57 protein-coding genes and 2 tRNA genes (2 of these 59 cut by a window edge) are annotated in these 54,113 nt (G+C 71.1%); 22 read left to right on the forward strand and 37 right to left on the reverse strand.

Going from position 1 to position 54,113, the window contains the following annotated elements; genetic code table 11:
* From gltB to BO39_RS13260, 3 genes are all read right to left on the reverse strand, one after another.
* Window positions 1-1,456, reverse strand: partial view of a glutamate synthase large subunit gene (gene gltB / locus BO39_RS13250; RefSeq protein WP_043834001.1) — the 5' portion only. 3,062 nt of this gene lie to the left of the window's left edge; only the first 1,456 of its 4,518 coding nucleotides appear in the window; its start codon is at window positions 1,454-1,456; the stop codon falls past the left edge of the window.
* Between the two features lie 14 nt (window positions 1,457-1,470).
* Complete coding sequence (locus BO39_RS13255; protein ID WP_043834003.1) at window positions 1,471-2,907, reverse strand: NAD(P)-dependent oxidoreductase; 1,437 nt, start codon at window positions 2,905-2,907, stop codon at window positions 1,471-1,473.
* A 231-nt stretch (window positions 2,908-3,138) separates the two neighbouring features.
* On the reverse strand, window positions 3,139-4,086 hold the full coding sequence (locus BO39_RS13260; protein WP_043834006.1) for a complex I NDUFA9 subunit family protein: 948 nt from the start codon (window positions 4,084-4,086) through the stop codon (window positions 3,139-3,141).
* A 210-nt stretch (window positions 4,087-4,296) separates the two neighbouring features.
* Here BO39_RS13260 and BO39_RS13265 point away from each other — a divergent pair.
* The 7 genes from BO39_RS13265 to hpf all read left to right on the forward strand — a co-directional run bounded on the left by BO39_RS13265 (window position 4,297) and on the right by hpf (window position 10,101).
* Window positions 4,297-4,383, forward strand: a tRNA-Leu gene (locus tag BO39_RS13265).
* Between the two features lie 112 nt (window positions 4,384-4,495).
* Window positions 4,496-5,164 (forward strand): ribonuclease D, encoded by a 669-nt coding sequence (locus BO39_RS13270; RefSeq protein ID WP_043834009.1) that lies wholly within the window; start codon window positions 4,496-4,498, stop codon window positions 5,162-5,164.
* 68 nt (window positions 5,165-5,232) lie between these two features.
* Complete coding sequence (lptC, locus tag BO39_RS13275; RefSeq protein ID WP_245615140.1) at window positions 5,233-6,081, forward strand: LPS export ABC transporter periplasmic protein LptC; 849 nt, start codon at window positions 5,233-5,235, stop codon at window positions 6,079-6,081.
* The gene (locus BO39_RS13280) at window positions 6,078-7,124 is read left to right on the forward strand and encodes an LptA/OstA family protein (protein ID WP_043834011.1); all 1,047 of its coding nucleotides are present in this window, start codon (window positions 6,078-6,080) and stop codon (window positions 7,122-7,124) included. Before lptC ends, BO39_RS13280 begins: the two co-directional genes overlap by 4 nt.
* Window positions 7,121-7,873, forward strand: a complete 753-nt coding sequence (lptB, locus tag BO39_RS13285) for an LPS export ABC transporter ATP-binding protein (protein ID WP_043834012.1) — start codon at window positions 7,121-7,123, stop codon at window positions 7,871-7,873. Before BO39_RS13280 ends, lptB begins: the two co-directional genes overlap by 4 nt.
* Before the next feature lie 80 nt (window positions 7,874-7,953).
* Window positions 7,954-9,417: an RNA polymerase factor sigma-54 gene (gene rpoN / locus BO39_RS13290; protein ID WP_043834014.1), complete on the forward strand. Its 1,464-nt coding sequence runs from the start codon at window positions 7,954-7,956 to the stop codon at window positions 9,415-9,417.
* Window positions 9,418-9,489: 72 nt separating this feature from the next.
* A complete protein-coding gene (gene hpf, locus BO39_RS13295) occupies window positions 9,490-10,101 on the forward strand; it encodes a ribosome hibernation-promoting factor, HPF/YfiA family (RefSeq protein ID WP_043834016.1) in 612 nt (203 codons plus the stop codon).
* 75 nt (window positions 10,102-10,176) lie between these two features.
* Here the strand turns inward: hpf and BO39_RS13300 are convergent, their stop codons facing one another.
* Both BO39_RS13300 and BO39_RS13305 read right to left on the reverse strand, forming a co-directional pair.
* A complete protein-coding gene (locus BO39_RS13300) occupies window positions 10,177-10,398 on the reverse strand; it encodes a DUF1150 family protein (protein ID WP_043834018.1) in 222 nt (73 codons plus the stop codon).
* Between the two features lie 93 nt (window positions 10,399-10,491).
* A complete protein-coding gene (locus tag BO39_RS13305) occupies window positions 10,492-10,929 on the reverse strand; it encodes an Hsp20 family protein (RefSeq protein ID WP_043834020.1) in 438 nt (145 codons plus the stop codon).
* A gap of 229 nt (window positions 10,930-11,158) precedes the next feature.
* Between BO39_RS13305 and def the strand changes: the two genes are divergently transcribed.
* From def to BO39_RS13330, 5 genes are all read left to right on the forward strand, one after another.
* Entirely contained in the window at window positions 11,159-11,692 is a 534-nt protein-coding gene (gene def / locus BO39_RS13310; protein WP_156963676.1) for a peptide deformylase, read from the forward strand.
* A gap of 8 nt (window positions 11,693-11,700) precedes the next feature.
* The gene (gene fmt, locus BO39_RS13315; RefSeq protein ID WP_043834272.1) at window positions 11,701-12,612 is read left to right on the forward strand and encodes a methionyl-tRNA formyltransferase; all 912 of its coding nucleotides are present in this window, start codon (window positions 11,701-11,703) and stop codon (window positions 12,610-12,612) included.
* Between the two features lies 1 nt (window position 12,613).
* Window positions 12,614-13,378 (forward strand): tRNA pseudouridine(38-40) synthase TruA, encoded by a 765-nt coding sequence (gene truA / locus BO39_RS13320; protein ID WP_043834022.1) that lies wholly within the window; start codon window positions 12,614-12,616, stop codon window positions 13,376-13,378.
* A 136-nt stretch (window positions 13,379-13,514) separates the two neighbouring features.
* The gene (locus BO39_RS13325) at window positions 13,515-15,701 is read left to right on the forward strand and encodes a carboxypeptidase-like regulatory domain-containing protein (protein WP_043834024.1); all 2,187 of its coding nucleotides are present in this window, start codon (window positions 13,515-13,517) and stop codon (window positions 15,699-15,701) included.
* Window positions 15,702-15,912: 211 nt separating this feature from the next.
* Window positions 15,913-16,491 (forward strand): hypothetical protein, encoded by a 579-nt coding sequence (locus tag BO39_RS13330; RefSeq protein WP_043834026.1) that lies wholly within the window; start codon window positions 15,913-15,915, stop codon window positions 16,489-16,491.
* 7 nt (window positions 16,492-16,498) lie between these two features.
* Here the strand turns inward: BO39_RS13330 and BO39_RS13335 are convergent, their stop codons facing one another.
* The 3 genes from BO39_RS13335 to BO39_RS13345 are packed head-to-tail and all read right to left on the reverse strand — an operon-like array spanning window position 16,499 to window position 20,237.
* Window positions 16,499-17,221 carry a class II aldolase/adducin family protein gene (locus tag BO39_RS13335; protein WP_043834027.1) on the reverse strand — a complete coding sequence of 241 codons (723 nt, stop codon included), beginning with the start codon at window positions 17,219-17,221 and terminating at the stop codon, window positions 16,499-16,501.
* A gap of 23 nt (window positions 17,222-17,244) precedes the next feature.
* Window positions 17,245-18,684, reverse strand: coding sequence for an NAD-dependent succinate-semialdehyde dehydrogenase (locus BO39_RS13340; protein WP_043834029.1), 1,440 nt, complete (start codon window positions 18,682-18,684; stop codon window positions 17,245-17,247).
* Window positions 18,685-18,698: 14 nt separating this feature from the next.
* On the reverse strand, window positions 18,699-20,237 hold the full coding sequence (locus BO39_RS13345; protein WP_043834031.1) for an acetolactate synthase large subunit: 1,539 nt from the start codon (window positions 20,235-20,237) through the stop codon (window positions 18,699-18,701).
* A gap of 189 nt (window positions 20,238-20,426) precedes the next feature.
* Here BO39_RS13345 and gabT point away from each other — a divergent pair, with 189 nt between their 5' ends.
* From gabT to mobA, 3 genes are read left to right on the forward strand one after another with little or no spacing between them, the layout of a single operon-like run.
* On the forward strand, window positions 20,427-21,776 hold the full coding sequence (gene gabT, locus BO39_RS13350) for a 4-aminobutyrate--2-oxoglutarate transaminase (protein ID WP_052402053.1): 1,350 nt from the start codon (window positions 20,427-20,429) through the stop codon (window positions 21,774-21,776).
* Entirely contained in the window at window positions 21,773-22,171 is a 399-nt protein-coding gene (locus BO39_RS13355; protein ID WP_156963677.1) for a hypothetical protein, read from the forward strand. Before gabT ends, BO39_RS13355 begins: the two co-directional genes overlap by 4 nt.
* Window positions 22,158-22,781: a molybdenum cofactor guanylyltransferase MobA gene (mobA, locus tag BO39_RS13360; protein WP_245615144.1), complete on the forward strand. Its 624-nt coding sequence runs from the start codon at window positions 22,158-22,160 to the stop codon at window positions 22,779-22,781. Before BO39_RS13355 ends, mobA begins: the two co-directional genes overlap by 14 nt.
* Before the next feature lie 209 nt (window positions 22,782-22,990).
* Here mobA and BO39_RS13365 read toward each other — a convergent pair whose 3' ends face one another.
* On the reverse strand, window positions 22,991-24,253 hold the full coding sequence (locus BO39_RS13365; protein ID WP_043834036.1) for a molybdopterin molybdotransferase MoeA: 1,263 nt from the start codon (window positions 24,251-24,253) through the stop codon (window positions 22,991-22,993).
* Complete coding sequence (mobB, locus tag BO39_RS13370) at window positions 24,241-24,741, reverse strand: molybdopterin-guanine dinucleotide biosynthesis protein B (protein WP_043834038.1); 501 nt, start codon at window positions 24,739-24,741, stop codon at window positions 24,241-24,243. The genes BO39_RS13365 and mobB overlap by 13 nt, the downstream gene beginning before the upstream one ends.
* A gap of 185 nt (window positions 24,742-24,926) precedes the next feature.
* Between mobB and BO39_RS13375 the strand changes: the two genes are divergently transcribed.
* From BO39_RS13375 to BO39_RS13385, 3 genes are read left to right on the forward strand one after another with little or no spacing between them, the layout of a single operon-like run.
* Window positions 24,927-25,928, forward strand: a complete 1,002-nt coding sequence (locus BO39_RS13375; protein ID WP_043834040.1) for an NADP-dependent oxidoreductase — start codon at window positions 24,927-24,929, stop codon at window positions 25,926-25,928.
* 26 nt (window positions 25,929-25,954) lie between these two features.
* Window positions 25,955-27,391, forward strand: a complete 1,437-nt coding sequence (locus BO39_RS13380) for a M20 family metallopeptidase (protein WP_043834043.1) — start codon at window positions 25,955-25,957, stop codon at window positions 27,389-27,391.
* Window positions 27,392-27,443: 52 nt separating this feature from the next.
* Window positions 27,444-27,746 carry a hypothetical protein gene (locus BO39_RS13385; RefSeq protein ID WP_043834045.1) on the forward strand — a complete coding sequence of 101 codons (303 nt, stop codon included), beginning with the start codon at window positions 27,444-27,446 and terminating at the stop codon, window positions 27,744-27,746.
* Between the two features lie 6 nt (window positions 27,747-27,752).
* Here BO39_RS13385 and BO39_RS13390 read toward each other — a convergent pair whose 3' ends face one another.
* Both BO39_RS13390 and BO39_RS13395 read right to left on the reverse strand, forming a co-directional pair.
* Entirely contained in the window at window positions 27,753-28,733 is a 981-nt protein-coding gene (locus BO39_RS13390) for a Bug family tripartite tricarboxylate transporter substrate binding protein (protein ID WP_043834047.1), read from the reverse strand.
* A gap of 80 nt (window positions 28,734-28,813) precedes the next feature.
* The gene (locus BO39_RS13395) at window positions 28,814-29,533 is read right to left on the reverse strand and encodes a pirin family protein (protein ID WP_043834049.1); all 720 of its coding nucleotides are present in this window, start codon (window positions 29,531-29,533) and stop codon (window positions 28,814-28,816) included.
* Between BO39_RS13395 and BO39_RS29925 the strand changes: the two genes are divergently transcribed.
* From BO39_RS29925 to BO39_RS13415, 4 genes are all read left to right on the forward strand, one after another.
* Entirely contained in the window at window positions 29,523-30,392 is an 870-nt protein-coding gene (locus tag BO39_RS29925; RefSeq protein ID WP_084698088.1) for a DUF3833 family protein, read from the forward strand. The genes BO39_RS13395 and BO39_RS29925 overlap by 11 nt on opposite strands.
* Before the next feature lie 57 nt (window positions 30,393-30,449).
* Window positions 30,450-30,974 (forward strand): SixA phosphatase family protein, encoded by a 525-nt coding sequence (locus tag BO39_RS13405; RefSeq protein WP_043834051.1) that lies wholly within the window; start codon window positions 30,450-30,452, stop codon window positions 30,972-30,974.
* Between the two features lie 262 nt (window positions 30,975-31,236).
* Entirely contained in the window at window positions 31,237-32,547 is a 1,311-nt protein-coding gene (gltA, locus tag BO39_RS13410; RefSeq protein ID WP_043834052.1) for a citrate synthase, read from the forward strand.
* Between the two features lie 287 nt (window positions 32,548-32,834).
* Complete coding sequence (locus BO39_RS13415) at window positions 32,835-33,494, forward strand: hypothetical protein (RefSeq protein ID WP_245615146.1); 660 nt, start codon at window positions 32,835-32,837, stop codon at window positions 33,492-33,494.
* A 29-nt stretch (window positions 33,495-33,523) separates the two neighbouring features.
* Here the strand turns inward: BO39_RS13415 and BO39_RS29930 are convergent, their stop codons facing one another.
* From BO39_RS29930 to BO39_RS13540, 25 genes are all read right to left on the reverse strand, one after another.
* Window positions 33,524-34,936 (reverse strand): tetratricopeptide repeat protein, encoded by a 1,413-nt coding sequence (locus BO39_RS29930; RefSeq protein WP_052402055.1) that lies wholly within the window; start codon window positions 34,934-34,936, stop codon window positions 33,524-33,526.
* Window positions 34,937-35,027: 91 nt separating this feature from the next.
* Window positions 35,028-35,104 (reverse strand) — tRNA-Arg (locus tag BO39_RS13425).
* Window positions 35,105-35,204: 100 nt separating this feature from the next.
* Window positions 35,205-36,314: a 3-isopropylmalate dehydrogenase gene (leuB, locus tag BO39_RS13430; RefSeq protein WP_043834053.1), complete on the reverse strand. Its 1,110-nt coding sequence runs from the start codon at window positions 36,312-36,314 to the stop codon at window positions 35,205-35,207.
* 28 nt (window positions 36,315-36,342) lie between these two features.
* Entirely contained in the window at window positions 36,343-36,954 is a 612-nt protein-coding gene (gene leuD / locus BO39_RS13435; RefSeq protein WP_043834055.1) for a 3-isopropylmalate dehydratase small subunit, read from the reverse strand.
* The gene (gene leuC, locus BO39_RS13440; RefSeq protein WP_043834057.1) at window positions 36,951-38,390 is read right to left on the reverse strand and encodes a 3-isopropylmalate dehydratase large subunit; all 1,440 of its coding nucleotides are present in this window, start codon (window positions 38,388-38,390) and stop codon (window positions 36,951-36,953) included. Before leuC ends, leuD begins: the two co-directional genes overlap by 4 nt.
* A gap of 81 nt (window positions 38,391-38,471) precedes the next feature.
* Window positions 38,472-38,864 carry a 50S ribosomal protein L19 gene (rplS, locus tag BO39_RS13445; protein WP_043834059.1) on the reverse strand — a complete coding sequence of 131 codons (393 nt, stop codon included), beginning with the start codon at window positions 38,862-38,864 and terminating at the stop codon, window positions 38,472-38,474.
* Window positions 38,865-38,889: 25 nt separating this feature from the next.
* Entirely contained in the window at window positions 38,890-39,630 is a 741-nt protein-coding gene (gene trmD / locus BO39_RS13450; RefSeq protein ID WP_052402056.1) for a tRNA (guanosine(37)-N1)-methyltransferase TrmD, read from the reverse strand.
* Window positions 39,627-40,217 (reverse strand): ribosome maturation factor RimM, encoded by a 591-nt coding sequence (gene rimM / locus BO39_RS13455; protein WP_052402057.1) that lies wholly within the window; start codon window positions 40,215-40,217, stop codon window positions 39,627-39,629. The genes trmD and rimM overlap by 4 nt, the downstream gene beginning before the upstream one ends.
* An 18-nt stretch (window positions 40,218-40,235) precedes the next feature.
* Complete coding sequence (gene rpsP / locus BO39_RS13460; protein WP_043834060.1) at window positions 40,236-40,580, reverse strand: 30S ribosomal protein S16; 345 nt, start codon at window positions 40,578-40,580, stop codon at window positions 40,236-40,238.
* Between the two features lie 33 nt (window positions 40,581-40,613).
* Window positions 40,614-41,999, reverse strand: coding sequence for a signal recognition particle protein (gene ffh, locus BO39_RS13465; RefSeq protein WP_043834062.1), 1,386 nt, complete (start codon window positions 41,997-41,999; stop codon window positions 40,614-40,616).
* A 404-nt stretch (window positions 42,000-42,403) separates the two neighbouring features.
* Window positions 42,404-42,820 carry a hypothetical protein gene (locus tag BO39_RS13470; RefSeq protein WP_043834064.1) on the reverse strand — a complete coding sequence of 139 codons (417 nt, stop codon included), beginning with the start codon at window positions 42,818-42,820 and terminating at the stop codon, window positions 42,404-42,406.
* Window positions 42,820-43,218: a RidA family protein gene (locus tag BO39_RS13475; RefSeq protein ID WP_043834066.1), complete on the reverse strand. Its 399-nt coding sequence runs from the start codon at window positions 43,216-43,218 to the stop codon at window positions 42,820-42,822. Before BO39_RS13475 ends, BO39_RS13470 begins: the two co-directional genes overlap by 1 nt.
* Window positions 43,219-43,223: 5 nt before the next feature.
* Complete coding sequence (locus BO39_RS13480) at window positions 43,224-44,279, reverse strand: aromatic ring-hydroxylating oxygenase subunit alpha (RefSeq protein WP_084698089.1); 1,056 nt, start codon at window positions 44,277-44,279, stop codon at window positions 43,224-43,226.
* 5 nt (window positions 44,280-44,284) lie between these two features.
* Window positions 44,285-44,527 (reverse strand): recombinase-like helix-turn-helix domain-containing protein, encoded by a 243-nt coding sequence (locus BO39_RS31055; RefSeq protein ID WP_084698090.1) that lies wholly within the window; start codon window positions 44,525-44,527, stop codon window positions 44,285-44,287.
* Complete coding sequence (locus BO39_RS13490; protein WP_043834295.1) at window positions 44,524-44,838, reverse strand: hypothetical protein; 315 nt, start codon at window positions 44,836-44,838, stop codon at window positions 44,524-44,526. The genes BO39_RS31055 and BO39_RS13490 overlap by 4 nt, the downstream gene beginning before the upstream one ends.
* Window positions 44,839-44,861: 23 nt before the next feature.
* Entirely contained in the window at window positions 44,862-45,854 is a 993-nt protein-coding gene (locus tag BO39_RS13495; protein WP_245615147.1) for a PDR/VanB family oxidoreductase, read from the reverse strand.
* Between the two features lie 37 nt (window positions 45,855-45,891).
* A complete protein-coding gene (locus BO39_RS13500) occupies window positions 45,892-47,580 on the reverse strand; it encodes a thiamine pyrophosphate-binding protein (protein WP_043834067.1) in 1,689 nt (562 codons plus the stop codon).
* Window positions 47,581-47,591: 11 nt separating this feature from the next.
* Complete coding sequence (locus tag BO39_RS13505) at window positions 47,592-48,377, reverse strand: SDR family oxidoreductase (RefSeq protein ID WP_043834069.1); 786 nt, start codon at window positions 48,375-48,377, stop codon at window positions 47,592-47,594.
* A 4-nt stretch (window positions 48,378-48,381) separates the two neighbouring features.
* The gene (locus BO39_RS13510; protein WP_043834072.1) at window positions 48,382-49,308 is read right to left on the reverse strand and encodes a VOC family protein; all 927 of its coding nucleotides are present in this window, start codon (window positions 49,306-49,308) and stop codon (window positions 48,382-48,384) included.
* Window positions 49,305-50,141 carry an IclR family transcriptional regulator gene (locus BO39_RS13515; RefSeq protein ID WP_052402058.1) on the reverse strand — a complete coding sequence of 279 codons (837 nt, stop codon included), beginning with the start codon at window positions 50,139-50,141 and terminating at the stop codon, window positions 49,305-49,307. The genes BO39_RS13510 and BO39_RS13515 overlap by 4 nt, the downstream gene beginning before the upstream one ends.
* Complete coding sequence (locus BO39_RS13520) at window positions 50,134-50,925, reverse strand: alpha/beta fold hydrolase (RefSeq protein ID WP_052402059.1); 792 nt, start codon at window positions 50,923-50,925, stop codon at window positions 50,134-50,136. Before BO39_RS13520 ends, BO39_RS13515 begins: the two co-directional genes overlap by 8 nt.
* Entirely contained in the window at window positions 50,922-51,677 is a 756-nt protein-coding gene (locus BO39_RS13525) for an SDR family oxidoreductase (protein ID WP_043834074.1), read from the reverse strand. Before BO39_RS13525 ends, BO39_RS13520 begins: the two co-directional genes overlap by 4 nt.
* Window positions 51,674-52,522, reverse strand: a complete 849-nt coding sequence (locus BO39_RS13530; RefSeq protein ID WP_043834076.1) for an ABC transporter permease — start codon at window positions 52,520-52,522, stop codon at window positions 51,674-51,676. The genes BO39_RS13525 and BO39_RS13530 overlap by 4 nt, the downstream gene beginning before the upstream one ends.
* Window positions 52,509-53,492, reverse strand: a complete 984-nt coding sequence (locus BO39_RS13535) for an ABC transporter substrate-binding protein (RefSeq protein ID WP_043834078.1) — start codon at window positions 53,490-53,492, stop codon at window positions 52,509-52,511. Before BO39_RS13535 ends, BO39_RS13530 begins: the two co-directional genes overlap by 14 nt.
* Window positions 53,493-53,533: 41 nt before the next feature.
* Window positions 53,534-54,113, reverse strand: the 3' portion of a protein-coding gene (locus BO39_RS13540; protein ID WP_245615148.1) for an ABC transporter ATP-binding protein. Its footprint extends 254 nt past the window's final position; 580 of the gene's 834 nt are visible here — the last part of the coding sequence; the start codon falls outside the window, past its right edge; the stop codon is at window positions 53,534-53,536.

The raw sequence follows: 54,113 nt of genomic DNA on the forward strand, positions 1-54,113 counted from the left end.
CTTCCAGCGTGTAGCCCGTGGAGAGCTGGCGACGGCGGAGGGATTCACCCTCCAACGTCGCGGCCTCGTGGGCGTCGGCCTTGACGATGCCGTCGATGCGGTTGGTGCGGCGCGTCCAGTCGCCCCAGGGCTTGCGGGCGGCCATCGTGTCCTTGAGCTGGCCGTCGTCGTAGAAGCGGGCCTCGTGCAGGTCCACGCCGATGCACTGTCCGGGGCCGAGGCGGCCGCGGGCGATGATGCTTTCCTCGGGGAAGCGGACCATGCCGGTCTCGCTGCCGACGACGAGCATGCGGTCCGCGGTGATGGTGTAGCGCATGGGGCGAAGGCCGTTGCGGTCGAGGCCGGCGACGACCCAGCGGCCGTCGGTGGCGGCGATGGCGGCAGGGCCGTCCCAGGGCTCCATCACGGCATTGCAGTAGAGGAAGAGTTCCTGGTGCGCCTTGGGCATGGTGGCGTTGGAGCCGATGCTCTCGGGGATGAGCATCGCCTTGGCCATGGGCGCGTCGCGGCCGGCGCGGACTAGGAGTTCGAAGACGTTGTCGAGCGACGCGGTGTCGGAGTTGCCGGCCTGAACGACGGGCTTGATGTCCTCCATGAAGGGGTCGAGCAGCGCGTGGGAAAGGCGCGTCTCGTGGCTCTTCATCCAGTTGACGTTGCCGTGCACCGTGTTGATCTCGCCGTTATGGGCGAGGGTGCGGAAGGGCTGGGCCAGGCGCCAGGTGGGGAAGGTGTTGGTGCTGTAGCGCTGGTGGTAGATGGCGAAGCGGCTGATGAAACGCGGGTCGAGCAGGTCGGGGTAGAAGACCGAGAGGCTCTCGGCCAGGAACATGCCCTTGTAGATGATCGAGCGGCAGGAGAGCGTGCAGAGGTAGAGGTCCGGGATCTGCGCGGCGATGGCCTGCTTCTCGATCCGGCGGCGGATGACGTAGAGGTCGCGCTCGAAGGTTGCCTCGTCCCGCTGCTCCGGGTCGTAGATGAGGATCTGCTCGATCTCGGGGCGGGTGGCGTTGGCTTTCTCGCCGATGCAGGTGACGTCGATCGGCACCTGGCGCCAGCCGTAGATGCCGTAGCCCGCGACGAGGATTTCCGTTTCCACGATCGAGCGGCAGCGCTCCTGCGCGCCGAGGTCGGTCTTGGGCATGAAGACCATGCCGACGCCGATGCGGCCGGGGCGCAGGCGGTCGCCGCCGTTGGCGACGGCCTCGGCGAAGAAGTCCTGGGGGATTTCCACGTGGATGCCGGCGCCGTCGCCGGTCTTGCCGTCGGCGTCCACGGCGCCGCGGTGCCAGACGGCCTTCAGCGCGTCGATGCCGGCCTGGACGACCTCGCGGCGGGCGACGCCGTCGAGGGCGGCCACGAGGCCGACGCCGCAGGCGTCGTGCTCGGTGGTGTCGATATGCGCTTCGTCGCGGAGGAGCGCGGTGTTGGCGAGGTGCTGGGAGACGTAGTCGGACATGGTGCTCTCTCCGCTCACTCGGCGGCCTGGGGGACGGCGTCGCGGGTCCTGACGTATTCGGCGATGCGGTCGGCGGCGTCGCGGCCGTCGCGGATGGCCCAGACGACGAGGGAGGCGCCGCGGACGATGTCGCCGGCGGCGAAGACGCCGGGAAGGCTCGTCATCATGCTGCGGCGGTCCACCGTGAGCGTGCCCCAGCGGGAGACGGCGAGGCCGGGCTCGTCGAACATCTTGGGCAGGTTCTCGGGGTCGAAGCCGAGGGCCTTGATGACGAGGTCGGCGGGCTCGGTGAATTCGCTGCCGGGGATGGGCTCGACCTGCTGGCGGCCGGTGGCGTCGGGGAGGCCGAGATGCATCTTGGTGACACGGACGCCGGTGACGTGGGTGTCGCCCTCGAAGGCGTCGGGCGCGGAGAGCCAGGCGAAGCGGACGCCCTCCTCCTCGGCGTTGTGAACCTCGCGCATGGAGCCGGGCATGTTGGCCTTGTCGCGGCGGTAGAGGCAGGTGACGGAGGCCGCGCCCTGGCGGATGGAGGTGCGGAGGCAGTCCATGGCGGTGTCGCCGCCGCCGATCACCACCACGCGCTTGCCGTGGGCGTTGAGGGCGCCGCTGTCGAACTCGGGCACGTCGTCGCCGAGGCCCTTGCGGTTGGACGCCGTGAGGAAGGACATGGCGGGGACCACGCCTTCCAGGTGCGCGCCGGGGACGGCGATGTCGCGGGCCTTGTAGACGCCCGTCGCGATGAGGACGGCGTCGTGCTTCGTGCGAAGGTCTTCCAGCGTGACGTCGCGGCCGATCTCGGCGTTCAGGTGGAAGGTGATGCCGCCCTGCTCGAACTGGGCGGTGCGGCGGGTGACGACGTCCTTCTCGAGCTTGAAGTTCGGGATGCCGTAGATCATCAGGCCGCCGGCGCGGTCGTAGCGGTCGTAGACGTGCACCTGCCAGCCCATGGTGCGGAGCTTCTCGGCCGCGGCCAGGCCGGCGGGGCCGGCGCCGATGATGGCGACGGAGTGGGCGAGTTCGCGCACGGGGGTGGGCGGCTTGACCCAGCCCTTCTCCCAGGCGGTGTCGTTGATGTAGCGCTCGACGGCGCCGATCGTGACGCTCTCGAAGCCCTTCTCGATGACGCAGTTGCCCTCACAGAGGCGGTCCTGCGGGCAGACGCGGCCGCAGATCTCGGGGAAGGTGTTGGTGGCCGAGTTGACCTCGTAGGCCTCCTCCAGCCGGCCCTCGGCCGTGAGCTTCAGCCAGTCCGGGATGTTCTGCTGGAGCGGGCAGTGGACGGAGCAGAAGGGGACGCCGCACTGAGAGCAGCGGCTGGCCTGCTCCGAGGCGCGGGCCGGGTCGAAGCGGGCGTAGATCTCGTCGAAATCCTCGCGGCGGATCGTCGGCTCGCGCTTTTCGGGCGTCTGCTGGGACAGGCGGACGAACTGGAGCATGCGCTCGGCCATGGCGCGGTCCTTGCTTTTTAAACCGTCTCGACGGGGCCTGCGGGCGGGGGCTCCGCATGGCGAGGGGACGGGCGGTGGCCCGTTTCAGGGGCGGTTTGCCATACTCGCAGGGCTCATGCGAGTTCAAAATCGCCGACAGGTCAGCAGACCTGACCTGCTTCTCCGGCAGGCCATCGTGGTCGCGCCGATCGTTTCGTTATAATGCCGAATATTAGGTCCGATACGGACCTTTCAACCCGGGATCACCGCGCGACGGCCGCCGCCCTCCCGGAAGCGGGTGAGGTAGCTCGGCAGGATCGCCTCCATCGAAGTGGGCGTGATCCCGAGTTCGGCGAGCCCCGGGAGGGTACCGGAGGGGACGTTGTCGTGCTTGAGGAGGAGGATCTGGTCCTCGGTCAGCGGCGGGTTGGGGAGCCATGAGGTGAGCTTCGCCTGGAACGAGGCGAGGCCCACCGGCATCTCAACGATCGGACGGCGGCGGCCGATGAGGTGGAGCATGTCCTGCAGCAGGGAGCGGAAGGTGGCGGCGCGGGGGCCGGCGAGCTCGTAGGTGCGGCCGGCGGCGGCCGGCTGGTCGATGGTGGCCATGACGGCGTCGGCGACGTCGCCGACATAGACAGGCTGGAAGCGGGTGTTGCCGCCGACGAGGGGCAGGACCGGGAGGATGCGGGCGAGGCCGGCGAAGCGGTTGAAGAAGGAGTCCTCGGGGCCGAAGACGACCGAGGGGCGGAGGATGGTGGCGCGCGGGAAGGCGGCGAGGACGGCGGCCTCCCCTTCCGCCTTGCTGCGGGCGTAGAGGCTGGGGGAGGACGGATCGGCGCCGATGGCGGAGACCTGGACGAGGTGGGTGACACCGGCCGCGGCGGCGGCCCCGGCGATGCGGCCGGGGAGCGTGCCGTGGAGGCGAGCGAAGTCGCCCGCTCGGCGCTCGGAGAGGATGCCGATGAGATTGACGACGACCTCCGCGCCCTCGACCGCGCGATGGAGGGCGGCGGCGTCCATGGCGCCGGCCGTAACGGGGACGATCTGGCCGACCATGCCCTGGGTCATGAGGGTGCGCGCCGCCTCGGGGGCGCGGGTGACGACGCGGACGACGTAGTCGCGGCGCGCGAGGCGCTGGACCACGTGGGCGCCGATGAAGCCGGTTCCGCCGAATACCACTGCCACGCGCCGCGCCATCCGCTCTCTCCTCATTCCCGCCCCGGGGGTAAAACTCCCCGCGCCCTGAGATTAGGGCGGGGCGGGCGTGTCGCAAATCGCGCGGAAGGAGCGCCGCGTGAAGGGGGGTAGCGGAAGCGGCGGATTCCGTGCCGGGGCGGCTTGACGGCGTGGGCGGCCCCTCATAGAAGCCGCCCACGCCTTCCCCGATACGAGGGCGCTAGCCTCCTTGCCCAGGTGGCGGAATTGGTAGACGCGCAGGTTTCAGGTACCTGTGACCGCAAGGTTGTGAAGGTTCGAGTCCTTTCCTGGGCACCATAGCCTCCCCCGACGGGAGGCCCCCTACCCTCCCCGATAATGAAGTGATGTGGCGCGGCGGGGTGAAGCATCCCGGCCCTGGCCAGGGGGCGCCGCGGACGGAGCGGCCGCGATGGGAAGTGTGCTCTTCATGCCGAACGCCAGGATCCATCTCTATCAGGACGATCTGCCGGCGGGGCTGGACCTCGGGCCGGTGGTGGCCGTGGACACCGAGACGATGGGGCTGAACCCGCATCGCGACCGGCTCTGCCTCGTGCAGCTCTCGGCTGGGGATGGTTCGGCGCATCTTGTGCAGCTGCGGCCGGAGGGGCTGGGCGGGCCGGCGCGGCGGCAGGGATTTCTCGACTGCCCGAACCTCGCGGCGCTGCTGGCGGATGCGGCCGTGGTGAAGCTGTTCCACTTCGCGCGCTTCGATGTCGCCATCCTGCGGAAGGAGCTGGGCGTCGAGGTGGCGCCGGTCCTCTGCACGAAGGTGGCGGCCAAGCTCGTGCGGACCTTTACCGACCGGCACGGGCTGCGGGAGCTTTGCCGGGAGTTGCTGGGGGTGGAGATCTCCAAGCAGCAGCAGACGAGCGACTGGGGCGCCCCGGCGCTGAGCCAGGAGCAGCTGGCCTACGCGGCCTCGGACGTGCTGCACCTGCATGCTCTCTGGGCGAAGCTGGAGGCGCTGCTGCGGCGGGAGGGGCGACTAGGCCTGGCGGAGGAGTGCTTCCGGTTCCTGCCCGCGCGCGCGGCGCTGGACCTGCTTGGATATGTGGAGCCCGACATCTTCGCGCACTGATTCATGGCATTTCCTGGCGCGAGAGGCCCCGGCTCGGGTGGCATGATTCTTGAAGGAATGTGTTGCGGATGCGCGTTGACCGGCCCTCCCCGGCGCTCCATACAGGGGGGGTGACGGTCCAGGCACCCTCCAGCAACCCGGCGACCGACGCGCCCGCGGCGAGCGGCGGAGCGGGGCCGGGCACGGTTCACGCGCTGTCCGCGGCGGGCGGTGCGGCCGCGCGCGCGGGGGATCCCGCGGCCCCTGCAGACGCCTCCGCGAGCGTGACGCTGGCGGCGGAGATGCGGCCCCGGCCTGTGCCCTCCCGCGCGAGGCGTGGCTATACGCGCGGCGCCATGCTGCGGCGGCGGTTCACGGTGCGCTTCCTCAAGCTGCTTCTGCCGGCGGCGGCGCTGGCGCTGCTGAGCGCGATCGTGCTCTGGCCGGAATTCGAGCGCACGAGCGAGAACGCGCGGCTCTCCTTCCGCCGGCTCAGCCGAACGACGCCGGAGGCGGTGCGGGTGGTGGACCCGCGCTACCAGGGCATCGACGACCAGGGACGGCCCTTCAACGTGACGGCCTTCATCGCTTCGCAACCGGGCAGCAGTAACGTGGTGGACCTCGAGGCACCTCGCGGTGACATGACCTTGACGAACGGCGGCTGGGTGCTGCTGGACAGCAAGACCGGGCGTTTGGACCGGGAGGAGAACATCCTCGACCTCTGGGGCGACGTGACGATCTGGCAGGATGATGGAACCTTGATCGAGACCCAGCAGGCGCGGGTGGACGTGAAGGAGGGCCACGCGGAGGGCGACACCCACGTGGCGGCCCAGGGAAGCTTCGGCACCATCACGGGCGACGGGTTCCGGCTGCGCGACCGCGGCGCGGTGGTGGTCTTCACGGGCAATGCGCGCGCGGTGCTGGAGGGCACGCGATGAGCGCCGGGCACGGGATGCGGGCGGCGGGGCTGGGCCTGGCCGCGCTGGTGGCGGTGCTGGCGCCCTCCCCTTTCGGGGCGGCCCGGGCGCAGCCGATCGATCTTTCGGGTTCGGGCGGCGGGCCGGTGGAAATCACCGCCACCGACGGGATCGAGTGGCGGCAGGGCGAGCAGGTGGTGATCGCCCGCGGCAAGGCGAAGGCCGTGCGGGACGGGGTGACGGTGGACGCCGCCCGGCTGATCGCGCGCTACCGCCCGCGGGCGCAGGCGCCGGGGGCCGAGGCGCCGGCGGATACGGCCGGGGGCGAGAGCCCGATGTCGGGCGGGGAGATCTGGCGGCTGGAGGCGGAGGGGGACGTCGTGATCTCCACCCAGACCGACCGGGCGCAGGGCGACCGCGCCGTCTATGACATCGATCAGGCCGTGATGGTGATGACCGGGCGGGACCTGAAGCTGACGACGCAGAGCGACACGATCGTGGCGCGGGACAGCCTCGAATACTGGTCCCAGCGGCGGATGGCGGTGGCGCGGGGTGCCGCGCGGGTGACCACGAGCGACAACCGCCAGATCATGGCGGACACGCTGGTGGGCTACTTCCTGGAGAACGCGCCGCCGGTGCAGGCGGTGGCGGCGCGGCCGGCGGCCCCCACGCCCCCTGCCCGCCCCGGTGCCCCGGCGGCAGCGCCCGCGGCCCCGCGGCCGGTGCCGGGCGAGGGATCGAAGCTCGACCGGGTGGAGGTCTTCGGCAACGTCGAGATCCGGACCGAGACCGAGGTCGTGCGCGGGGATCGCGGGGTCTACAGCCCGGTGACGGGCATGGCGCGGGTGCTGGGCAACGTGCGGATCACGCGCGGGCAGAACCAGTTGCAGGGACAGGAGGCGATCGTGAATCTTCGTACGGGGATCTCGCGCCTCGTCTCCGCGCCGGGGCAGCGGGTGCAGGGACTGGTGCTGCCGAATTCCGGGCAGGAGGTGGCGCCGCCGGCCGGGGCAGCGCGGCCCGCGACGCCTGCGCCGGCACCTGCCCAGGGGCGAACGCGGTGAGCGAGGGCTTCAAGGTGGTGCCGGGCGAGTCCGGGCTCGTCGCGCGGGCGCTGGGCAAGCGCTACAAGAAGCGGCCGGTGGTGCGGGGCGTCTCGCTCAGCCTCAAGCGCGGGGAGGCGGTGGGGCTGCTCGGGCCGAACGGCGCGGGGAAGACGACCACCTTCTACATGATGACGGGGCTCGTGCGGCCGGACGAGGGGCAGGTCTTCCTCGATGGGCACGACGTGACGATGCTGCCGATGTACCGGCGCGCGCGGCTGGGGCTCGGCTACCTGCCGCAGGAGGCCTCGATTTTCCGTGGGCTTTCCGTGGAGGACAACATCCGCGCCGCGCTGGAGGTGGTGGAGCCGGACCGCGAGCGGCGGGACGGGATGCTGGACAGCCTGCTGGCGGAGTTCGGGATCGCGCATCTCAGGCGGGCGCCGGCGCTGGCGCTCTCGGGCGGGGAGCGGCGGCGCTGCGAGATCGCGCGCGCGCTGGCGACGCACCCGGCCTACATCCTTCTCGACGAGCCGCTGGCGGGCATCGACCCGATCGCGGTGGGCGAGATCCGCGATCTCGTGCGGCACCTGAAGGACCGCGGGATCGGGGTGCTGATCACCGAGCACAACGTGCGGGAGACGCTGGCGATCATCGACCGCGCCTACATCCTGCACGACGGCCAGGTGCTGATGGAGGGGCGGCCGAGCGAGATCGTGGCGCATGAGGGCGTGCGGCGCGTCTACCTCGGCGAGCGGTTCAGCCTGTGACCGGGCGGGCCATTCCTTCGGCAGGGCGTGGCCGCTGATGGTGCGCGCATCGTGCTGATGGCGCGGGTGGCGGGCCCCTCATGGTAGGGTTAGGGCCGCGGCTCGACTTCCGGCAGACGCAGCAGCTGGTGATGACGCCGCAGCTGCGGCAGGCCATCAAGCTGCTCCAGTCGAGCAATGTGGAGGTTTCCGCCTTCGTCGAGGAGGAACTCGAGCGCAACCCGATGCTGGAGCGGGAGGAGGGCAGCGCGCCCGCCGTGGCCGCGCCGGCGGAGCAGGATTCCTTCGAGGCCGCTTCCTCCCCCACCATGCCGGACGAGGCGAGCAGCCCGATCGAGGCGGACTGGTCGGGCGGTTACGAGAGCGGGGACGCGCTCTACCCGACTTCCGGCGGGGCGCGGGCGGATTCCTGGGACAATGACGGGCGGAGCCTGGAGGAGATCGCGGGGGAGCGGCCGCGCTCCTTGCGCGAGCTGTTGGCCGAGCAGGCGCGGCTGACCTTCACCGATGCGCGGGAGCGGCTGATCGCGGGGCAGATGATCGCGCTGCTGGACCCTGCCGGGCGGCTGGCCGTGACCGACGAGGCGATCGCGGGGGCGCTGGGCTGCGAGGAGGCGATCGTCGCCGGCGTGCGGGCGCGGATGCAGCGCTTCGAGCCGACGGGGCTGTTCTGCGGTAGCCTGAAGGAGTGCCTGACGGTGCAGCTCGCGGAGCTGAACCGACTGGACCCGGCGATGCAGGCGCTGCTGGACAACCTCGAGATGCTGGCCCGGCGGGACATGGCGGGGCTGTTGCGCGTCTGCGGCGTGGATGCCGAGGATCTCTCGGAGATGGTCTCCGAGATTCGGCGGCTGAACCCGAAGCCGGGCGTGACGGGCGACGGCGAGGTGGCGCCGATGGTGGTGCCGGACGTGCTGATGCGGCGAATGCCCGACGGGACCTGGACGCTGGAGCTGAACCCGGAGACGCTGCCGCGGGTGCTGGTGAACCGGGGCTTCCACGCGACGGCCTCGACGGCCACGAAGTCGAAGGAGGACAAGGCCTTCATCGCCGAGAAGCTGCAGGCCGCGAACTGGCTGGTGCGGAGCCTCGAGCAGCGGGCGAACACCATCCTGCGCGTGGCGGCCGAGATCGTTCGGCGGCAGGAGGGGTTCTTCCGCTACGGCGTCGGGCATCTGCGGCCGCTGATCCTGCGGGATGTCGCGGACGAGTTGGGGATGCACGAGAGCACCGTTTCCCGCGTCACCGCCAACAAGTACATCGCGACGCCGCGTGGCACGCTCGAGCTGAAGTACTTCTTCACCACGGCGATCGCTGGGACGCATGGCGGCGAGAGCTTCTCGGCGGAGGCCATCCGGCACCGCATCCGCGACATGGTGAATGCCGAGACGGCGGAGGACGTGCTGTCGGACGACGCCATCGTGGAGCGGCTGCGGGCGGAGGGCGTGGACATCGCGCGGCGCACGGTCGCGAAATACCGGGACGCGCTGAAGATCCCCTCCTCGGTGCAGCGCAAGAGGGAGAAATCGGCGCTCGTTCTCTGATCGGTCCTCTTTAAACCGGCCCCGACCCGTCTCACGTCACTTATGTTACAAGTTGATCAAGGGAGCCGATCCATGCAGATCACTGTCGCCGGCAAGGGCGTCGAGACCGGCGAGGCACTCAAGACCCATGTGACGGACGGGCTGGAGGCGGTCACCCGAAAGTACTTCGACCACGCCATCGACGCCCATGTGACCTTCCGCAAGGACCGCGCCTTCTTCGCCTGCGACATCAACCTCCGGGCCGGCCGCGGCCTGAACATGCGGGCCGAGGGAGAGGGCGTGGACGCCCACCGGGCCTTCGCGGATGCGGCGGCCCACATCGGCAAGCGGCTGCGGCGCTATCGGCGCCGGGTGAACGAGCACGCGCGGAGCCTGGCCGAGGAGCGCGATCCGCTGACGGAGCTGGCGCGCGCGGTGGTGCTGCGCGAGGAGCCCGACGAGGAGGCCCCCGAGGCGGTGCCGGCCGATGGCGAGGCGGTGACGGCGGACGGTTACGCGAACGGGGCCGTGGTGGCGGAGGCGCCGACCGAGATCAGCCGGCTGACGGTGCCGGAGGCGGTGATGCGGCTCGATCTCTCCCAGGAGACGGTGCTGATGTTCCGGAACCGGGGCACGGGGGTGCTGAACGTGGTCTATCGCCGGGCCGACGGGCATGTGGGGTGGATCGATCCCCAGACCGCGTGAACGGGCGGCCTGACGCGCGGAAGGAGGGGAGGCCGGGTGGCCTCCCCTTCCCTTTTCAGGATCCCGGCCCGGCGCTCAGTGGACGAGGACGGGCGCCATCTCGTGCTGGAGGATTGCGGCGATGGCCAGGGCCTCGTTCGGGGCGGCGCCGATGGGGGTGCCGTCGGCCGCGTGGATGGCCACCGCCTGGGTGCCATTGACGGTCACCGGGCGGATATAGGCCATCTCCTGAGCGCCGAAGCGGGCCCAGTCGAGGGGGGTCAGGTCGCGAAGGCTGATTTCGGTGTTGGGCTGCATGATGTTCTCCTCGCCCGCAGCCGGGATGGCCTGCGGGCCTATAACGTCCGACTTGCCCCCCGGTTCGGCAGAGCGTTTCGGACGGGAAAGGATCTAGGCCTGGCCGTCCACGAGGGGGCGGGTCTTGCCGTTGATCTGGATGGTCCGGACCCGGACCTCGGGCTGGGGGCGGCGCAGTTCGACATGGAGGAGGCCGTTGTCTAGCCAGGCGCCCTCGATCTCGATGCCCTCGGCGATGACGAAGGCCCGCTGGAACTGGCGGCCGGCGATCCCGCGATGGAGGAAGATGCGGTCCTCCGCGTCCTCCTTCTGGCGGCCGCGGATCACCAGTTGGTTGTCCTCCTGGGTGATCTGGAGGTCGTCCATGGCGAAGCCCGCGACGGCGAGGGTGATTCGCAGGCGGTCGGCCGCGATCTGCTCAATGTTGTAAGGGGGATAGCCGTCCGAGGACTTCTGCACGCGGTCGAGCATCTGCTCGAGGTGGTCGAAGCCGAGGAAGAGCGGCGATCCGAAGACCGGCGAACGCGACATGTTGCGGCATCCTTGGGGAAGCGAGGCCACGCGGCTCGGCCCTTGAGGAGGCACCGGCCACGGGTAGGATATTGTCAGGTCGGGCGGGCGTTGCAAGAGCGGGGGTTACAAGGCGGACAGGTCAGGTCGGGTGGCAGGGCCTGCCTTGCCGGGAGGCGGTTCGGCCGGGGGCGGCATTCCGCCGGGGCGGGTTCTGCCCTACATGCCCCCCGCAGACATGAACACAGCCATGACCGACGCCCCGATCCTTCCCATCCTGTTTCACCCCGCACCCATCCTGCGCGCCAAGGCCCGGCCGGTGGCCGAGGCGGACGGCGCGCGGGTGACGGAGCTCGCGGCGCGGATGCTCTCGACCATGTACAAGGCGCCGGGGATCGGGCTGGCCGCGCCGCAGGTGGGCGAAGGCCTGCGGCTGGTGGTGCTGGACGTGGCCAAGGAGGAGACGCCGGCGCCCATGGTGCTGGTGAACCCCGAGATCGTGGCGGCGAGCACGGAGCGGGCAATACGGGAGGAGGGGTGCCTTTCCCTACCCGGGCAGTACGCGGATGTGGAGCGGCCGGCGCGGGTGAAGGTGCGCTACCGGGCGCTGGACGGCTCCCGCCAGGAGGTGGAGGCGGATGACCTGCTGGCCACCTGCCTGCAGCACGAGATCGACCACCTGGATGGGGTGATGTTCACCGACCACCTCAGCCCGCTGAAGCGGAACATGCTGATCAAGAAGTTCCTCAAGGAGCAGAAGCTGAAGTCGCGGGAGGCGATGTGACCCTCCCCCTGCGGCTGGCCTTCATGGGGAGCCCGGCCTTTTCCGTGCCGGCGCTGAGGGCGCTGGTGGCGGCGGGGCATGAGGTGGCCTGCGTTTATGCCCAGCCGCCGCGGCCGGCCGGGCGGGGGCAGCGGGAGACGCCCTGCCCCGTGCATCAGGCGGCGATCGAGATGGGCCTGCCGGTGCGGACGCCGGCGCGGGTGCGGCGGGACGTCGCGGAGCACGAGGCCTTCGCGGCGCTCGGGCTCGATGCGGCGGTGGTGGTGGCCTATGGGCTGATCCTGCCGAAGCCGATGCTCGATGCGCCGCGGCGCGGGTGCATCAATATCCATGCGAGCCTGCTGCCGCGCTGGCGGGGGGCGGCGCCGATCCACGCGGCCGTGCTGGCGGGGGATGCGGAGACGGGCATCACCATCATGCGGATGGACGAGGGGCTGGACACGGGCCCGATGCTGCTGCGCGAGGCGACGCCGATCGGGCCGCGGGAGACGACCGCGGAGGTTCACGACCGGCTTTCGGAAATGGGCGCGCGGCTGGTGCTGCGCGCTCTGGCGGATGATCCGCCTTCGGTGCCGCAGCCCGAGGAGGGCGCGACCTACGCGCCGAAGCTCGGGAAGGAGGACGGGCGGCTCGACTGGTCGGAGACAGCGGTGGCGCTGGACCGGCGAGTGCGGGGGATGACGCCCTGGCCGGGAGCCTTCACGGCGCTGGGGGGAGAGGTTCTGCGGGTTCTTGCGGCGGAGCCGTCAGCGGGGCAGGAGGCGGCGCCGGGTACCGTGCTGGATGACGGGCTGCTTGTCGCCTGCGGCGGCGGGACGGCGCTGCGGCTGCTGCGGGTGCAGAAGGCGGGGCGGGCGGCGATGGAGGCCGGGGCCTTCCTGCGCGGGCACGCGGTGCCGGCCGGCACGGTGCTCGGTTAGGATGCCGCGCTACGCCCTGCTGGTGGAGTATGACGGGGCGGGCTTCGTCGGCTGGCAGCGGCAGGCGGAGGGGGTTTCGGTCCAGGGCGTGCTGGAAGAGGCAGGGGCCTTCCTGAACGGCGGCATGGTGCCGGAGGTTGGCGCCGCGGGGCGAACGGATTCCGGGGTGCATGCGGAGGGGCAGGTCGCCCAGATCGACCTTTCCGCCGACCTGCCGGGGGAGCGGGTGCGGGAGGCGCTGAACGCGCGGACACGGCCGCACCGGGTTTCCGTGCTGGCGGTCGCGCGGCCTGGGCCGGAGTGGAGCGCGCGATTCTCGGCGGTGCACCGGCGCTATCGCTACCGCATCCTTAACAGGCGGGCGCGGCCGGCGCTGGAGGAGGGGCGGGTCTGGCACGTGCCGGCACCGCTGGACACGGCGGCGATGCACGAGGCGGCGCAGGGGCTGCTCGGGCACCACGACTTCTCGGCCTTTCGCGCGGCGACATGCCAGGCGAAGCACGCGATGCGGACGCTTGACCGGCTGGATGTCTCCCGCGAGGGGGAGGAGGTGGTTGTGCGGGTAGAGGCGCGGTCCTTCCTGCATCACCAGGTGCGGAACCTTGTGGGCACGCTGGCGAAGGTGGGCTGGGGGCAGCGGCCGGTTTCCTGGCCCCGGCAGGTGCTGGAAGGACGCGACCGGCGGAAGGCGGGGCAGACGGCGCCGGCGGAGGGGCTGTGCTTCGTGGGGGTGCGGTACGAGCCCGGGTTGGACTGGGGGGCCTAGCGCCCCTTTGCCGCATTGCCGCCGGATGGGCGCGGCATGCACTTCCTGTCATGCGTCGATGGAAAGCCGGCGCGGGAAGCTGCTAGCCTTCCCGGTGATGCCGCCCCGGCACGAGGGCAGCACGGGAGGTCGGGGCATGTCCAAGGTGAACCGCAAGGTGGCGCTGCTCGCCGCGCTGCTCGCATCAACGGCAACGGGGGCCTGGGCCCAGCCGGCGCCGCCCGCCGCGATCGGGACGGACACGCGCACGGGCGAGATCGGCGGCGTGGTGATGGGGCCGAACGGGCCGGAGGCGGGCGTGTGGGTGATCGCGGAAACCACGGACCTGCCGACGAAATACGCCAAGATCGTCGTGACGGACGACCAGGGCCGCTACCTCATTCCGGACCTGCCGGGCGGGGCCTACAAGGTCTGGGTGCGCGGCTACGGGCTGGTGGACAGCCCGCGCGTGGACGGGACGCCCGGCCAGGCGCTGAACCTGACCGCGACGCCCGCGCCCACGCCCGCCGCGGCGGCCGAGTATTACCCGGGGATGTACTGGTACTCGATGCTGCGGATCCCCTCGTCGGGCGAGTTCCCGGGCACCGGGGACGCGGCGGGCGGCAACGGGGTTCCCGACTTCATGCGGAGCCAGGATGCCTGGGTCGACGTGATCAAGCAGTCCTGCCAGTCCTGCCACGCGCTGGGCAGCCAGAACATCCGGCATCCCCGCCGGGAGTTGGGCGAGTTCCCGAACTCGACGGAGATGTGGTACCGGCGGATCCAATCCGGGCAGGCGATGAGCGGCATGGCCGTCTCGATCGGGCGGCTGGGGCCGGAGCGGGGCATCTCGCACTTCGCGGAGTGGACCGACAGGATCGCGCGGGGGGAGTTGCCTCCCGATCAGCCGCGGCGGCCGGAGGGGCTCGCGCGGAACATGGTGGTGACGCTCTGGGACTGGGCGGAGCCGACGACCTACCTGCACGACGCGATCTCGACGGATAAGCGCAACCCGACGCTCCTCCCGAACGGGCTCATCTACGGCTCGCCGGAGGAATCGACCGACGACGTGCCGGTGCTCGACCCCAATACGCACCGCGTCTGGAAGATCAGGCATCCCGTCGCCGATCCGGCCACGCCGGGGGCCGCGCACGAGCCCTTGGGGACATCGCCCTTCTGGGGCGACGAGCCGATCTGGGACGGGCGTACCAGCAACCACAACCTGATCATCGACCAGCGCGGCCTGGTGTGGTTCGCGGCGCGCATCCGGCCGGCGGAGGCGCAGCCGGACTGGTGCAAGGCGGGGGGCGACCACCCTTCCGCGAGGGTGGCGCCGCTCGCGGCGGCGGGCCGGCATCTTTCGGTCTATGACCCCGGGACCGGGCGGTTCGACCTCATCGACACCTGCTTCGGCACCCATCACCTCTACTTCGGCTACGACGCGGACGACACGCTCTGGACGAGCTGGGGCGGGCCGGCCGGCGGGGCGGTGGGGTGGCTGAACACGCGGCGTTACCTCGAGACGCGGGATGCCCGGACGTCCCAGGGCTGGGCGCCACTGGTCGTCGATGTGCCGGGCTGGGGGCGGCGGGGCGAGTATGTGGAGGCCGGGGCGCCGCTCGATCCGGCGAAGCAGAAGCGGATCATCGCCGGCTTCTACGGGGTGCAGCCGAGCCCGACCGATGGATCGATCTGGGGGCAGTCCATGGACAGCGGGTTCTCGCGCATGGACCAGCCGGGATACCTCATCCGCTTCATCCCGGGCGATGATCCGACCCATACGGGGCTGGCGGAGATCTTCCAGCCGCCGCCGGGCAGCTTCAGTCCGCGCGGGATCGACGTGGACAGCAAGGGCGTCGTCTGGACGACGCTGGCGAGCGGGCACCTGGCGAGCTTCGACCGCTCGAAGTGCCGGGCGCCGCTGACGGGGCCGAATGCCGTGACGGGGCGGCAGTGCGAGGAGGGCTGGACGCTCTACCGCTTCCCAGGGCCGCAATTTGCGGGAGTGGACCCGAACGGGAGCGCGGACCACGCCTATTATGTCTGGGTGGACCGGTTCAACACGCTCGGGCTGGGGAATGACGTGCCGATCGCCAGCACCAACGGGAGTGAGTCGCTGACCGTGCTGGTCGATGGGCAGTTGCACCAGTTGCGCGTGCCCTACCCGGCCGGCTTCTTCACGAAGAACGTGGACGGGCGGATCGACGATCCGAATACGGGCTGGCGGGGACGCGGCGTCTGGACGACGACCGGCACGCGCGCGCCCTTCCACAGCGAGACGGGACGGGGCGAGCGGCCGCGCGTGTTCCGGGTGCAGATGCGGCCCGATCCGTTGGCGCGGTGAGTGGCGCTGCGCTGCGGCACCGCGCGGCTCCGTCGTGGTCCGCGCGTCCCTGCGGGAGAGCCGTTTCCCCCTCGCCGGTCGCGTGGAGGCTCCTGACGAGGACGGGATTGCGGGATTCGGGCTCGTATCGAGCTGGTGATAGGATGGTTCGCCGGAACGTCCCACGCGGGACAATCCTTCTTACGAACATGACCTGATCGGGATCATCACCTTGGACCTGTCGAACAAGAGCGCGGCCGAGCTTCGAACCATGCTGGACAACGCGGCCCGCGTCGGTGCGGCACCCAAAGCCACCGCGCAGCGCGTGACCGCCGCGGAAGCGATGCGAAGCGCCGCGCAGGCCGAGCTGGACCGGCGCGGGCCGGCGGTGCGCGCGCGGGGCGCGGTGCGGGAGGCCTCGCCCTCCGCAGCGCTGGCGGCAGCGGCGGGCGAGCGGATCGTGGCGGCGGCCGGGCGGGCGCTGGCGCGGTTCGATCTCTCGCCGGAGAAGGCGAACACGAGGTCGCCGCACGCCCTGCTGGCCAAGGACGGGAGCCCGAAGATCGGCGGGCGCGCGCGGTCCAAGCTGGTGAAGCGCAACCCCTACATCTCCTACCGGAACGGCGACCAGATCGCGGTGCTCGGCTTCATCCTGCGCAGCGAGGAGGATACCGAGGGAAGGTGGGAAGGTGGGCTGCTGGAGCCGGGCAAGCTGGATCCGGCGGAGAGCGCCTATTGCGGGCCGGATGCGGAGGCAGCGGAGGCGGCGTTCATGGCGCTGCTGGAGAGGATCGCGCCGCCGCGCGCCTGACGGACGGTTAAATGCCGCCGAAGCCGGCGCGGGCGCGGCGGTACTCCCAGGAGCGGGAGAGCGGGCGCTCGCCCATTTGCATCTTCGCCGTCAGCGCGATCTCGCCGGGGGAGAGGTACTGGACATCGCCCATGGCCTCGGCGGCGGCCTGGACCTCGGCGTTGTCGCGAAGCGTGATGGCGACGAAGGTGACGGCGGCGAGGCTGACTTCCGCATTCGTGGCGCCGTGGCCGCGCAGCAGCACGCTGTTCCCACTTCCCATGGCGCGGGCGTGGCTGTCGGCGACGGCGCTGTCGCCGATGATCATGGCGGTGTCGCCGAATTCGGGGACGCTGTCCCAGACAGGGACCGATTCACCCAGTACGGCGGCGAGGTGGAAGACGGGGCGGAGCGGGCGCTTCGTGATCGTGAAGGGCAGCACCGTGCGGGCGTGGTGGTGGACGATCGCCTGCACGTCCGGACGCGCGGCGTAGAGGCGGGCGTGGACGATGGTCTCGAGATAGGGGCGTCGCCCGCCCAGGTCCTCGGGCTTCGCGTCGAGGTCGAAGCGGATGAGGTCGGCGCGGGAGACGAGCTCGGGGCTGCGGGAGGCGCTGAGCCAGAAGCGGGAGGGGTCGTGCGGGTCGCGCGCGGAGACGTGCCCGAAGTCGTCGAGCACGCCCTCATGCGCGAGGATGCGGTTGGCAATGACGAGGTCCGCCAGCAGGGCGTCCAGCGTGCGGTCGGTCATCGCGGCCCCCTCCCTTTTCCCGTTCAGATGCCGGTCTGGGTGACGAACTTCGTCACCAGGTAGGCCTCGATGGCTTCGGAACCGCCCTCGGAGCCGTAGCCGCTGTCCTTCACGCCGCCGAAGGGGACTTCGGGGAGCGCGAGGCCGAGGTGGTTGATGGTCATCATGCCGGTCTCGACGCGCGCGCCGAGGGCCTGCGCGGTGCCGGCCGAGCCGGTGAAGGCGTAGGAGGCGAGGCCGAAGGGAAGGCGGTTGGCTTCGCCCACCACCTCGTCGAGGTCGGAGAAGCGGTTAACGAGGGCGAGCGGGCCGAAGGGCTCCTCGTTCATCGCGCGGGAGTCGAGGGGCAGTTCGGAGATGACGGTGGGCTCGTAGAAGTAGCCCTTGTTGCCGATGCGCTTGCCGCCGGTCTGGAGCTTCGCGCCGCGCTGCACGGCGTCCTGGACGAGGGCCTCGATGGCGGGGATGCGGCGCTCGTTGGCAAGCGGGCCCATCGCGACGCCGGCCTCGGTGCCGGGGCCGACCTTGATGGCCTTGGCGGCGGTGGTGAAGGTCTCGAGGAATTCGTCGAAGGAGCGCTCCTGGATGAGGAAGCGCGTGGGGGAGACGCAGACCTGGCCGGCGTTGCGGAACTTCGCCGCCGCGAGGGTCTTCGCGGCCTTCTGCACGTCGGCGTCGTCGAAGACGATGGCGGGAGCGTGGCCGCCGAGTTCCATCGTGGCGCGCTTCATGTGCTGGCCGGCGAGGCCCGCGAGCATCTTCCCGACCGGGGTGGAGCCGGTGAAGGTGATCTTGCGGATGACCGGGTGCGGGATGAGGTAGGCGCTGATCTCGGAGGGCACGCCGTAGACGAGCTGGACGACGCCGTTCGGCACGCCGACGTCGATGAAGGCGCGGATAAGTTCGGCGGGCGAGGCCGGGGTTTCCTCGGGCGCCTTGACGATGATGGAGCAGCCGGTGGTCAGCGCCGCGGAGAGCTTGCGGACGACCTGGTTGATCGGGAAGTTCCAGGGCGTGAAGGCGGCGACGGGGCCGACGGGCTCGCGCAGCGAGAGCTGGTAGACGCCCTCCGCGCGGGCGGGGATGACGCGGCCATAGGCGCGGCGGCCCTCTTCGGCGAACCAGTCGATGATGTCGGCGCCGGCGAGGACTTCCATCTTCGCCTCGGGGAGCGGCTTGCCCTGCTCGGCCGTCATCATGGCGGCGATGGCGTCGGCGCGGCTGCGGAGGAGGTCGGCGGCCTTGCGCATGAGCTTGCTGCGCTCATAGGGCGAGACCTTGCGCCACACCGCGAAGCCGCGCTCGGCGGCGGCCAGCGCCTCGTCGAGGTCGGGGATCTCGGCGTGGGCGACGGTGCCGATGACCTCCTCGGTGGCGGGGTTGATGATCTCGAGGGTCTTGCCGGAGCGGGCGTCGCGCCACTCGCCGTCGATGTGGAGCTGGACCTTGGGGTAGGCGGACATGGCGTTGCCTCCGTCTAGATGACGAGTTCGATGAGGAAGGGGCCGTTGCGCGACGTGCTCTGGGAGAGGAGGTCTGCGACGGCTTCGAGGGTGGTGGCCTGGGCGGCTTCCACGCCCATGCCGCCCGCGATCCGCACCCAGTCGAGGTCGGGATTGCCAAGGTCGAGCATGTTCATGGCGGTGGGGCCGGGATTGGCGCCGACGCCCGCGTACTCGCCGATCAGGATCTGATACTTGCGGTTCGATAGAATGATCGTGGTGACCGGCAGTTTCTCGCGTGCCTGGGTCCAGAGGGACTGGACCGTGTACATGGCGGAGCCGTCGGCCTGGATGTTGACCACGCGGCGGCCGGCGCCGGCGATGGCGGCGCCGGTCGCGATGGGCATGCCGTCGCCGATGGCGCCGCCGGTAAGGTGGATCCAGTCATGCGGCGGGGCGGCGTGGGTCTCGGCGTAGAAGCCGCGGCCGAAGGAGACGCTTTCGTCGGCGACGATGGCGCCCTCGGGGATGAGGGCGGCGATAGTGCGGGCGAGGCCCTCGGGCGTGGGGGCGCCGCGGCCGGGCTCGGGGCGCGGGCCGGGGTCGGGGATGGCGGCCTCGGGGGCGCCGAGCTCGTCGGCCAGTGCCGTGAGGGCGGCGAGCGCGTCGCCCTCGAAACGGGTGAGGACGTGGACCTCGGCCGTGGGCGAGTAGTGGCGGGAGGGCTTGCCGGGATAGGCGAAGAAGCCGACCGGGGCCTTCGCGTTCACGAGGATGATGTGCTCGAAGCCTTCCAGCGCCTTGATGGCGATGTCGGTGACGTAGGGCACGCGCTCAAGCTGTAGGCGGCCGCGGCCGCGGGCGACGCGGGCGTTGGACTGCTCGGCCAGGGCCTTGGCGCCAGTGGCCTGGAGGATGCGGTTCGCCTGGTGCTGCGCCTCCTCGTGGACGGCGGGGCCGCCGAGGAGGAGGAGGACGTTGCGGCCCTCCCGCAGGATGCGGGCGGCCTGGCGGACGGCGTGCGGATCGGGCGCGGTGGGCGCCGGGACCGGCAGGGGGTCGGCGGGGATGCCGCCCTCGTCCCAGGAGGCGTCGGAGGGGAGGATGAGGGTGGCGATGCCGCCCGGCGCGGTGCGGGCGGCCTGGACGGCCACCGCGGCGTCGCGGCCGACATCCTCGCTGGCGGTGGTGGTGCGGACCCAGGCGGAGACGGGTCGCGCCCAGCCCTCGGTGTCCGCCGTCAGCGGAGCGTCGAAGGGGCGGTGGTAGGTGGCCTGGTCGCCGACGATGTTGACGATGCCGGAGCGGGCGCGGCGGGCATTGTGGAGGTTGGCGAGGCCGTTCGCGAGGCCGGGGCCGCAGTGGAGCAGGGTGCAGGCGGGCTTGCCGGCGATGCGGAAGTAACCGTCGGCCATGCCGGTGACGACGTTCTCGTGCAGGCCGAGGACGCAGCGCATCCCGGGGATCTGGTCCAGGGCAGCGACGAAATGCATCTCGCTGGTGCCGGGATTGGCGAAGCAGGTGTCCACGCCGGACTTCAGCAGCGTGTGGACGAGACTGTGGGCACCATTCACGAAACGCGGACTCCCCCTTTGACGGCGGCGCAAGTTGCGCGCGGCGGGCCGGGCTCGCAAGGGTGGGGCGTGTTCACGCGGGTGGGACGGAGCGGCGCGTGCCTTGCCGCCGGGCGCGGCTGGGCGCAATTTCGGGGCTTGGCAGCGCGCGTTTCGGCAGCGCGAACCTTTCTCAGGGGAGCTTTCGGCATGGGCACCACGATCACCGGCGAAACCACCGCGCCGATCGAGGAGGGGCTGCGCAACGCGACCCTCCAGGCGCGGAAGGAGGCGGCGGTGCCGCGGGGGCTGGCGACCGCTCTGCCGGTGTTCGCGGCCAAGGCCTCGGGCTCCGAGATCACGGATGTCGAGGGCAAACGCTACATCGACTTCGGCGGCGGGATTGCGGTGCTCAACACCGGGCACCTGCACCCCAAGGTGAAGGCGGCGGTGCAGGCGCAGCTGGAGAACTTCTCCCATACCTGCATCCAGGTGACGCCCTATGAGAGCTACGTCCGGCTCGCGGAGCGGCTGAACGCCATCGCGCCGGTGCGCGGGCCCGCAAAGACGGTGTTCCTGACCACCGGCGCCGAGGCGGTGGAGAACGCGGTGAAGATCGCGCGCGCCCATACGGGGCGGCCGGGGGTGATCGCCTTCTCGGGCGCCTTCCACGGGCGGACGCTGCTGGGAATGGCGCTGACGGGGAAGGTGGTGCCCTACAAGGTGGGGTTCGGGCCGATGCCGGCCGATATTTATCACCTGCCCTTCCCCATCGCCTATCACGGCAAGGAGGTGGCGGCCTCGCTGGAGGCCATCGAGACGCTGTTCAAGTCGGATATCGATCCCGCGCGGATCGCGGCCATCATCATCGAGCCGGTGCAGGGCGAGGGAGGGTTCTACCAGGCGCAGCCGGAGCTGATGCAAGGGCTGCGCGCCATCTGCGACAAGCACGGCATCCTGCTGATCGCGGACGAGGTGCAGACGGGCTTCGCGCGCACGGGGAAGATGTTCGCCCTCGAGCACACGGGGGTGAAGGCGGACCTGGTGACGATGGCGAAGTCGCTGGCGGGCGGGTTCCCGCTTTCCGCGGTGTCGGGCACGGCGTCGATCATGGACAGCCCGCATCCGGGCGGGCTGGGCGGCACCTACGGCGGCTCGCCGCTCGGCTGCGCGGCGGGGAACGCGGTGCTGGACGTGATCGAGGAGGAGAACCTCTGCCAGCGGGCGGATGAGATCGGCGACCTGCTGGTGCGGCGGATTAAGGAGCTGCAGACGGGCAATTCGCTGCGCGGCGTGATCGGCGACATCCGCGCGGTGGGCGCGATGGTGGCGATGGAGCTGGTGGCGGACGGCGATGCCGATAAGCCCGATCCGGACCTGACGCGGGCGCTGGTGGCGCGCGCGGCGGAAAAGGGGCTGGTGCTGCTCTCCTGTGGCGTGCGGGGGAATGTCATCCGCTTCCTCTGCCCGCTGACGACCTCCGACGAGCTGGTGAACGAGGGGATGGACCGGCTGGGCGAGGCGCTGCGCGAGTGCGTGGCCGAGCGGGCGGGGTCGTGAGGGAGAGCCTTCGGCGGGCGATCTTCTACGGCATTCCCTGCGGCGCGCTCTCGGTGGTCGTGTTCCGGGATCCGACGCTGTTCCTGCTCAACAAGGTCGCGAAGGTGATGCCCCTCGCGGCCTATGTGCAGGCGGGCGGGCCCCATGGGCTGCCCCTGATCGGATGGTTCCTCCTCACGGGCGCGGCGGGGGGCTTCCTCGTCGCGCTGTTGCTGCGGCTGCTGCCGATACCGGACCTGATCCTCGGCGCCGTGCTCGGGGTGGTGGCGGTCTATCTCGTGCCGCAGCACCTGCCGCGGGGGACGCCGGACTGGGTGCTGCCGCTGATCGGGGCGGCCTGGGGATGGGGTACGGCCTTCTTGCTGCGGCCGCTGGCGCTGCGTGGGCGGGGGTAGCGCCGCGCCCGGCGTGCTCGGTGTCACGCCCGGCGGCGTGCTTGGCATCGTGCTGGCCGGTGGGCTGGCGCGGCGGATGGGCGGCGGCGACAAGACGCTGCTGCCGCTGCGCGGGCGGCCGATGCTGGCGCATCTGCTGGAGCGACTGGGGCCGCAGGTTGAGGCGGTTGCGGTGAATGCGAACGGCGATCCGTCGCGCTTCGCGGCCGTGGCGCCGGGGGTGGCGATAACTGCGGACGATATGCCGGGGTATCCGGGGCCGCTGGCCGGTGTGCTGGCGGGGATGGAGCACGCGGCGCGGCTGGGGCTCGGTTGGGTGGTGACGGTGCCCGGGGATACGCCGCTGATCCCACCTGACCTTGTTTCGCGGCTGCGGGAGGCGGCGGGGCCGGTGGCCTGCGCGGCCTCCGCGGGGCGGGTGCATCCGCCCGTCGCGCTCTGGCCCGCGGGGCTGCGCGGGGCGCTGCGGGAGGCGGTGCTCGGGGGCGAAGGGAAGGTGCTGCGCTGGGCGCAGGGGTGCGGGCTGTCGGTGGTGGAGTGGGCGGGGGATCCGTTCCTCAATGCCAACGCGCCGGAGGATTTGGCGGTGTTGGAAGCGGCTTTGGGGTGAGCGGGTGCCTCCGGGGGAGAGAATGAATTCTCCCTCCCGGGCCCCCGCTCATCTTTTCTGTCTGTCGGAGGGGTCCTGCGGCCGGTGCGCCTCGGGTCGTGGACCCGAGGCGACTGCGCGTTCAGGAGAGGCGGTAGATGGAGGTCCAGGGGCCTCAGGCCCTTGGCAGGAGAGGTGCCGGAGAGGGCGGAGCCCTCTCTGGCGGCCGCTCAGAACAGCCCAGCGTAAGGGATGACCGTCACGGGATCGCCCGGGTCGATGGTGGTGGCGTCTTCCGGCAGTTCGGCGAAGGCCTCGGTGCGGGCGAGGGAGGAGAGGAGGCCGGCGCCGTCGCGGGGGTAGCGGTGGGCGGCGCCGCCCGTGAGCGTGACGCGGAGGTATTCGCGGCGGCCGGGCTTCTTGCGGTGGGCGAAGGCGGCGGGGGCGGTCAGGCGCGGGAGGGGCGTGGGGGCGGCGCCTGCCAGGCGCAGGACGAGGGGGCGGGCGAGGTGGAGGAAGGCGACCACCGCGGCCACGGGGTTGCCGGGCAGGCCGACGACGGGGGTTCCGGCGATCATGCCCATGGCGGCGGGCTTGCCGGGTTTTACCGCGAGTTTCCAGAAATGAAGGGCGCCGTTGGCCTCGATGGCGCGGCGGACATGGTCTTCCTCCCCGGCGGAGACGCCGCCTGAGGTGAGGAGGAGGTCGTGGCGGGCGGCGGCCTCGTGCAGGGCCTCGGCGGTGGCGAGGGCGCGGTCGGGGAGGATGCCAAGGTCCTGAGCCTCGGCCGGAAGGGCGTCGAGCAGGGCGATGAGGGTGTGGCGGTTGCTGTCGTGGGTGGCGGCGGGGCGAAGGGGCTGGCCGGGCTCCACCAGCTCGTCGCCGGTGCTGAAGACGCCGATGACGGGGCGGCGGGTGACGCGCAGTCGCGGGCGGCCGAGGGCGGCGGCGAGGCCGATGGCGGCGGCGTCGAGCCGGTGGCCGGCGGGAAGGGCGAGCTCGCCGGCCGCGATGTCCTCGCCGGCGGGGCGGATGTTGGCGCCCTCCGGAAGATCGCGCGGGAGGGTGATGGCGACGTTGGCGGGGACGGCGAGGCCTGCGGGGCGGGTGCTCTCCTGCATGGCGACGGCGTCGGCGCCGGGGGGGATGGGCGCGCCGGTGAGGATGCGGGCGGCGGTGCCGGGGGGCAGCGGTTCGGGGGCCTGGCCGGCGGCGATGCGGGCGGCGACGGGCAGGATGGCGTCCGGCGGCAGGTCGGCGCGACGGAAGGCGTAGCCGTCCACGGCGCTGTTGGCGAAGGGCGGCAGGTCCGACGCGGCGAGGAGGGGTTCGGCGAGGATGCGGCCGCGGGCGGCGCGGAGGGGGAGTTCCTCGGTCCCGTGCAGGGGGACGATGCGAGCGGTGACGAGGGCGGCGGCGGCCTCGACAGAGAGGAGGCCGCCCTCATGCGCGAAGCAGTCGCCGGCGGGGTCGGGTGGTGTCAGCCCGGCCATGGGGCGGCGTGCTCCAGCGTGAGGGCGCCAATCGCGGGGATGTCGCCGAGGGCCGCGTGCGGCAGGTGGCCAGGAGGCGCGATGTCGGCGGCGACGGCGCGGATGGCGGGGTCCTCCGGGTGCAGCCAGGGCTTGGCATTGGCGGCGCGATGGACCTCGATCTTGGGGAGGGGATCGCGCTTGAAACCCTCCACGATCACGAGATCGACGGGGGCGAGGTGGGTCAGGAGTTCGGTGAGCGGGGGCTCGGGGGCGCCGCGGAGTTCCGTCATCAGCGCCCAGCGGTTGGCGGAGGCGACGAGAACCTGCTCGGCGCCGGCCAAGCGGTGGGTGTGGCTGTCCTTGCCGGGCTGGTCCACGTCGAAGGCGTGGTGGGCGTGCTTGATGGTGGAGACGGTGAGGCCCCTGCCCCGCAGCCAGGGAATGAGGGCGGCGAGGAGGGTGGTCTTTCCGGCGCCACTCCAGCCAGCGAGGCCGATCAGCCGCATCGCAGAGGGGGCATTCCGTAGGGCGTCCTCGGTGATCGCGGCCGAAGGCGGCCTCGTCGGCAGCGGCTCTAGCGCCGGGCGGGGCGGGGCGCCAGTTGTGGAACGCGCACATCCCGGAGCGTTACGCCCCGGGCCGGTTCCGTGCGGAGCCGATCCTGTGCGGAGAACGAGCAAGGGAAAGCCCGATGGCCGAGAGCAACCTTCGTGTCCTTCTTCGTGCGCGGCCGGAGGGGCAGGTGGGGCCGGAGCACTTCGAGCTGTCGGAGGCCCCTCCCCCATCTCCGCGCCCGGGGGAAGCCTTGCTGCGGAACCGGTTCCTCTCGCTCGACCCCTACATGCGCGGGCGGATGAGCGCGGCGAAGTCCTACTCGGCGCCGGTGGAGATCGGGGCGGTGATGGAGGGGGGGTGCGTCTCCCAGGTGGTGGAGGACCCGACGGGCCGGTTCTCGGCGGGAGATTGGGTGCTGGGGGGCTTCGGGTGGCAGCGCTTCTCGGCGGTGCCGGCGGCGGGGCTGAGGAAGCTGGAGGCGGATGGCGCGCCGAGGACGACGGCACTCGGCGTGCTGGGGATGCCGGGAACGACGGCCTGGGTGGGGACGACCGAGCTGGCACGGCCGCGGCCGGGGGAGACCTTCGTGGTTTCGGCGGCCTCGGGCGCGGTCGGGAGCGTGGCGGGGCAGATCGCGGCGCGGATGGGGGCGCGGGTGGTGGGGATCGCGGGGGGCGAAGAGAAATGCGCCTTCGTGCGGGACGGCCTCGGCTTTCCGGAATGCGTGGATCATCGGGCGGGGGACTTCCCGGAGCGGTTGAAGGCCGCCTGCCCAGAGGGGATCGACGCCTATTTCGAGAATGTCGGCGGGGCCGTGCAGAAGGCCGTCTTTCCGCTGCTGAATGATTTCGCCCGGGTGGCCTTCTGCGGGATGGTGGCGGAGTACAACGACGCGCAGCCGGCACCGGGACCGAACCTGATGCAGGTGGTGCGGAAGCGGCTCTCCTTGCGGGGCTTCATCGTGAGCGACCATCCGCGGGCCTTTGCCGATTGGCGGCGGATTGGCGGCGAATGGGTGCGGGACGGGTCGCTGCGCTATCGCGAGGACGTGGTGCAGGGCCTGGAGCGGGCGCCGGAAGCGTTCATGGGGCTGCTGGCCGGGAAGAACTTCGGGAAGCTGGTGATCGAGGTGACCTGAGGGTGGCGGGCGCGTAAAATGGGGGGATGAAGAACGACCCCATCGCGCTCGACCACCTCTCCGGCCTCGTGGAGGCGAAGGCGCCGGATTACGCGGCGCTTTCGGACCGGATCTGGGGGATGCCGGAGCTGCGTTTCGCCGAGCACCGCTCGGTGGAGGAGCAGATCGCGCAACTGGAGGCGGAGGGGTTCCGCGTCACGCGGAATGTGGCGGGGATCCCGACGGCTTTCGTGGCGGAGTCCGGCGAAGGGGGGCCGGTGATCGGGTTCCTCGGCGAGTTCGACGCGCTGGCGGGGCTCTCGCAGGAAGCGGGGGTGGCGGAGAAGCGGGCAGTGGAGGCCGGCGGCAACGGTCACGGCTGCGGGCACAACCTGCTGGGCGCCGGCGCCATGCTGGCGGCGGTTTCGGCGCGGGATGCGCTGCGCGAGGCGGGGATGCCCGGGCGCGTGCGGTATTACGGCTGTCCGGGTGAGGAGGGCGGCTCGGGGAAGACCTTCATGGCGCGGGAGGGGGTCTTCGACGACCTCGATGCCGCTGTGACCTGGCATCCGGGGGCCTTCAACGCGGTGATGTCCTCGCGGAACCTCGCGAATTACCAGGTTTATTTCCGCTTCAAGGGAAAAGCGGCGCATGCGGCGGGGTCGCCGCATCTCGGGCGCTCGGCGCTGGATGCGGTGGAGCTGATGAATGTGGGGGTGAACTACCTGCGCGAGCACATGCCGCAGGAGGCCCGGGTGCACTACGCCATCACCAATTCCGGGGGTGTCTCGCCCAATGTGGTGCAGGCGGAGGCGGAGGTTCTCTACCTGATCCGCGCGCCGAAGGTGGCGGAGGCGGCGGCGCTGTTCGAGCGGGTGAAAGCCTGCGCGGAGGGGGCCTCGATCATGACGGGGACCTCCTGGTCCTTCGAGATCGACAAGGCCTGCTCGGAGCTGCTGCAGAACCGGACGCTGGAGACGGTGCTGCACGGGAACTTCCAGGCGCTGGGGGCCGCGGAGTACGACGAGGCGGACCGGGCTTTCGCGGGGGAGATCCGGGGCTCGCTGAGCGCGGAGGACATCGCGTCCGAGGTGGCGAGCTTCGGGGCGGAGCCGGCGTTGGCGGAGGCCGGGCTGCATGACGGGGTGCTGCCCTTCGACGGCACGCCGCTGACGCAGGCGGGGTCCACCGATGTGGGCGACGTGTCGCAGATCGTGCCGACGGTGCAGGCCTGGGGCGCCTGCTGGGCGGTGGGGACACCCTTCCATACCTGGCAGGCGGTGGCGCAGGGGAAGTCGGCGCACGCGCATAAGGGGATGACCCAGGCGGCGAAGGTGATGGCGGCGACGGCGCTGGACGGGTTCCGCGACCCCGAGTTGCTGGCGCGGGCCAAGGCGGAGCTGGTGAAGCGGCGGGGCGCGGCGGCTTATGCCTGCCCGATCCCGCCGGAGGTGGTGCCGCCGCCGCTGCGCGGGCGGGGCTGAAGTGGCGCGCGGAAGGGAACCTTTAACCTTTCGCGCGTTACGACTTTCGATCATGTCACATGCGGTTCAACTCTCCGGCCCGGCCATCCAGCGTGGCGTTGCGCTGCCGCTGCGCGGTGGCCTGTCGACGGCGTGCGGCGTGCCGGCCGCGCGGGGGCGCGGGGCAGCGGTGCTGCACGTGCTCGGGATGGGGTTGCTGTTCCTCCTTGTGGGGTGCCTGTGCATCGCTGGGGCTGCCGCGGCCTATAGCCTCAAGCGGGCGCTGAGCCTCGACATCGTGCCCGGCGTGGACATGCTGCCGGACGAGGAGATCGAGGCCGCGATCCGGGCCGTGCTGGCGCTGCTGGGGTTCTGAGCGGGCCTAGTCCTGCCGGATCCCGAGGGCGGCCACGGCGCCGCCGATGTCGCGAACCTGCTGCGTGACCATGGAGGTGAATTCCTGCGGGCCGAGGGGCTCGCCGGTGATGCCGCGCTCGTCCAGGCGGCGGCGCATCTCGGGGGTGGCGAGGGCGGCGAAGGTTTCGGTGCGCAGGCGCTCCGCGATGGGGGCGGGCAGGCCGGCGGGGGCGCTGAGGCCGAGCCAGTTGTCGATCCTGATGTTCGGGTGGCCGACTTCCGCCATGGTCGGCACCTCTGGCGCGAGGGGCTGGCGGGCGGCGGCGGTGACGGCATAGGCGCGCAGGCGGTCGGCCTTGATGTTCTCGGCGGTGTCGGGAAGCACGTCGAAGCCGAGGGGGAGCGAGCCGCCGAGGAGTTCGGCCTGCATGGGCGCGCTGCCGCGATAGGGGATGTGGTTGAGGCGGATGCCGGCCTCGCGTTCGAGCAGCACGCCGAGGATATGCGGGACGGAGCCGATACCGGAGGTGCCGTAGGCGACGGGCTGGGGCTGTGCCTTGATCCAGGCGATAAGGCCGGCGAAGTCGGTGGCGGGCACGAGGGTCTTGTTGGCGGTGATGACCGCGGGCGTGGTGCCGAGGAAGGCGACGTGGCTGAAGGAGGTGACGGGGTCGTAGCCGGGCCTTGCGTAGAGGGGCGGCGAGGTGACGATGGGCGCGGTGTTCGACAGCATCAGCGTGTAGCCGTCGGCCGGCTGGGTCGCGACATGGGCGGCGCCGACCGTGCCGCCGGCTCCCGGGCGGTTGTCCACCACGAAGCGGGCGTTCATTCGCTGGGAGAGGACGTCCGCCATGACGCGGGCAACGATGTCCGAGGCGCCGCCGGGCGGGAAGGTGACGACGATCCGGACGGGGCGGCTGGGCCAGGCGCCGTTCGCGGGCTGGGCGAGGGCGCCGGCCGCCGTGAGGAGGCCGGGGATGGCGAGGAGGGCGGAACGGCGGCGCATCGGGAACTCCGCGCACCGGAAGCGGTGCGTTTTGCGCGCCGATGCAGCAAGGCACGTGCCAGCCCCCCTCCCCTATCGGTTTAGGCGGCGACCTCGACGAGGACCAGCTCGGCCTCCTCCTCGGCGGTGATGCGCAGCTCGGTCTCGTTGCGGATGGCGGCGCCGCTGCGCTCGCCGACGGGGAGGCCGTTCACCGTGACCCGGCCGCGGGCGGGGACGAGGTAGAGGCCGCGGCCCGCGCCGAGTGGGAGGGTGGCGGTCTGGCCCTTGGCGAGGGTGGTGGCGAGCACCGCGCCATCGGCGTTCAGGCGCAGGGCGTCGGTGCCGGCATCGGCGGGGCGGCCGGAGGCGAGGAGTGTGAAGCGGCCGTCGGCGCCCGCCCCCGCATCCGCCTTGGGGAAGGACTTGGCGCCCCAGCGCGGGGCCTCGCCGCTGCGGTCGGGCATGATCCAGATCTGGAAGATGCGGGTGGTCACGGGCTCGAGGTTGTACTCGGCGTGCACGATGCCGGTGCCGGCGGACATGATCTGGACGTCGCCGGCCTCGGTGCGGCCCTCGTTGCCGAGGTTGTCCTTATGGGTGATCGCGCCTTCGCGGACATAGGTGATGATCTCCATGTCGCGATGGGGGTGCGGGTCGAAGCCGGTGCCGGGGGCGATCTCGTCGTCGTTCCAGACGCGGAGCTTGCCCCAGCTGCTGCGGGCGGCGTTGCGGTAGCCGCCGAAGGCGAAGTGGTGGCGGGCGTTCAGCCAGCCGTGGTCGGCGTGGCCGAGGGTTTCGAAGGGGCGGATGTCGATCACGGGGTGCTCTTTCGGGGAGCGGCGGGGGTGCCGCGGGGTTGGGGAGGAGATGGCGGGCGGCGGGCGGTGCCGCCATGCCGGGCGCGGCATCGCGGCGATCATCGGGCTGAATGGGCGGCGGTCGCGTGCCCTGGCCAAGGGCGCGCGGGTAGGGGATGTTCCGATGACGATGCAGAACAGACGCCGCCTTCTCCTCGCCCTGCCCGCCCTGGCGGCCGCCTCGCTTTCCGGCTGCGGCACGTCGCCCGAGGCCTTCGGGGGCAAGGGGCCGCCCTTCCGGCCGGAGGAGTTCTTCGCGGGGCGGCTCAGGAGCAGCGGGCTTTTCGTGACGCGGCTGGGCGGGATCGAGAGCTGGTTCACTGCGCGGTTGGTGGGCGCCTGGGACGGGACCACGCTGACCTTCGACGAGGTGTTCCGCTACGAGGACGGGTTTGAGGACCGGCGCTTCTGGAAGCTGCGGCGCGACCCCGCGGATGCCGCGGGCGCGGCCTGGCTGGGCGAGGCGACGGACGCGACCGGGCCGGTGCGGGGACGGGTGGCGGGGAACGCCTTCCACCTGGAGCACGAGCTGGACATGAGGAACCTCTCGGGCAGCCGGCGGCGGCTCGCCTTCGACCAGTGGTTCGTGCGGACGGCCGAGGACCTCGCGCTCTCCCGCGCGGCGGTGTCGTGGCACGGGGTGCAGGTGGGCGTGGCGCAGGTGGCCTTCCAGCGGCTGAGCACCGGGGTGACGGAGGGCGCGGTGACGCCCGGGCAGGCGGCGCGGGAGGAGATGCAGAACGCGCCGAGGCCCGCGCCGCCTGCCGGGCCGCCAGCGCGCGATCCGGGGCGGCTGATGAACCTGCCGCCGCGGCGCTGAGGGGGTTACGGTCCCCTCCCCCGCGACAGGCGGCGGCGCCTGTGGCAGGTTGCGGCCATGCACCAGTTGCTCCTGCTGCGGCACGCGAAATCGGCCTGGGATGATCCGGCCCTGTCGGACCATGCGCGTCCCCTGAACGCGCGCGGGCGGCGTGCGGCCTCCGCGATGGCGGGGGCGATACGGGGCCTCTCGCTGCGGCCGGAGCTGGTGCTTGTCTCCTCCTCCCGCCGCACCTTGCAGACGCTGGAGACCCTGGGGACGTTCGAGGGGCCGCCACGGGTGGAGCCGATGGACGACCTCTACCTCGCGCCCTGGACGCGGCTGATGGAAGTGGTGCGGGAGGTGCCGGAGGCGGTGGGAAGCCTGCTGGTGATCGCGCACAATCCGGGGCTGCATGATTTCGCGCTGGCCCTGGCGGGGGGCGCCGAATCGGGTGGGCCGCCGCCGGCGCTGGCCGAGGCCTTCCCGACGGCTTCCCTCGCGGAGTTCGCGATCGAGGGGCCCTGGGCGGGGCTGTCGCCGGACGGGGCGCGGCTGCTGCGTTTCCTGCAGCCGCGTGACCTGCCGGAAATGGCTACCTGACAAAGCTGCGTGATGCCGCCGGGTCGTTGCGGCAGCGTTCGCGGGCTGCGCGGAGCAACGCCCTGGAAACCGGGCACCGATTCGTCCTGGGTTGACCGGACCGCGATGCGGGCGGCCGCCGGGGCCGGTGGATGGACAAGCGCGCAAGCAGGCCTATCTTGCGCCGCACCATCCGGGCGACCGGCAGGAACGCAGATCTTGCGCCCCAGATGCCGCTCTCCCATCAACACGGCCGGGCTCACCGGCTGCCGAGGATCAACGCATGAGCGACCCCTCTACCAAGGGTTCCGTCACCCTCACGCTCGACGGTACGAATCGGTCCAGCACGGCTCCGCTGGTCCAGGCGACCGTCGGGCCGGCTGTGGCGGACATCCGCAAGCTCTATGCCGATCTCGGCATCTTCACCTTCGACCCGGGCTTCGGCATGACCGCGGCCTGCGAGAGCAAGATCACCTACATCGACGGCGACCAAGGGGTGCTGCTCTACCGCGGCTATCCCATCGAGCAGCTGGCCGAGAACTCCGACTTCGTCGAGGTCTGCTACCTCCTGCTGAACGGTGAGCTGCCCAAGGACGGCGAGCTAGCCGAGTTCAAGCACAACATCACCACGCACACGATGGTGCATGAGCAGATCCGGCACTTCTTCCAGGGCTTCCGCCGCGACGCGCACCCGATGGCGATCCTCTGCGGCGTGGTGGGCGCGCTCTCGGCCTTCTATCACGACAGCCTCGACATCAACGACGCGCGCCAGCGCGAGATCGCGGCCTTCCGCCTCATCGCGAAGGTGCCGACGATCGCGGCGATGGCCTACAAGTACTCGATCGGCCAGCCCTTCGTGTACCCGCGGAACGACCTGAACTACGCTGAGAACTTCCTCTACATGCTGAATGCGGTTCCGGCGGAGGAGTACAAGGTCAACCCGATCCTCTCCCGCGCCATGGACCGCATCCTGGTGCTGCACGCGGACCACGAGCAGAACGCCTCCACCTCCACGGTGCGGCTGGCGGGCTCGACGGGAGCCAACCCCTATGCCTGCATCGCCGCCGGCATCGCGGCGCTCTGGGGCCCCGCGCATGGCGGCGCCAACGAGGCGGTGCTGAAGATGCTTGGCGAGATCGGCAGCCCCGAGAATATCCCGGACTTCATCAGCAAGGTGAAGGACAAGAACAGCCATGTAAAGCTGATGGGCTTCGGGCACCGGGTCTATAAGAACTTCGATCCGCGCGCGAAGATCATGAAGGAGACCTGCCACGAGGTTCTGGCGGAACTCGGCATCAAGGACGAGCCGCTGCTGGACATGGCAATGGAGATGGAGCGCATCGCGCTGCACGACGATTACTTCGTCTCGCGCAAGCTCTATCCGAACGTCGATTTCTATTCGGGCATCATTCTGAAGGCGATGGGCATCCCCACCTCGATGTTCACCGTGCTTTTCGCCGTGGCGCGCACGGTGGGCTGGGTGAGCCAGTGGAAGGAGATGATCGAGGATCCGGCGCAGCGGATCGGGCGGCCGCGGCAGGTCTATACGGGCGCGACGACCCGGGACTACCAGCCGGTCAACCAGCGCGGCTGACCCCTTCACCGCTTGCGGTCGTCGTAAGAACCCGTCCCGAAAGGGGCGGGTTTTTTCTTGCTTAGAAGGCTTTACTAATAATCTGTAAGAAGAACACGCTTCAAGGAAATGAAGAGACTCAGAATTGCCCAAGAAATCGTCAGTGTTCTAACCGGTCTCGAAACTTGTGATCGGCCATTAATTCAGTAAATTCGTCTGTCTTCTTCAATGTTTTTGAATTGTTCTCTTGCTCACGAACCCGTGTTCAGCATTTCTATATCTAGTTGCAGACCGAGGGCAGAACACTCGTGACCATTGCATTCCGCGCCAGCATGCCCGCCAACCTCTCAGCCGATGAGATGGTTCGCCGCCGTCTTCGCTTATGGCCTCAGCGGCCGCCGGGGGCGCCGGTCACCCCCAAGCAGCCGGGCACCTGGCTGCGCGCGCGCCCGGGCGAGGCGAGGACGACGAACCAGCCCTTCCTCAAGCTGCCGGGCACAAACCGCCTGCGCACGCTGCCGGACGGGCTCTGGCTGCACTTCTCGCCGGACCGGACCGACCCCTACGCGGACATCCTCTGCATCGAGGCCTGCTCGAGCTTGCAGAACCTGCTCGACAAGCGTTCCCGCTTCGCGCCATCCACCACGTCCCTCCTCGCGGTCTGTCCGGTGCCATGGCTTCTGGCACCGAGCCAGCCGAATGATCCGACACCGCGGTGGCGGCTGATCAGGCTGCTGCGGGAGGAGCCGCAGGAGGCGCTGGTACTGCCGGTACGCGACGTGCGGGTGCTCTACGGATTGAAGTCGAGGCAGTATGACGGCTTCGCAAGGAGCCAGATGCCCCAGGCGCACGAGTATTTCTGCCCCATGGAAGCCCTCATTGAGGAGCACGGGGACGAGAACCCGGCAATGCGCGCTCTTCTCGCGCGGGCGAGCGCGGCGGCGAACTTCATGCACTTCCCGGGCTGAGATCCCCGGCTGGGCGGCGCGGCGAGGGGCTACCGGCCCCCTGCCCCATCCTGCCGGAGAGCGGACCAGGCTTGCGCACGGCGGAACAGGGCGGCGGCGCGCGCGGAGAACCGCGAGGCGGCCTGATGGGCCGAATCCCGCAGCGGGCGGGCGCTCTCGAGGCCGAGGGAGAGGGCCGCGGCATAGGCCACCTCAGCCTCTTCCGGACGGCCCAGGGCCCGCAGGGCATTGCCGAGGGCAAAGTGTGGGAAGGCGCCGGCCTGGGGCAGAGCCAGGGCCTGGCGCGCCGCCCGCTCGGCGCCGGCGGCGTCACCAAGGCCCAGCAGGGCGCCGGAGAGGCCGACGAGGATCCAGCCATCGCCAGGGTGTAACCCATGGGCGCGGGCGAGCGCGGGGTGGGCCTCGGCAGCGCGCCCCTCTGCCAGGAGAAGGTGGCCGAGCTGGGTGAGCAGCGCGGGGTCCTCCGGGAAGACGGCGAGGCCGGCCTGGGCCGCGCGCAGCGCGAGATCCGGGCGGCCGGCGCCGGCCAGGGCGAATGAGCGGGCGGCATGGCCCTCCGCGGAGAGGCCTGCGACGGCCAGGAGGCGCGCGAGGACCGGCTCGGCGCCGCCGTGGAGGGCGAAGCCGAGGGCCTCGGCCTCGGCGTAAGGGGTGAGGCCGCGCTGCCGGGCACGGTCCAGGAGGGCCGTGCCGGCCGTCTCCCGGCCGCGACCGAGGAGGACCGCGCCGGTGCCGGCGTGCCAAGCGGCAAGGTTACGGCGACGGGCACGGATGAGACGGCGCAGGCGGGCGGGATCGTCGGCGCGGAGGCTGGCCAGGGCCTCGGCCAGGGGCGCGCGCCCTGCCAGCAGGGCCATGGTGCCGTGGAAGAGGCCGAAGGCCGGGACGAGGCGGACACCCTCCGCGGCGAGGAGGGACGCGGCCGGCCCGTCGCCGGGCGCGCGGGGGTCGGTAACCATCCAGGCGCGGGGGGCGAGGTCCGCGGCGGTGACGCGCATGCCGGCGTGCAGGACAGGGTCGTGCAGGACGTGCCAGCGCCTGTCCTCCGGCACGTCGGCGGGCGCGATGGAGGCCTGGGGCGAGATGGCCAGGGCGGCGGAGAGGCCCAGGATGCGCCCGTATTTCAGCGCGCCGTAGCCGCCCATGGAGTAGCCGTAGCCGATAGCCTCCTCACCACCGAGACGGGCGCGGATGATGGGGGCGGCGGCGAGGACGGAGGCGGCGGGATACCAGTTGGGGCGGCGCGCGACGAAGCCGATGGCGGGCCAGCCGAGGGCGGTTGCGACGCTCGCGCCCCAGAAGCCCGGCTGGTCGGGGCGGCGGGTGTAGTCGCCGAAGGTGACGAGGGTGGGGTGGCCGGGCGCGCCGGGGATGGCGCGGACGACGATCTCCGTATCCTCGAAGACGGTGACTGTTCCGGGTGCCGCGGGCGGCGTGATCATGCGCGCCTCTTCACGACCGATGCGGGGCGTGGCGGCTCAGTGTGTCAGCGCAACATGGGGTGCTGGGCCTGTCAACCGGCCCGGGGAACGATGGCGCGCCCGAAGAGATTCGAACTCCTGACCCCCAGATTCGTAGTCTGGTGCTCTATCCAGCTGAGCTACGGGCGCGTGCCAAGTCGTTAGTCTGTTACGCTAGTACCGGCCGGGTTTGTCGTGCCCCGTCCTTGGCGCGGGAGATACAAGCAAGGCGGTTGGGGCGCAACCCCCTTCACGCCGCCATCTTGTCGAGTTCGCGCACAACCGCTTCGCCCATGATGGAAGTGCCGACGCGGGCGGCGCCGGGCACCATGATGTCGGCCGTGCGCAGGCCGCCGGAGAGCACCTTTTCCACCGCGTTCTCGATGAGGCGCGCGTCCTCCTCCATGCCGAAGGACCAGCGCAGCAGCATGGCGAAGGAGAGAATCTGCGCGCAGGGATTGGCGATGCCCTTGCCCGCGATATCCGGCGCGGAGCCGTGGATGGGCTCGTAGAGCGCGTGGCGGCGGCCACTGGAATCGGGAGCCCCGAGCGTTGCGGAGGGAAGCATGCCGAGGCTGCCGGTGACCGCCGCCGCGAGATCGGAGAGAAGATCGCCGAAGAGGTTGCTGGCGAGGATGACGTCGAACTGCTTCGGGCGGGAGGCGAGCTGCATCGCGCAATTGTCGGCGTACATGTGCGAGAGCTGGACGGAGGGAAACTCGGCGGCGGTGCGCGTCACGATCTCGCGCCAGAAGCGGCCGGACTGCATGACGTTCGCCTTCTCGACGCTGGTGAGGCGGCCGCTGCGCTTGGCGGCCAGCTCGAAGGCGACGCGGGCGACGCGGACGATCTCCTCCTCGGAATAGGTCTCGGTGTCGAAACCGCGGCGTGTGCCGTCGGGCAAGGTCTCGATGCCGCGGGGCTCACCGAAATAGATGCCGCCGGTGCTCTCGCGCACGATCATCAGGTCGAGGCCATCGACGAGGTCGGCCTTCAGCGAGGAGGCCTGGGCGAGCGGCGACCAGACGATGGCGGGGCGGAGATTGGCGAAGAGGCCGAGTTCCTTGCGCAGGCGGAGGATGCCGAGCTCGGGGCGGCCCTCGAAGGGCAGGCTGTCCCACTTCGGGCCGCCGACGGAGCCGAAGAGGATGGCGTCGGCGCCGAGCGCCTGCTCCATCGTGCGGTCCGGGCAGGGATGGCCGAGGGCGTCGATGGCGGCGCCGCCGACGAGGCCTTCCTCCACGTCGAAGGTGACCTGGCGGCGGCGGTCGAGCCAGTCGATGACGCGGCGGACCTCGCGCACCACCTCGGGGCCGATGCCGTCTCCCGGGAGGACCAGCAGCTTCTTATTCGCGGGCATGCCCTGTTCCTTCCCGTAGTTTCTCAGATCAGCCGTAGAGCCAGGGCTGCGCGGCGCGCTGCTTGTTCTCGAAGCCCTCGATCACGGAGGCGCGCTGCATCGTCTCGCCGATGTCGTCGAGGCCGTTGAGCAGGCGGTGCTTGCGGAGCGCGTCCACCTCGAAGGGGATCTCCTCCCCGTTCGGGCGGATGACGACCTGGCGGGGCAGGTCCACGGTGATGCGCGCGTTGGCGCCGAGGCGCGCGTCCTCCATCAGCTGGTCGCAGATCTCGCGCGGGAGGCGGATCGGCAGCACGCCGTTTTTGAAGGAGTTGTTGAAGAAGATATCGGCGAAATCAGGCGCGATGACGCAGCGGATGCCGAAGTCGAGCAGCGCCCAGGGGGCGTGCTCGCGCGAGGAACCGCAGCCGAAGTTCTCGTGCGCGACGAGGATCTCGGCCTGGCGGTAGGGCTCCTTGTTGAGGACGAATTCGGGCTTCTCGGTGCCGTCGTCGTTGAAGCGCATGTCGGCGAAGGCGGCGCGGCCAAGGCCCTTGCGCTCAATCGTTTTCAGGAAGCGCGCAGGGATGATCTTGTCGGTATCGACATTCGCCATCGGCAGCGGGGCCGCGATGCCCGTGAGCGTGGTGAAGGGGGTCATGCGGCGTCTCCCATCGCCTGCGGCATCAGCTCGCGCACGTCGGTCAGGTGGCCCGTGACGGCGGCCGCGGCGGCCATGGCGGGGGAGAGGAGATGCGTCCGGCCGCCCTTGCCCTGGCGCCCCTCGAAGTTGCGGTTCGAGGTAGAGGCGCAGCGCTGGCCGGGCTGGAGGCGGTCGGGGTTCATGCCGAGGCACATGGAGCAGCCGGCCTCGCGCCACTCGAAGCCCGCCTCGCGCAGAATGGCGTCCAGGCCCTCGCGCTCGGCCTGCTCCTTCACGAGACCGGAGCCGGGGACGACCATGGCGCGCACGCCCTCGGCCACGCGGCGGCCGCGGACGACATTGGCGGCAGCGCGGATGTCCTCGATGCGGGCATTGGTGCAGGAGCCGACGAAGACGGCGTCCACCTTCAGGTCCTGCAGGCGCTGGCCCGGGGTGAGACCCATGTACTCCACCATGCGGCGGAGCTGGGCGCGCCGGTCCTCGTCGGCGGCGGATTCGGGGTCGGGCACGGTGCCGGTGATGGGCAGCACGTCCTCGGGCGAGGTGCCCCAGCTGACCATCGGGGTAATCTCGGCGGCGTCGAGCACGACTTCCTTGTCGAAATGCGCGCCCTCGTCGGAGGGGAGCGTGCTCCACCAGGCGATGGCGCGATCCAGCGCCTCGCCCTTGGGCGCCATGGGGCGCTCGCGGACGTAGTCGAAGGTGGTCTGATCGGGCGCGATCATGCCGGCGCGGGCGCCGGCCTCGATCGACATGTTGCAGACGGTCATGCGGCCGGCCATGTCGAGGGCACGGATGGCCTCGCCGGCGAACTCGATGACGTGGCCGGTGCCGCCGGCGGTGCCGATCTTGCCGATGATGGCGAGGACGATGTCCTTGGCGGTGCAGCCGAAGCCGAGCACCCCGTTCACCGTCACCCGCATGTTCTTCGCGGGCTTCTGCAGCAGGGTCTGCGTGGCGAGCACGTGCTCGACCTCGGAGGTGCCGATGCCGAAGGCGAGCGCGCCCATGGCGCCGTGGGTGGAGGTGTGGCTGTCGCCGCAGACGATGGTCATGCCCGGCAGCGACAGGCCCAGCTCCGGCCCGATGATGTGGACGATGCCCTGGCGCTTGTCGTTCAGCGGGATGTAGGTGACGCCGAACTCGGCGACGTTCTTCTCCAGCGTCGCGACCTGGAGCGCGCTCTCGGGCTCCTGGATGCCGGTGAAGCGGGTGGCGTCGGTCGGCACGTTGTGGTCGGTGACGGCGAAGGTGCCGTCCAGCCGGTGGACGCGGCGGCCGGCCTCGCGCAGGCCCTCGAAGGCCTGGGGGCTGGTGACCTCGTGAACGAGGTGGCGGTCGATGTAGAGGAGGGCGGTGCCGTCAGGGAGGGTTTCCACGACGTGGGCCTCCCAGATCTTGTCGAACAAGGTGCGTGGCTTCGTGGCCGACATCTTCACTCTCTCCTCCAACTCTAACGGAAAGCGGCCCGCCCTATGTAAGGTGCGGGCCGCTGGCCGCTTCATGCCGCCTGGTTATGCCTGCTGGGCTTCCTCGGCGGCCTTGCGGGGGGCCGCGCGCTCCTGGATGCGGGCGGACTTACCGGTGCGGCCGCGCAGATAGTAGAGCTTCGCGCGGCGGACCTTGCCGCGGCGGACCACCACGATCTCGGCCACGTTGGGGGAGTAGAGCGGGAAGACGCGCTCCACGCCCTCGCCGTAGGAGAGCTTGCGGACGGTGAAGTTGCTGTTCAGGCCGCGGTTGGAGCGGGCGATGCAGACGCCCTCATAGGCCTGGGTGCGGATGCGCTCGCCTTCCTGCACCTTGACCATCACGCGCAGCGTGTCGCCGGCCTGGAACTCGGGCGTCGCGCGGGCGCCGGAGAGGCGCGTCATCTGGTCGTGTTCGAACTGCTGGAGCAGGTTCATCGTCGTGGTCCCTTCTGATCTGCGTTTAGGCGGGCGAGGCCGCCGAATGCAATGGCGCCCGGGGGGCCGGGCCTTGCCGTTGTTCTGTTGAGAGGAGGTCCGGACGCCGCTCGCGGGTCACGGCCTCCGACTGGGCGCGCCGCCAGCGGGCAACCTCCGCGTGATGGCCGGAGAGGAGGACCTCCGGCACGCGCAGGCCGCGCCATTCGGCGGGGCGGGTGTAGTGGGGGTATTCGAGGAGATTATCGGAGAAGCTCTCCTCCTCCGCGCTCTCGGCGGCGCCCATGACGCCGGGGATGAGGCGCACGCAGGCATCGAGCAGGACCATGGCCCCGAGTTCCCCGCCCGAGAGGACGTAGTCGCCGACGGAGACCTCGATCATGCCGCGGGCTTCCACCACGCGCTGGTCCACGCCCTCGTAGCGGCCGCAGAGGAGGACCGCGCCGGGGCCGGATGCGAGCTCGCGCACAAGCGGTTGGCGCAGCGGGGTGCCGCGCGGGGTGAGGAAGACGAGCGGGCGGGTGTCGCCCTCTGACATGGCGGCGGCGCAGGCGGCGTCCACCACGTCCGGGCGCAGCACCATGCCGGCGCCGCCCCCGAAGGGGGTGTCGTCCACCGTGCGGTGGCGGTCGGTGGCGGAGGCGCGGATGTCGCGCGCCTCCAGCGACCACAGCCCGCGCTCCATCCCGCGCCCGGCGAGCGAGGTGCCCAGCGGGCCCGGGAACATGCCGGGGAAGAGGGTGAGGACGGTTGCGCGCCAGGTCATGCCGCGTCCCGCCCGCCGCTGCGGCGGCGCATGGAGGGGCGGCGCGGGCGCGGGGTCTCGCCCTGCTGCACCTCGTCCTCGCCGGGCTGGGGAGGGACGACCGTCTCCGCCGGGGGGACGACGACGACGCGGCCGGCGGCGATCTCCACCACCGGCACCACGGCGCGCGTGAAGGGGAGCGGCGTGTCGCGCCCGTTCGCGTCGCGGATCGTGATGACGCTGCCAGCGCCGAAATCCTCCACCGCGAGGACGGTGCCGAGAGGTTCGCCCGCCTCCGTCTCGGCGCGCAGGCCGATGAGGTCGGAGAGGTAGAACTCGTCCTCCTCCACCGCCGGCAGCACGGCGCGGTCCACGTAAAGGCGCGTGCCGGTGAGCTTGGCGGCGGCGTCGCGGTCGGCGATGCCCTCCACCTGCACCAGCCCGTCCGCGAGCCATTTCAGCACGAAGCGTCGCGCCCCGCCCTCATCCGAGAGCGGGCCATAGCCGGCGATCGCGGCCGGCTCGGCGGTGTAGGAGCGGACATGGATCAGCCCCCTCACCCCGTGCGGGCGGCCGAACTCGCCGACAAGGATGCGCGACGCGGGCATGGCTCGGTGCGGTCAGCCTCAGGCCGCGCTGGCGGAAGCGGCCGCGGCGGCACGCTCCTGGGCGCGCTTCTTCGGGGCGGACTGCTTCGGCTGCTCCTTGAAGGCGGGCATCGGCGCGAGGCCGGCCTTGCCGAGGAACTTCGCCACGCGGTCGGTCGCGACGGCGCCGTTGCTCAGCCAGTGCTTCAGGCGCTCGTCAAACAGGCGCACGCGCTCAGCGTGGTCGGAGGGCAGCATCGGGTTGTAGGAGCCGAGACGCTCGATGAAGCGGCCGTCGCGGGGGGAGCGGCTGTCGGCCACCACGATGTGGTAGTAGGGGCGCTTCTTGGCACCGGCGCGGGCGAGGCGGATCTTAAGGCCCATATGTCGTATCCTTGGCTTGTATCTGTCGGTTGATCAGAAGGGGCGCTTGCCGCCCCCCATGCCAGGCAGGAGCGCGCCGAGACCGCCGCGCATCATCCCTTTCTGGCCGAGCTTGTTCATCCGCTTCATCATCGCGGACATGTCGTCGAACTGCTTGAGCAGGCGGTTCACGTCCTGCACCGTCACCCCGGCGCCCGACGCGATGCGCTTCTTGCGGGAGGCCTTGATGATGTCGGGGTTGCGCTTCTCCTTGGCGGTCATCGACGAGATGATGGCGGCCTGACGGCCGACCATCTTGTCGTCGATCTTCGCGTTCGCGATCTGCGACTTCATGGCGCCCATGCCGGGCAGCATGCCGAGGATCCCCGAAAGGTTCCCCATCTTGCCGACCTGCTTGAGCTGGTTGGCGAAGTCCTCGAGGTCGAAGGTGCCCTTCCGCATCTTCGCGGCGAGCTTCTCGGCCTCGTCGCGGTCAATGGTCTCGGCGGCGCGCTCGACGAGGGAGACGATGTCGCCCATGCCGAGGATGCGCGACGCGATGCGGTCGGGGTGGAAGTCCTCCAGCGCGTCCAGCTTCTCGCCGGCGCCGAGGAGGCGGATGGGGGCGCCGGTGACGGCGCGCATGGAGAGGGCCGCGCCGCCGCGGGCGTCGCCGTCCACGCGGGTCATGACGATGCCGTTGACGCCCACGCGGTCCTGGAAGTTCCGCGCGGTGTTCACCGCGTCCTGGCCGGTCATGGCGTCCACGACGAGCAGCGTCTGGTGGGGCTTCGTCGCGGCCTTCACGGCGGCGACTTCCTCCATCAGCGCGTCGTCGATGGAGAGGCGGCCGGCGGTGTCGAGGATGACGACGTCGAAGAGCTCGCGCCGGGCCATGTCCATGGCGCGCGCCGCGATCTCGAGCGGGGACTGGCCGGGGACGATGGGCAGGCTCATCACGCCGGCTTGCGTCGCCAGCGTCTGGAGCTGGAGCTGGGCGGCGGGGCGGGCCACGTCCAGCGAGGCCAGAAGGACCTTCTTCTTGTCCCGCGTGCGCAGGCGCAACGCGATCTTGCCGGAGGTGGTGGTCTTGCCCGAGCCCTGGAGGCCGACCATCAGGATCGGCACCGGCGCCGGGGCGTTCAGGTCGAGGCCGGGAGCCTCCATGCCCTCGCCACCGCCGAGCGCTTCCACCAGCGCGTCGTTGACGATCTTGATGACCTGCTGTGCGGGCGAGACGCTGCGGATCACCTCCACGCCCACCGCCCGCTCCCGCACCTTCGCGATGAGGTCGCGCGCGACCGGGAGGGCAACGTCGGCCTCCAGGAGGGCGACGCGGACCTCGCGCAGGGCCTCGGTGACGTCGGCCTCGGACAGGGCACCGCGGCGGCGGAGCTTGTCGAAGACGCCGTTCAGGCGGGTGGAGAGCGCCTCGAACATGCGGGCGGGGTCAATCCTGTTACTCGGCTGGGGCCAACCCATGACCGATCGCGCCGCTGCGCGAACACTCGCGGAGCGACGGAGCCGGCACCCTCAGGGGGCGGCCGACCGGCGGGCGGGACTGGTCCCGGGAGCGGGCGCATTAGCGGGGTGGGGGCGTGGCGTCAAGGAATTAGACGGGGTGGGCCGGTGCTGGTGACTCTGGGGGAGGGAATGAATTCTCTCCCCCAGACCCCCACTCATCTTTTTCTACCCGTTGGGAATACTTGGTGGACGGTGCGCCTCGGGTCTTGGACCCGAGGCGACTGCATGGGCAGGAAGGATCTGACAGATGAGGGTCCAGGGGCCTCGGGCTCCTGGCGGGTGAGGTCCGGAGAGGGCAGAGCCCTCTCTGGCCCGGCCGCTCAGGCCCGCAGCAGGTCCGGCGGCTGGTCCTGATCCGAGACGGCGTATTGGAAGTAGCCGGTGCGGCGGGCGTCGTAGAGGGTGACGGAGGCCCCTCCCCCGGCGTGGCCGGTGAAGCGTTCGCCGGAGGCCAGGTCCTGGCCCTCGAAGGCCACGTCGCCGGTCAGGCGGAGGGCGACGGTGGTGCCGTCGAGTTCGATGCCCTCGGGGGTCGAGTGGACGCGGAGGCTGGTGGCGAGGTCGAGGAAGCCGTTGTCGCGCGGTTCGATGCGGAAGGTCTCGCCGGTGCCGAGGGCGTGGACGAGGACGGGGCAGCGGCCGGTGCGGCGGCGGTGGGCCTCGACGGCCACGATGCGGCGGAGGTCGGCGTCCATGCCGGGGTTGCGCCGCGGCGGGGTGGGGGCGAGGCCGTCCATCAGGCGCCCGCGCCGAGGATGGCGACGGCGTCCACCTCGATCAGGAGGTCGGGCGCGGCGAGGGCGGAGATGCCGACGAGGGTGGAGCAGGGCATGGGGTCTGAGAAGAACTCGCGCCGGACGGGGCCGATGGCGGGGCGGTCCTCGATGCGGGTCAGGTAGATGGTGAGCTTGGCGATGTCGGCGGCGGTGCCTCCGGCGGCTTCGACGAGGGCGATGACGCGGCGGAAACTGTGGCGGGCCTGGTCCGCCACGCTGCCGTCGCCCAGCACGCCGCCGCCTGGGGCGCCCGCGTGCTGGCCGGAGATGTGGACGGTGTTCCCGGCGACGAGGCACTGGGAGAAGATCTCCCCCGGGGGTTCCGGCACCTCGGGGGACGTGACCTTGCGGTAGGCCATGCGCGCTACGCCTTGCCGGCGGCGCGCAGTTCGGTGAGTTGCTTGCGCGCGACCTGGACGAGGTGGCGGCGCAGGCGGATGAGGCCGGCGTCGTGCTGGTAGAGCATTTCGAATTTTTCCAAGCCGGGGCGCTGGCCCTGGAGGATCTCGCGGTCCTGCTCCAGCACGTGCCAGTGACGGGGCTCCATGCGCGTGCGGTAGAGGAAGCGCCAGACGTCGCGCTGCCAGCCCTGCACCTTGCGGACGCGCCAGAAGAAGCAGGCGGTCCAGTTCTCGTCGATGGGGCAGCCGAAGGAGATGATGCCGAAGTTGCCGCCCGGGCCGCCGGAGGGCGGATAGGGAATTTCGAGGCGGACGTAGAGGGCGTTGTCGTCCACCAGCTCGGACCAGTCGAAGTTGACGTCGCGCTGGCCCTCCTTCTCGAAGAAGAAGCCCTTCTCGGTGTCGCGGGTGACGAAGTGGGCCTGGGTGTCGCCCTGGTACATCGTGTGGGAATTGGCGTGCAGGAAGGTCCCGTGCATCGGGTCCATGTTGTTGTCGTAGAGGTAGCGCCAGAACATCTCCCAGTCGGCGTAGCAGAGGATGGCCTCGTACTCGCCGCCGGCGAGCTGGGGCGGCGGCGTGAACGGCTCGGGCTCCTCGTGCAGGGCGTCGCCGAACCAGACGAAGACGGCGCCGGCGATCTCCTGGGAGGGGTAGGTCTTCACGGCCTTCTTGCCCTCCAGCGGGCAGCCGGGCTGTCCGGGGACGGAGAGGACGGTGCCGTCCGTGCCGATCTCGACGCCGTGGTAGTTGCAGCGGAGGCGGTCGCCCTCGTTCAGGCCGCGGGAGAGGGGGACGGCGCGGTGCGGGCAGCGGTCGGCCTGCACGCGGATCGTGCCGGTGTGGTCGCGCCAGAGGACGATCTTCTCGCCGAGGCGGGTGAGGCCGACGGGCTTGCCGTTGGTCTGGATGAAGCGGGAGGGGAGGACGGGCCACCAGCGGTTGCGGACGCCGGTCGAGAGGTAGTCGCGGATCTCGGCTTCCGTGATCGCCGCCGGGCGGGTGAGGGTTGTGCTCATCGGCGTCAGGCTCCCAGCTCGTGGATGAGGGCGGTGAAGCCCTCGGCGGTCCAGGTGCCGCCGGTGGGCGGGCGGACGCGGGAACGGTTGAGGGCGGCGACGAGGTCTTCGAGCTCGTAGTTGCCCTTCGCGAAGGCGGCCTCGATCGTGTCGGCGAGGTCGGATTCCCAATCGGTGACGGGGCGCGTGAGGGTCTGGCGCGCCTCGAGATAGGGGAACGCGTAGGTGTTGCTCACCGTATTGCTCACGGGGCCTTCTCCTCTCTCTTCGCTTTCCACTCGCGCGTCAGGCGCTCGCGCACCGGCACGAAATCGTAGGTGGGGAAAAATTCGGTCGAGAAAACGCCCCAGGCGGAGCGCTCGATCTCGATGTTGACGCGGTTCAGCAGGGCCGGCGGCAGGCGGAGCGTCACGATCTGGCCGAGGCCCATGGCGACGGTCCAGGAGACGATCTCGCAGCCCTCGGGCGGGAAGCGCTCCCACCAGGCGCGCTCGGCGAGCGTGCCCTGGATGCTGTCGATGTTCTGCGACTGGTCGTGCTTGAGGAAGATCGTGAGCATGATCTTCGGTTCGTCGGCTGTGGTCACAGGTCGAGCACCAGGCGGGGGGATTTGGAGCGGGAGACGCAGCACATCATCGTGCTGTTCGAGGCGCGCTCGGCGGCGGAGAGGATGCTGTCGCGATGGTCCACCTCGCCTTCCAGGACCGCGACCTCGCAGGTGCCGCAGATGCCCTGCTCGCAGGAGTGGGGAACGTCGAGCCCGGCGTCGTTCAGCACCTGCAGGATTGAGCGGTCGGGCGGTACGGTGAGGGTGAGGCCGCGCTGGGCGCACTCGACCTCGAAGGTGTCAGCGGTCTCGCCCTCGGGGCGGGCGCGGGCGGTGAACCACTCGAAACGGACGGTGCCCTCGGGCCAGCCGGTGGTGGCCTGCTCGACCGCGAGCATCAGGGGCTCGGGGCCGCAGCAGTAGAGGAGCGTGTCGGGGCGGGCGTCGCGGAGGTGGGCGGCGACGTCGAGGCGCGTGCCTTCCGTGCTCGCGTGGACAGAGACCTCGCCGCGGCCGTTGCTGGCGGCGAGGGCGCGGGCCTCGCGCAGGAAGGGCGCGTCGGCGGTGCGGGGGGCGCAGAGGAGGAGGGACCAGGTGCTGCCGGCGGCGGTGGCCGCGCGCATCATGGGCAGCAGGGGCGTGATGCCGATGCCGCCGGCGACGAAGAGGAGGTTGGGCGCGGCCTCGAAGGCGAAGTTGTTGCGGGGGATGCCGAGGGTGACGGTGACGCCGGGGCGGAGTTCCCCGCGGTGGATGAAGCGGGAGGCGCGGCCGCCCTTCACGTCGCGGACGGCGATGCGGTAGTGGCCGCGCTCCGCCGGGTCGCCGCAGAGCGAGTACTGGCGGGTCGTGCCGTCGGGGAGGTGGAGGTCGATGTGCGAGCCGGGCTCGAAAGGCGGCAACTCGCGCCCGTCCTCGGCCTCGAAGTCGAGGGAGAGGACGCCGGGGGCCTCGTAGGTCATGCGGCGGAGGAGGGCGGTGAAGGTGGTGGCGCCCGCCTGCGCGCCGGTGGAGAGGATGGCGTTCATGCGGCCCCTCCCCTGCCCCTTTGCCCGCGGGGCGGCATCAGCGCACGCTTCCCGCGGCGCCGGCGGGCGGGCCGGCGAAGCTCTCGGCAAAGGGGCCGATGCTCGTCATGTCCACTTCGAGCACGCAGGGGCCCTTGGTGGCGAGGGCGCGGTCGAGGGCGGCTTCGAAGTGCTCGATGGCCGAGACCTTCTCGTGCGGCAGACGGATAGAGGCGCAGAGAAGGGCGAAGTCGGGGGTGAGCAGGTCGGCGTAGTGGCGGCGGCCGTCGTACTGCGCGTCCTGAATGTTGCGGATGACGCCGTAGCCGCCGTCGTTCATGAGGATGACGACCATGTTGGCGCCGATGTCGGCAGCGGTCGCGAGCTCCCCGATCATCAGCATGGCGCCGCCGTCGCCGACGAGAGCGACGGTCTTGGCAGGTTCGCCGGCGAGGGCTGCGCCGATAGCCATGGCGATGCCCTGGCCGATGCCGCCGCCGAGGGCGTGGACTCCGAGATGCGAGGCGGCGACCTGGACGTAGCGGTTGCCGAAGGTGGAGTTGGAGAGGGTGACGTCGCGCACGAAGGGGTGGCGGCCGGCGGGGACGCGGGCGAGCAGGGCATCGGCGACGACCTGGTAGGGGCCGAGGGCGCCGCGCAGCACGCCTTCGGAGGCGGCGCGGGCGATGGAGATGTCGTGGAGGAAGTTGGCGTCGGTCGCGAGTTGTGCCGGAAGGCGGGCGAGGAGGCCTTCGAGGACGAGGCGGGCGTCGCCCGTGATGAACATATCCACGGGGTAGTTGCGGCCGGCCTGGGTGGGGTCGGCGTCCACCTGCACGAGGGGGTGCGGCAGGGGCATGGCGTTGTTGCGGGTCTCGTTGCCGCGGAAGCGGGTGCCGACCGCGATCATGAGGTCCGCGCGGTCGTAGAGTGACTGCGCCTGCGGGGTCATGTTGAAGGCGCCCAACGAGCGCGGATGGTCTTCGGGGACGGTCGCGCGGCCCTGGGTGCTGGTGACGGCGGCGAACCCGCGGTTGACGAGTTCGGTCGCGGCCGCCGAGGCGTGGCGGGCGCCGCCGCCGAGCCAGAGCATGGGGCGTTCGGCGCGGAGGACGAGCTCGGCGAGGGCGTCGAGCTGGGCGGGGTCCGGCTGGGCAGGGGCGATGTGGAGGCTGGAGGGGAGCGCGCGGCCGGGCACCTTCACGCGCTGCACGTCCACGGGGATTTCGAGCGTGACGGGGCCGGAGGGGGCGGTAAGCGCGGCACGGGCGGCGGCGAGGAGCGTGTCCACGGCGCCCGAGGGTTCCCAGGCGCGGAGATAGGCCTTGCTGATGGCGCGCAGCATGTCGGGCTGGCGGGGCACGTCGTGGATGGCCGCGCGGTCGCGGTCCATGAAGGCGCGGTCCACCGTTGCCGTGATGTGCAGGACGGGGGAGCCGGCGGTCAGGGCTTCCACCTGCGATCCGGCGGCGTTGCCCGCGCCGGTGCCGGTGGAGGTGACGACGACACCGAGGGAGCGCGAGACGCGCGCGTGGGCGTCGGCCATGTTCATGGCGCCGGCCTCGCCACGAGCGGGGACGAAGCGGATGCGGCCCTGGCGCGCGATGGCATCGAGGATCGGCATGTTGTGGATGGAGATGACGCCGAAGACCGTGGTGACGCCGATATCGGCCAGCGCGCGGGCGATGAGGTCGCCCACCGGTTCCTCGGTGGTGGTGCGGGCGGCGGCGGGGGTGAGGTTGTCCATGACCGGGTCCGTCAGATGTGCCGCGACACGCCGCCGGAAACCTCCAGGCTGGCGCCGGTGACGTAGCTCGCGGCGGGCGAGCCGAGGAAAAGGATGGCGCGGGCGGGTTCCTCGGGGCGGCCGAGGCGGCCGAGCGGGATGCCCTTCTTGCGCGCGAGGTCGCCGTACCATTCCTCGCGGGTTTGGGCCTTGTTCTCGCGCGCGGCGAAGCGGCGCTGCCACTGGCCGGAATCGACGAGGCCGAGAAGGATGGAGTTCACGCGGATATGGGGCGCGAACTCGGTCGCGAGGGATTTCAGCAGGCTCTGCACGCCGGCTCGGGCGGCAGAGGTGCAGACCATGTGGGATTCGGGCTGCAGCGCGAGGAGCGAGTTCACGCCGACGATGGCGGGGGATTTCGCGCGGTCCAGCAGGGGGCGGAAGGCGCGGAGGGGGGTGATCTGGGAGAAGAACTTCAGTTCGAGTTCCTCGTGCCAGGCGTCATCGGTGGTCTCGGCGAAGGTGGAGACGCGGCCCTGGCCGGCGTTGTTCACGAGCAGGTCGACTGCGCCGCCGCCCCAATCGGCGACGGCCTGGGCGAAGGCGGTGACCTGCTCGCGGTTCAGCACGTCGCAGTTCTGGGCGAGGAGGTTGTCGTCGCCGCCGAGTTCGGCCCGGGCGGCCTCTAGGCGCGCGGGATCGCGGCCGCAAATGGCGACGCGGGCGCCTTCCGCCAGCAGGAGGCGGGCGGTTTCGAGGCCGATGCCGGAGGTGCCGCCTGTGACGACGGCGATGCGGCCCGCGTAGCCGAGGTTCATCGGATCAGCCCGCCGACTGCCAGCCGGCATCCGGGCGGCCGGCCATGACGGTGCGCATGGCCGGCGTGGGCGGACCCGCGGTCATCCAGGTGTCCATCTTCTCCGGCACGTCGCGGGGCCAGACCTCGGGGGCGTGGGTGGCTTCCTCGACCTTGTGGACCTCGGAGGTGAACTCGATGACGAAGCCGGAGGGGGAGACGAAATAGGCGAAGGGGTTGTTGCCCGGGCCGTGGCGGCCGGGACCCCAGGAGGGGGCCTGCCCCGTCTGCTTCATGCGGCCGATGCCGCGCATGAAGCTGTCGATCGAGGGCATCTCGAAGGCGACGTGGTTTGCCGAAGGGTATTGCGCGCGGTTGAGGGCGAGGCAGTGGTGGTCGCTGAAGGCTTCGTCCGTCGCGCAGCGGAGGAAGACCATCATGTCCGCGGAGTAGTCGGTGATGCGGAAGTTGAGGTGTTCCTGGTACCAGGCGGAGGTCGCGTCCATCGCGGGGGTGTTGAGCACGACGTGGGAGACCTTGCGCGGCAGGGCGCGCTCGTCGTCGGTGTCGGCGTGGCGGGCGACGTCGGCGGAGAAGCGGAGGCGGCGGCCCTCGGGGTCGAGGGCGGTGAAGCCGTAGCCGCCGCCAGGGGTGGAGAGCTCGGCAGGGGCGGTGGTGGATATGCCGGCGGCGCTGAGCTGGGTGTGGAGGGCGTCCACGCGGGCGCGGCTGTTCATGCCGAAGTTGATGTAGTCGATGCCGAAGTCCCGGTCCTCGCGCATGGCGTAGATCCAGAACTCGGAGCCGGTGCCGCGGAGATAGAAGGTGCCGTCATTGCCCTCGGCGACGGTGCGGAGGCCCCAGCTGTTCTCGTAGAAGCCGCGGGTGGCGGTGACACCGGGGGCGCGCATGGCGATGCCGCGCATGAAGTCGGGACCGATCTTTTGGGTCATGCGACCACCTCTAATCTCGTGGGGTTCTGCTGGCGCGCCGGGCCGGCCCAGCCGAGGCGGCGCGAGATTTCCTCCGCTGTTTCCGCGACGGCGCGGCCGATGCGCTCGCGGCGGGCGGGGCCGTCGAAGGACGTGGTCTGGCCGCTGACGTTCAAGGCGGCGATGGGGATGCCGGCGCTGTCGAAGATGGCGGCGGCGACGGAGGAGATGCCGGCCTCGAAGAAGCCGTCGCTCCAGGCGAGGCCGGCGGCGCGGTCGGCGGCCAGGCGCTCGGTGAGCTGGTCCATCGTGACGGGGGTGTGCGGCGTGCTCGGTTGCAACGGCGCGCCGGCGAAGAGGCGGCGCACGGCCTCTTCCGGCATGTGGGCGAGGATGATGCGGCCCATGACGGCGGCGTGCGCGGGCAGGCGGCTGCCGACGCGGATGTTGCTGACGTAGCGGCCGTGCTCGGGTGTGCGGCGGAGGACGTAGACGATGTCCACGCCGTCGAGCACGCCGAGATGGGCGGAGAGGTCGGTCGTGTCGGCGAGGCGCGCGATGCAGGGCACCGCTGTTTGCACGAGGTCCTGCGAGAAGAAGGCCTGGGCGGCCATGCCGATGAGGCCGAGGCCGATGCGCCAGCCGGCGTTGGGGCCGATCGGTTCGATGAAGCGCTCGGCTTCGAGCGTGGTCAGCAGGCGGAGCAGGGTGGTGCGGTTGATGCCGAGGGCGCGGGCGGTCGCGGCCATGTTCGTGACCGTGTCGCCCTCCGCGATGTGGCGGAGGAGGCGGGCGGCGCGCTGCACAGGGGGGGAGAGGTAGGCGGATTCCTCCGCCTCGGCGGCGTCAGGCAAGGAGGGTCTCCGCGAGGATGGCGGCCATCTCGCGCGGGAACTCCTGCGGCATGGCGTGGCCGGCGGCCGGGAGCTCGGCGAGGCGGAGCGGGTTGGGCAGCGCCGCGTGCAGGCGACGGGCGTTGTCGGGCGGGGTGACGACGTCCTCCAGGCCCGTGGCGACGAGAGTGGGCATGGTAAGGCGCGGCGCGTCGGCCAGGAGGTCGCCGGCGCCGAGGGCGTGGACGGCCTGGGCGTAGCCGGGCGGGTTCACGGCGGCCATGGAGCGGCGAACGCCCTCCACCACTTTTGGGCGGTTCTCCGCATCGAAGACGAGGCGGGCGGCGCGGCGGGCGGCGAAGTCCTGGGGGCCGAGGGCGGTGAGGTCGTCGATGCGGGATTGGACGTTGGCGGGGAGCGGGCCGGCGGTGACGCCGTAGCCGAGGGCGGGGGAGAGAAGCGCGAGACGCTCCACGCGATCCGGGTGCAGGGCGGCAAAGCGGCCGGCGAAGAGGCTGCCGAGGGAATGGCCCATCAGGCGCACGCGGGCGTGGCCGAGCGCGTCGAGCACGCGCAGAAGAGCGGCGGCGTAGTCGCTCGGCGTGGGAGACTCCGGCGCAACGGGCGCGGAGGTGCCGTAGCCGGGAGCGTCCCAGGCGATGACGTCCAGCGCGGGCGGCAGGACGGCCATGAGGGGTGCCCAGCTCTCCGCGTTGCTGCCGATGCCGTGCAGGAGGACGAGGAGCGTGCCCTCTCCCTTGCTTCGGTGGAGGGTGATGCCGGCGACGGTCTCGGTGGTGGTCATGTGAAGACGAAGCCCGCATCGACCGGGATGGTCTGGCCGGTGACGGCCAGGGCGCCGGGGGTGAGGAGGAAGAGGACGGTGTCGGTGATGTCCTCGGGCACCTGAGGGCCGGGCACGGCGCGGCCAGTCTCGTAGAGGCGATGGCGCTCGGGCGGTACGTAGTCCGTCGCCTCGCAGCGCATGATGCCGGGGGCGATGCAGGAGATGCCGATGCCGCGCGGGCCGAGTTCGCGCGAGAGCGAGCGGGTCATGGACATGATCGCGCCCTTGCTGGCCGTGTAGGCGAGCAGGCGGGGGGCGCCCCAGAGGGCGGTGTCCGAGGCGAGATTGACGATGCGGCCTTCCGTCATCAGCGGCACCATCGCGCGGGTGACGAGCCAGGTGCCGCGCACGTTCACCCTCATCACGCGGTCCCAGGTGTCGATCTCGATGGCGTCGAATTCGGGGCCGCCGATGCCGGTCGCGATGGCCGCGTTGTTGACGAGGCCGTGGATCGTGCCCTCGTGGGCGGCGATGTCGGCGGCGAAGGCCTCGATGGAGGCGGGGTCGGCAAGGTCGAGCGGGAGGGCGCGCAACTCGTGGCCCTGCGCGGTCATGGCGGCGGCGGCTTCGGCGAGGCGGTCGGCGAGGATGTCCGCCAGCACGAGGCGGGCGCCGGCGCGGGCGCAGGCGAGCGCGATGGCCTGGCCGACGCCGCGCGCGGCGCCGGTGACAACGATTGTGCGGCCCGCGAGGGTTTGCGGTACGCTCACTGGGAAATCCGCGGGACGTAGTGGAGGATGCGGGCCTCGGCGGCGGCGACGGCCCAGTAGAGGACGATGCCGATCACCGTGAGGAGCACGATGGCGTTGAAGACCATCGAGGTGTTCGCCTGCCCCTCGCCATAGGTGATGAGATAGCCAAGGCCGACGCCGCCGCCGACCAGCTCGCCCACCGTGACGCCGATGACGGCGAGCGTCGCGCCGATGCGCAGCCCCGCGAGGAGGTTGGGCATGGAGGCGGGAAAGTAGACCTTCCAGAAGATCTGCGAGCGCGTCATCGAGTAGGCGCGGGCGAGGTTCACGAGGTCGCGGTCGGTGGTCTTCATCGACTGCAGCACGTTCACCAGGATGGGGAAGAAGACGACCAGCACGGTGACGACGAGCTTTGGCCAGGAATTGTAGCCAAACCACATGATGAAGAGCGGCGCGAAGGCGACCTTGGGCGCGATCTGCAGCGCGAGGATATAGGGCGACAGCACGCGCTCCCACAGGCGGGAGAGGCCGAGGCCGTAGCCGCAGGCGGCGCCGAGCAGGCCGCCGGCGACGAAGCCGATCGTCGCCATGGTGGCGGTGGAAACGATGTGGCCGAGCAGGTCCTCCTGGCGCCACATGCGGCCCATCTCGGCGGCCATGTCGGTGACGGTCGGGATGATGTATTTCGGCACGCCGAGCGCGGGCGGGAGGTACTGCCAGGCGAGCAGCACGACGACGGCGACGAGCAGCGTCATCGCGGGCAGCGCGAGGGGGCCGGCGAGGGAAAGGCGCGGGGCTTCCGTGCCCAGGGGTGCGACGGCCGGGGTGACGCTCGGCCGCGCGGCGGTCTCAGACGAACTCATTGCTGTACAGATCCCCCACCGGGACGGCTTCCTGGATCACGCCGTTGTCCATGTAGGACTTCTGGATGAGGGCGAGACGCTGGGGATCGAACTTACCGAGCTCCGTGCCCGGGCGCGGCGGATAAACCTGGGTGACGTAGCGGCGGAGGATGCGCTCGATCTCCACCTCCTTCCCGGCCTGCTGGGGCACGGCGCGGCAGAAGTCGCGGGCGGCGGAGGTGGGGTCGTCCATGCAGGCCTTCACGCCGCGCATGATGCCGCGCACCACGCCGCGGACGGCGGCGGGACGGTCATGCGCCATGCGGTCGGAGGTCAGCACCGCCTGCGCCATGGAGGGGAAGACCTGCGCCAGCTCGTGGTAGTCGAGCGCGGTGCCGGCGGTCTCGATGTTGTCGGCCCAGTCGGGGGTGGCGGTGATGCCGTCGAGGCTGCCGGCGACCATGAGCTGCACCATGCCGGCGGCGCCGACGGCCTGGATTTGCACGTCGCTCTTCTGGATGCCGCTGCCGGCCAGCGCGCCGAGGAGCGCGTAGTAGCCGGTGTCCTGGAAGGCGATGACGCCGATCTTCTTGCCGCGCAGGTCCGCGAGGGACTTGATGTTGCGGTCGCGCCGAGTGGCAACCTGGTAGAGCGAGCCGCCGCCGAGCAGCGCCACGGCGCGAACGGGCAGGCCGTTGGCGCGCACGATCATGGAGGTGTCGCCGCTGCCGCCGCCGATCTCGGCGTTGCCGAGCGCGACCTGCTTCGCGACATCGGCGCCGCCGCGGCCGAGCTGGTAGGCGACTTCCACGCCCTCCTCGCGGAAGAAGCCGCGCTGCTGGGCGAGGTGGTGAGGCACGAAGGCTGGGAGGAAGGAGGGAGCGGGGAAGAGGTAGGTGACCTTCTCCGCGGCGCGCGCTGGACGGATTAGGGCGGCGGTGGCCAGGCCCAGGGCGGCGGCCCCGGTGGCGCGTCTCGTCAGCAAGGGCATGGCCCCTTCCCCTTTGTCTCGGTTGGTGTTGTGCACGGTGGCTATTCCTCGCGCTCGGCGAGGTGGAGCGACTGGAAGAGGTGCGTCATCGCCTCGCGGGCGCGCGGGAGGGCCTGGCGGGCGATGGGGTCGTCGCGATGCGGGAGGTCGAGGTCGATCTCCTCGACGATGCGGCCCGGGCGCTCGCTCATGACGAGGATGCGGTCGGACATGGCGACGGCCTCGGCGAGGTCGTGGGTGATGAGCAGCGCGGTGACACCGGAATCGTGAATGGTGCGGGCGAAGGAGCGCTGGAGAAGGAGCTTCGTCTGCGCGTCGAGGGCGGAGAAGGGCTCGTCCAGCAGCACGACGTCGGGCTCGATGGCCAGCGTGCGCGCGAGGGCGGCGCGCTGGCGCATGCCGCCGGAGAGCTGGAAGGGGTAGTGGTTCGCGAAGTCCGAGAGGCGGCAGCGGGCGAGCTCGCGGAGCGCGCGCTCGCGGCGCTCGGCGCGGCTGAGGGCGCGGGCCTCGAGGCCGAACTCGACGTTGCGGACGATGCTGCGCCAGGGAAGGAGCAGGTCCTTCTGGAGCATGAAGCCGACATGCTTGTTGGGGCCGGTCACGACCTCGCCGGAGAGGGAG

Origin of the sequence: Roseomonas aerilata DSM 19363 (assembly GCF_000711725.1) — a bacterium.
Lineage (GTDB): Bacteria > Pseudomonadota > Alphaproteobacteria > Acetobacterales > Acetobacteraceae > Roseomonas > Roseomonas aerilata.

What these genes read in the sequence shown, in the direction of transcription:
- leuD (WP_043834055.1), bottom strand. Translation starts at nt 36,954, where the DNA reads ATGACCCCCTTCACCACGCTCACGGGCATCGCGGCCCCGCTGCCGATG.
- BO39_RS13300 (WP_043834018.1), bottom strand. Translation starts at nt 10,398, where the DNA reads ATGCAGCCCAACACCGAAATCAGCCTTCGCGACCTGACCCCCCTCGAC.
- lptC (WP_245615140.1), top strand. Translation starts at nt 5,233, where the DNA reads ATGCGCGTTGACCGGCCCTCCCCGGCGCTCCATACAGGGGGGGTGACG.
- BO39_RS13335 (WP_043834027.1), bottom strand. Translation starts at nt 17,221, where the DNA reads ATGACCGACCGCACGCTGGACGCCCTGCTGGCGGACCTCGTCATTGCC.
- BO39_RS13405 (WP_043834051.1), top strand. Translation starts at nt 30,450, where the DNA reads ATGCACCAGTTGCTCCTGCTGCGGCACGCGAAATCGGCCTGGGATGAT.
- rimM (WP_052402057.1), bottom strand. Translation starts at nt 40,217, where the DNA reads ATGCCCGCGTCGCGCATCCTTGTCGGCGAGTTCGGCCGCCCGCACGGG.
- hpf (WP_043834016.1), top strand. Translation starts at nt 9,490, where the DNA reads ATGCAGATCACTGTCGCCGGCAAGGGCGTCGAGACCGGCGAGGCACTC.
- BO39_RS13470 (WP_043834064.1), bottom strand. Translation starts at nt 42,820, where the DNA reads ATGGACGGCCTCGCCCCCACCCCGCCGCGGCGCAACCCCGGCATGGAC.
- BO39_RS13325 (WP_043834024.1), top strand. Translation starts at nt 13,515, where the DNA reads ATGTCCAAGGTGAACCGCAAGGTGGCGCTGCTCGCCGCGCTGCTCGCA.
- BO39_RS13305 (WP_043834020.1), bottom strand. Translation starts at nt 10,929, where the DNA reads ATGTCGCGTTCGCCGGTCTTCGGATCGCCGCTCTTCCTCGGCTTCGAC.
- BO39_RS13365 (WP_043834036.1), bottom strand. Translation starts at nt 24,253, where the DNA reads ATGGCCGGGCTGACACCACCCGACCCCGCCGGCGACTGCTTCGCGCAT.
- BO39_RS29925 (WP_084698088.1), top strand. Translation starts at nt 29,523, where the DNA reads ATGTCGATCACGGGGTGCTCTTTCGGGGAGCGGCGGGGGTGCCGCGGG.
- BO39_RS13260 (WP_043834006.1), bottom strand. Translation starts at nt 4,086, where the DNA reads ATGGCGCGGCGCGTGGCAGTGGTATTCGGCGGAACCGGCTTCATCGGC.
- BO39_RS13510 (WP_043834072.1), bottom strand. Translation starts at nt 49,308, where the DNA reads ATGACCCAAAAGATCGGTCCCGACTTCATGCGCGGCATCGCCATGCGC.
- gabT (WP_052402053.1), top strand. Translation starts at nt 20,427, where the DNA reads ATGGGCACCACGATCACCGGCGAAACCACCGCGCCGATCGAGGAGGGG.
- BO39_RS13475 (WP_043834066.1), bottom strand. Translation starts at nt 43,218, where the DNA reads ATGGCCTACCGCAAGGTCACGTCCCCCGAGGTGCCGGAACCCCCGGGG.
- gltA (WP_043834052.1), top strand. Translation starts at nt 31,237, where the DNA reads ATGAGCGACCCCTCTACCAAGGGTTCCGTCACCCTCACGCTCGACGGT.
- ffh (WP_043834062.1), bottom strand. Translation starts at nt 41,999, where the DNA reads ATGTTCGAGGCGCTCTCCACCCGCCTGAACGGCGTCTTCGACAAGCTC.
- leuB (WP_043834053.1), bottom strand. Translation starts at nt 36,314, where the DNA reads ATGCCCGCGAATAAGAAGCTGCTGGTCCTCCCGGGAGACGGCATCGGC.
- BO39_RS13280 (WP_043834011.1), top strand. Translation starts at nt 6,078, where the DNA reads ATGAGCGCCGGGCACGGGATGCGGGCGGCGGGGCTGGGCCTGGCCGCG.
- BO39_RS13480 (WP_084698089.1), bottom strand. Translation starts at nt 44,279, where the DNA reads ATGAGCACAACCCTCACCCGCCCGGCGGCGATCACGGAAGCCGAGATC.
- BO39_RS13385 (WP_043834045.1), top strand. Translation starts at nt 27,444, where the DNA reads ATGTCACATGCGGTTCAACTCTCCGGCCCGGCCATCCAGCGTGGCGTT.
- BO39_RS13390 (WP_043834047.1), bottom strand. Translation starts at nt 28,733, where the DNA reads ATGCGCCGCCGTTCCGCCCTCCTCGCCATCCCCGGCCTCCTCACGGCG.
- leuC (WP_043834057.1), bottom strand. Translation starts at nt 38,390, where the DNA reads ATGTCGGCCACGAAGCCACGCACCTTGTTCGACAAGATCTGGGAGGCC.
- BO39_RS13380 (WP_043834043.1), top strand. Translation starts at nt 25,955, where the DNA reads ATGAAGAACGACCCCATCGCGCTCGACCACCTCTCCGGCCTCGTGGAG.
- rpsP (WP_043834060.1), bottom strand. Translation starts at nt 40,580, where the DNA reads ATGGGCCTTAAGATCCGCCTCGCCCGCGCCGGTGCCAAGAAGCGCCCC.
- BO39_RS13505 (WP_043834069.1), bottom strand. Translation starts at nt 48,377, where the DNA reads ATGAACCTCGGCTACGCGGGCCGCATCGCCGTCGTCACAGGCGGCACC.
- BO39_RS13255 (WP_043834003.1), bottom strand. Translation starts at nt 2,907, where the DNA reads ATGGCCGAGCGCATGCTCCAGTTCGTCCGCCTGTCCCAGCAGACGCCC.
- rpoN (WP_043834014.1), top strand. Translation starts at nt 7,954, where the DNA reads ATGGTAGGGTTAGGGCCGCGGCTCGACTTCCGGCAGACGCAGCAGCTG.
- BO39_RS13535 (WP_043834078.1), bottom strand. Translation starts at nt 53,492, where the DNA reads ATGCCCTTGCTGACGAGACGCGCCACCGGGGCCGCCGCCCTGGGCCTG.
- BO39_RS13495 (WP_245615147.1), bottom strand. Translation starts at nt 45,854, where the DNA reads ATGAACGCCATCCTCTCCACCGGCGCGCAGGCGGGCGCCACCACCTTC.
- trmD (WP_052402056.1), bottom strand. Translation starts at nt 39,630, where the DNA reads ATGACCTGGCGCGCAACCGTCCTCACCCTCTTCCCCGGCATGTTCCCG.
- def (WP_156963676.1), top strand. Translation starts at nt 11,159, where the DNA reads ATGACCGACGCCCCGATCCTTCCCATCCTGTTTCACCCCGCACCCATC.
- BO39_RS13375 (WP_043834040.1), top strand. Translation starts at nt 24,927, where the DNA reads ATGGCCGAGAGCAACCTTCGTGTCCTTCTTCGTGCGCGGCCGGAGGGG.
- BO39_RS13270 (WP_043834009.1), top strand. Translation starts at nt 4,496, where the DNA reads ATGGGAAGTGTGCTCTTCATGCCGAACGCCAGGATCCATCTCTATCAG.
- BO39_RS13340 (WP_043834029.1), bottom strand. Translation starts at nt 18,684, where the DNA reads ATGTCCGCCTACCCCAAGGTCCAGCTCCACATCGACGGCGAGTGGCGC.
- BO39_RS13520 (WP_052402059.1), bottom strand. Translation starts at nt 50,925, where the DNA reads ATGACCACCACCGAGACCGTCGCCGGCATCACCCTCCACCGAAGCAAG.
- BO39_RS29930 (WP_052402055.1), bottom strand. Translation starts at nt 34,936, where the DNA reads ATGATCACGCCGCCCGCGGCACCCGGAACAGTCACCGTCTTCGAGGAT.
- truA (WP_043834022.1), top strand. Translation starts at nt 12,614, where the DNA reads ATGCCGCGCTACGCCCTGCTGGTGGAGTATGACGGGGCGGGCTTCGTC.
- BO39_RS13530 (WP_043834076.1), bottom strand. Translation starts at nt 52,522, where the DNA reads ATGAGTTCGTCTGAGACCGCCGCGCGGCCGAGCGTCACCCCGGCCGTC.
- mobB (WP_043834038.1), bottom strand. Translation starts at nt 24,741, where the DNA reads ATGCGGCTGATCGGCCTCGCTGGCTGGAGTGGCGCCGGAAAGACCACC.
- BO39_RS13490 (WP_043834295.1), bottom strand. Translation starts at nt 44,838, where the DNA reads ATGCTCACGATCTTCCTCAAGCACGACCAGTCGCAGAACATCGACAGC.
- rplS (WP_043834059.1), bottom strand. Translation starts at nt 38,864, where the DNA reads ATGAACCTGCTCCAGCAGTTCGAACACGACCAGATGACGCGCCTCTCC.
- BO39_RS13500 (WP_043834067.1), bottom strand. Translation starts at nt 47,580, where the DNA reads ATGGACAACCTCACCCCCGCCGCCGCCCGCACCACCACCGAGGAACCG.